The sequence below is a fragment of the Saccharothrix sp. ALI-22-I genome (genome assembly GCF_001984175.1).
In the GTDB taxonomy this organism is placed as follows: Bacteria; Actinomycetota; Actinomycetes; order Mycobacteriales; family Pseudonocardiaceae; genus Actinosynnema.
This window is the reverse complement of record NZ_MTQP01000060.1, coordinates 57,672-115,342: the sequence shown is the minus strand read 5'-3', so window position 1 is coordinate 115,342 and position 57,671 is coordinate 57,672. Positions and strand designations below refer to the sequence as shown.

General features: G+C 67.4%; 48 protein-coding genes (2 of these 48 cut by a window edge). 13 read left to right on the top strand and 35 right to left on the bottom strand.

Going from position 1 to position 57,671, the window contains the following annotated elements; all coding sequences use genetic code 11:
• The 3 genes from ALI22I_RS20080 to ALI22I_RS20070 form a co-directional block, all read right to left on the bottom strand.
• Window positions 1–54 carry the 5' end (the start) of a S53 family peptidase gene (locus ALI22I_RS20080; protein WP_083751871.1) on the bottom strand. The gene continues 1,932 nt to the left of window position 1, outside the view, so only the first 54 of its 1,986 coding nucleotides appear in the window; it begins with the start codon at window positions 52–54; the stop codon falls past the left edge of the window.
• A 691-nt stretch (window positions 55–745) separates the two neighbouring features.
• Window positions 746–1,426, bottom strand: coding sequence for a hypothetical protein (locus ALI22I_RS20075; protein WP_143532320.1), 681 nt, complete (start codon window positions 1,424–1,426; stop codon window positions 746–748).
• Between the two features lie 650 nt (window positions 1,427–2,076).
• Window positions 2,077–3,168 (bottom strand): DNA cytosine methyltransferase, encoded by a 1,092-nt coding sequence (locus tag ALI22I_RS20070; RefSeq protein WP_238598474.1) that lies wholly within the window; start codon window positions 3,166–3,168, stop codon window positions 2,077–2,079.
• A gap of 626 nt (window positions 3,169–3,794) precedes the next feature.
• On the opposite strand from ALI22I_RS20070, the gene ALI22I_RS20065 reads away from it, so the two are divergent.
• The 3 genes from ALI22I_RS20065 to ALI22I_RS49390 all read left to right on the top strand — a co-directional run bounded on the left by ALI22I_RS20065 (window position 3,795) and on the right by ALI22I_RS49390 (window position 6,613).
• Complete coding sequence (locus tag ALI22I_RS20065; protein ID WP_077007064.1) at window positions 3,795–4,619, top strand: hypothetical protein; 825 nt, start codon at window positions 3,795–3,797, stop codon at window positions 4,617–4,619.
• A gap of 146 nt (window positions 4,620–4,765) precedes the next feature.
• Complete coding sequence (locus ALI22I_RS20060) at window positions 4,766–5,047, top strand: hypothetical protein (protein WP_077007063.1); 282 nt, start codon at window positions 4,766–4,768, stop codon at window positions 5,045–5,047.
• Window positions 5,048–5,938: 891 nt separating this feature from the next.
• Window positions 5,939–6,613 carry a hypothetical protein gene (locus ALI22I_RS49390; protein ID WP_077007062.1) on the top strand — a complete coding sequence of 225 codons (675 nt, stop codon included), beginning with the start codon at window positions 5,939–5,941 and terminating at the stop codon, window positions 6,611–6,613.
• 343 nt (window positions 6,614–6,956) lie between these two features.
• Here the strand turns inward: ALI22I_RS49390 and ALI22I_RS20050 are convergent, their stop codons facing one another.
• From ALI22I_RS20050 to ALI22I_RS49385, 8 genes are all read right to left on the bottom strand, one after another.
• Window positions 6,957–8,303, bottom strand: coding sequence for a DUF2399 domain-containing protein (locus tag ALI22I_RS20050; protein WP_083751868.1), 1,347 nt, complete (start codon window positions 8,301–8,303; stop codon window positions 6,957–6,959).
• The gene (locus ALI22I_RS20045) at window positions 8,293–9,420 is read right to left on the bottom strand and encodes an ATP-binding cassette domain-containing protein (protein ID WP_143532319.1); all 1,128 of its coding nucleotides are present in this window, start codon (window positions 9,418–9,420) and stop codon (window positions 8,293–8,295) included. Before ALI22I_RS20045 ends, ALI22I_RS20050 begins: the two co-directional genes overlap by 11 nt.
• Before the next feature lie 138 nt (window positions 9,421–9,558).
• The gene (locus ALI22I_RS20040) at window positions 9,559–10,416 is read right to left on the bottom strand and encodes an IS5 family transposase (protein WP_077007059.1); all 858 of its coding nucleotides are present in this window, start codon (window positions 10,414–10,416) and stop codon (window positions 9,559–9,561) included.
• Window positions 10,388–12,532 (bottom strand): hypothetical protein, encoded by a 2,145-nt coding sequence (locus ALI22I_RS20035; RefSeq protein WP_077007058.1) that lies wholly within the window; start codon window positions 12,530–12,532, stop codon window positions 10,388–10,390. Before ALI22I_RS20035 ends, ALI22I_RS20040 begins: the two co-directional genes overlap by 29 nt.
• Window positions 12,529–13,161, bottom strand: coding sequence for a hypothetical protein (locus tag ALI22I_RS20030; RefSeq protein WP_143532318.1), 633 nt, complete (start codon window positions 13,159–13,161; stop codon window positions 12,529–12,531). The genes ALI22I_RS20035 and ALI22I_RS20030 overlap by 4 nt, the downstream gene beginning before the upstream one ends.
• Complete coding sequence (locus ALI22I_RS20025; protein ID WP_077007056.1) at window positions 13,158–13,709, bottom strand: hypothetical protein; 552 nt, start codon at window positions 13,707–13,709, stop codon at window positions 13,158–13,160. Before ALI22I_RS20025 ends, ALI22I_RS20030 begins: the two co-directional genes overlap by 4 nt.
• Complete coding sequence (locus ALI22I_RS20020; protein ID WP_143532317.1) at window positions 13,706–14,974, bottom strand: hypothetical protein; 1,269 nt, start codon at window positions 14,972–14,974, stop codon at window positions 13,706–13,708. Before ALI22I_RS20020 ends, ALI22I_RS20025 begins: the two co-directional genes overlap by 4 nt.
• Before the next feature lie 500 nt (window positions 14,975–15,474).
• A complete protein-coding gene (locus ALI22I_RS49385) occupies window positions 15,475–15,819 on the bottom strand; it encodes a hypothetical protein (protein WP_143532316.1) in 345 nt (114 codons plus the stop codon).
• Window positions 15,820–16,519: 700 nt separating this feature from the next.
• On the opposite strand from ALI22I_RS49385, the gene ALI22I_RS54720 reads away from it, so the two are divergent.
• Window positions 16,520–16,651, top strand: a complete 132-nt coding sequence (locus tag ALI22I_RS54720) for a hypothetical protein (protein WP_274522985.1) — start codon at window positions 16,520–16,522, stop codon at window positions 16,649–16,651.
• Window positions 16,652–16,743: 92 nt separating this feature from the next.
• Here ALI22I_RS54720 and ALI22I_RS20015 read toward each other — a convergent pair whose 3' ends face one another.
• Window positions 16,744–17,247, bottom strand: a complete 504-nt coding sequence (locus ALI22I_RS20015) for a hypothetical protein (protein ID WP_077007054.1) — start codon at window positions 17,245–17,247, stop codon at window positions 16,744–16,746.
• 112 nt (window positions 17,248–17,359) lie between these two features.
• Here ALI22I_RS20015 and ALI22I_RS54715 point away from each other — a divergent pair, with 112 nt between their 5' ends.
• Window positions 17,360–17,488, top strand: a complete 129-nt coding sequence (locus tag ALI22I_RS54715; protein ID WP_274522984.1) for a hypothetical protein — start codon at window positions 17,360–17,362, stop codon at window positions 17,486–17,488.
• Window positions 17,489–17,509: 21 nt separating this feature from the next.
• A complete protein-coding gene (locus ALI22I_RS20010; protein WP_077007053.1) occupies window positions 17,510–19,867 on the top strand; it encodes a hypothetical protein in 2,358 nt (785 codons plus the stop codon).
• Window positions 19,868–20,236: 369 nt separating this feature from the next.
• On the opposite strand, the gene ALI22I_RS20005 is transcribed toward ALI22I_RS20010, so the two are convergent.
• From ALI22I_RS20005 to ALI22I_RS19995, 3 genes are read right to left on the bottom strand one after another with little or no spacing between them, the layout of a single operon-like run.
• The gene (locus ALI22I_RS20005) at window positions 20,237–20,920 is read right to left on the bottom strand and encodes a vWA domain-containing protein (protein ID WP_077007052.1); all 684 of its coding nucleotides are present in this window, start codon (window positions 20,918–20,920) and stop codon (window positions 20,237–20,239) included.
• 1 nt (window position 20,921) lies between these two features.
• On the bottom strand, window positions 20,922–21,506 hold the full coding sequence (locus tag ALI22I_RS49380; protein WP_143532315.1) for a hypothetical protein: 585 nt from the start codon (window positions 21,504–21,506) through the stop codon (window positions 20,922–20,924).
• Window positions 21,503–22,333 carry an abortive infection family protein gene (locus ALI22I_RS19995; RefSeq protein ID WP_077007050.1) on the bottom strand — a complete coding sequence of 277 codons (831 nt, stop codon included), beginning with the start codon at window positions 22,331–22,333 and terminating at the stop codon, window positions 21,503–21,505. Before ALI22I_RS19995 ends, ALI22I_RS49380 begins: the two co-directional genes overlap by 4 nt.
• A 695-nt stretch (window positions 22,334–23,028) precedes the next feature.
• Between ALI22I_RS19995 and ALI22I_RS19990 the strand changes: the two genes are divergently transcribed.
• Window positions 23,029–24,465, top strand: a complete 1,437-nt coding sequence (locus tag ALI22I_RS19990) for an integrase core domain-containing protein (protein WP_238598473.1) — start codon at window positions 23,029–23,031, stop codon at window positions 24,463–24,465.
• On the opposite strand, the gene ALI22I_RS19985 is transcribed toward ALI22I_RS19990, so the two are convergent.
• Entirely contained in the window at window positions 24,440–24,826 is a 387-nt protein-coding gene (locus tag ALI22I_RS19985; RefSeq protein WP_077007049.1) for a hypothetical protein, read from the bottom strand. The two genes, ALI22I_RS19990 and ALI22I_RS19985, sit on opposite strands and share 26 nt — an antisense overlap.
• A gap of 455 nt (window positions 24,827–25,281) precedes the next feature.
• On the opposite strand from ALI22I_RS19985, the gene ALI22I_RS19980 reads away from it, so the two are divergent.
• Entirely contained in the window at window positions 25,282–25,611 is a 330-nt protein-coding gene (locus ALI22I_RS19980; RefSeq protein ID WP_143532314.1) for a hypothetical protein, read from the top strand.
• A 208-nt stretch (window positions 25,612–25,819) separates the two neighbouring features.
• Here ALI22I_RS19980 and ALI22I_RS19975 read toward each other — a convergent pair whose 3' ends face one another.
• The 8 genes from ALI22I_RS19975 to ALI22I_RS19940 form a co-directional block, all read right to left on the bottom strand.
• Window positions 25,820–26,866 carry an endonuclease/exonuclease/phosphatase family protein gene (locus ALI22I_RS19975; protein WP_143532313.1) on the bottom strand — a complete coding sequence of 349 codons (1,047 nt, stop codon included), beginning with the start codon at window positions 26,864–26,866 and terminating at the stop codon, window positions 25,820–25,822.
• A 619-nt stretch (window positions 26,867–27,485) separates the two neighbouring features.
• Window positions 27,486–28,817 (bottom strand): WD40 repeat domain-containing protein, encoded by a 1,332-nt coding sequence (locus ALI22I_RS19970; RefSeq protein ID WP_077007046.1) that lies wholly within the window; start codon window positions 28,815–28,817, stop codon window positions 27,486–27,488.
• Window positions 28,810–30,051, bottom strand: coding sequence for a CHAT domain-containing protein (locus ALI22I_RS19965; protein WP_077007045.1), 1,242 nt, complete (start codon window positions 30,049–30,051; stop codon window positions 28,810–28,812). The genes ALI22I_RS19970 and ALI22I_RS19965 overlap by 8 nt, the downstream gene beginning before the upstream one ends.
• Window positions 30,039–31,865: a hypothetical protein gene (locus ALI22I_RS50990; RefSeq protein ID WP_077007044.1), complete on the bottom strand. Its 1,827-nt coding sequence runs from the start codon at window positions 31,863–31,865 to the stop codon at window positions 30,039–30,041. The genes ALI22I_RS19965 and ALI22I_RS50990 overlap by 13 nt, the downstream gene beginning before the upstream one ends.
• A complete protein-coding gene (locus tag ALI22I_RS19955) occupies window positions 31,862–32,818 on the bottom strand; it encodes an AAA family ATPase (protein ID WP_077007043.1) in 957 nt (318 codons plus the stop codon). The genes ALI22I_RS50990 and ALI22I_RS19955 overlap by 4 nt, the downstream gene beginning before the upstream one ends.
• Window positions 32,815–33,168, bottom strand: a complete 354-nt coding sequence (locus ALI22I_RS19950) for a CU044_2847 family protein (protein ID WP_077007184.1) — start codon at window positions 33,166–33,168, stop codon at window positions 32,815–32,817. The genes ALI22I_RS19955 and ALI22I_RS19950 overlap by 4 nt, the downstream gene beginning before the upstream one ends.
• 702 nt (window positions 33,169–33,870) lie before the next feature.
• Entirely contained in the window at window positions 33,871–34,290 is a 420-nt protein-coding gene (locus tag ALI22I_RS19945) for a recombinase family protein (RefSeq protein ID WP_143532312.1), read from the bottom strand.
• 934 nt (window positions 34,291–35,224) lie between these two features.
• Entirely contained in the window at window positions 35,225–35,470 is a 246-nt protein-coding gene (locus tag ALI22I_RS19940) for a helix-turn-helix domain-containing protein (protein ID WP_077007041.1), read from the bottom strand.
• Window positions 35,471–35,606: 136 nt separating this feature from the next.
• Here ALI22I_RS19940 and ALI22I_RS19935 point away from each other — a divergent pair, with 136 nt between their 5' ends.
• The 3 genes from ALI22I_RS19935 to ALI22I_RS19925 all read left to right on the top strand — a co-directional run bounded on the left by ALI22I_RS19935 (window position 35,607) and on the right by ALI22I_RS19925 (window position 38,747).
• Window positions 35,607–36,668, top strand: a complete 1,062-nt coding sequence (locus tag ALI22I_RS19935; protein WP_077007040.1) for a tyrosine-type recombinase/integrase — start codon at window positions 35,607–35,609, stop codon at window positions 36,666–36,668.
• Window positions 36,665–37,108, top strand: a complete 444-nt coding sequence (locus tag ALI22I_RS19930; protein ID WP_077007039.1) for a hypothetical protein — start codon at window positions 36,665–36,667, stop codon at window positions 37,106–37,108. Before ALI22I_RS19935 ends, ALI22I_RS19930 begins: the two co-directional genes overlap by 4 nt.
• Window positions 37,109–37,448: 340 nt before the next feature.
• On the top strand, window positions 37,449–38,747 hold the full coding sequence (locus ALI22I_RS19925; protein ID WP_143532311.1) for a hypothetical protein: 1,299 nt from the start codon (window positions 37,449–37,451) through the stop codon (window positions 38,745–38,747).
• 203 nt (window positions 38,748–38,950) lie between these two features.
• Here the strand turns inward: ALI22I_RS19925 and ALI22I_RS19920 are convergent, their stop codons facing one another.
• The 8 genes from ALI22I_RS19920 to ALI22I_RS19885 all read right to left on the bottom strand — a co-directional run bounded on the left by ALI22I_RS19920 (window position 38,951) and on the right by ALI22I_RS19885 (window position 51,385).
• Window positions 38,951–40,108: a hypothetical protein gene (locus ALI22I_RS19920; RefSeq protein ID WP_077007037.1), complete on the bottom strand. Its 1,158-nt coding sequence runs from the start codon at window positions 40,106–40,108 to the stop codon at window positions 38,951–38,953.
• A 340-nt stretch (window positions 40,109–40,448) separates the two neighbouring features.
• Window positions 40,449–40,745, bottom strand: a complete 297-nt coding sequence (locus ALI22I_RS19915) for a 3'-5' exonuclease (RefSeq protein ID WP_077007036.1) — start codon at window positions 40,743–40,745, stop codon at window positions 40,449–40,451.
• Entirely contained in the window at window positions 40,742–42,250 is a 1,509-nt protein-coding gene (locus ALI22I_RS19910; RefSeq protein WP_083751865.1) for a UvrD-helicase domain-containing protein, read from the bottom strand. The genes ALI22I_RS19915 and ALI22I_RS19910 overlap by 4 nt, the downstream gene beginning before the upstream one ends.
• Window positions 42,247–44,175 (bottom strand): ATP-dependent nuclease, encoded by a 1,929-nt coding sequence (locus ALI22I_RS19905; protein ID WP_077007034.1) that lies wholly within the window; start codon window positions 44,173–44,175, stop codon window positions 42,247–42,249. The genes ALI22I_RS19910 and ALI22I_RS19905 overlap by 4 nt, the downstream gene beginning before the upstream one ends.
• A 348-nt stretch (window positions 44,176–44,523) precedes the next feature.
• Window positions 44,524–45,741 (bottom strand): Wadjet anti-phage system protein JetD domain-containing protein, encoded by a 1,218-nt coding sequence (locus tag ALI22I_RS19900; protein WP_077007033.1) that lies wholly within the window; start codon window positions 45,739–45,741, stop codon window positions 44,524–44,526.
• A complete protein-coding gene (locus ALI22I_RS19895) occupies window positions 45,728–49,099 on the bottom strand; it encodes an ATP-binding protein (protein WP_077007032.1) in 3,372 nt (1,123 codons plus the stop codon). Before ALI22I_RS19895 ends, ALI22I_RS19900 begins: the two co-directional genes overlap by 14 nt.
• Window positions 49,096–49,857 carry a DUF4194 domain-containing protein gene (locus ALI22I_RS19890; protein WP_077007031.1) on the bottom strand — a complete coding sequence of 254 codons (762 nt, stop codon included), beginning with the start codon at window positions 49,855–49,857 and terminating at the stop codon, window positions 49,096–49,098. The genes ALI22I_RS19895 and ALI22I_RS19890 overlap by 4 nt, the downstream gene beginning before the upstream one ends.
• A complete protein-coding gene (locus ALI22I_RS19885) occupies window positions 49,850–51,385 on the bottom strand; it encodes a DUF3375 family protein (protein ID WP_077007030.1) in 1,536 nt (511 codons plus the stop codon). The genes ALI22I_RS19890 and ALI22I_RS19885 overlap by 8 nt, the downstream gene beginning before the upstream one ends.
• A gap of 627 nt (window positions 51,386–52,012) precedes the next feature.
• On the opposite strand from ALI22I_RS19885, the gene ALI22I_RS19880 reads away from it, so the two are divergent.
• Window positions 52,013–52,471 (top strand): NUDIX domain-containing protein, encoded by a 459-nt coding sequence (locus ALI22I_RS19880; RefSeq protein WP_238598472.1) that lies wholly within the window; start codon window positions 52,013–52,015, stop codon window positions 52,469–52,471.
• Window positions 52,472–52,509: 38 nt separating this feature from the next.
• On the opposite strand, the gene ALI22I_RS19875 is transcribed toward ALI22I_RS19880, so the two are convergent.
• On the bottom strand, window positions 52,510–53,721 hold the full coding sequence (locus ALI22I_RS19875) for an acyl-CoA dehydrogenase family protein (RefSeq protein ID WP_143532309.1): 1,212 nt from the start codon (window positions 53,719–53,721) through the stop codon (window positions 52,510–52,512).
• 5 nt (window positions 53,722–53,726) lie between these two features.
• Window positions 53,727–54,581 (bottom strand): hypothetical protein, encoded by an 855-nt coding sequence (locus ALI22I_RS54710; protein ID WP_083751863.1) that lies wholly within the window; start codon window positions 54,579–54,581, stop codon window positions 53,727–53,729.
• A 191-nt stretch (window positions 54,582–54,772) separates the two neighbouring features.
• On the opposite strand from ALI22I_RS54710, the gene ALI22I_RS19865 reads away from it, so the two are divergent.
• Complete coding sequence (locus ALI22I_RS19865; RefSeq protein ID WP_077007026.1) at window positions 54,773–56,152, top strand: helix-turn-helix domain-containing protein; 1,380 nt, start codon at window positions 54,773–54,775, stop codon at window positions 56,150–56,152.
• 370 nt (window positions 56,153–56,522) lie between these two features.
• On the opposite strand, the gene ALI22I_RS19860 is transcribed toward ALI22I_RS19865, so the two are convergent.
• Window positions 56,523–57,671, bottom strand: the 3' portion of a protein-coding gene (locus tag ALI22I_RS19860) for an IS256 family transposase (protein ID WP_238598482.1). 63 nt of this gene lie beyond the right edge of the window; 1,149 of the gene's 1,212 nt are visible here — the last part of the coding sequence; its start codon lies beyond the right edge, outside the window; the stop codon is at window positions 56,523–56,525.

Below are 57,671 nucleotides of genomic sequence, written 5' to 3'. Positions count from 1 at the left end.
GAGCACCGCACATCCGGCCACGACTCCCGCGGCACGGGATTGTCGACGTGCCATGAAATAGCCCCCCGAATCTGTTATCACGAAACACCACGAGAAGGCGTCCGACGTCACCCGCGAATCGCCGTTCAATACCCGACGGGCGGGTGTCGAACATCCAGCGAATCGGGCGGCACCCCTGTGCGAGACTCCCCCTCGATGATGCGACCGACGTCCCCTTGTCAGCCTGAGCAGGCCCTCTTCCCTGCCCGCTGGACACACTGCCTCATCAACCATGTCCTGGTCAATCATTTCCCGACGTGTCCGTCATTTGATTTCCAGAACATTCCACAGGTCATTTTCAGGGAATTGCCGACTAGCCCGGACGATTTCTCGACCAGGCTGGACGGACACCTTCGTGAATTGTCGTGGTGATGGGTGCCGGTCCCGCCGCGCCCTGTATCGGCCCACCCGATTGGCAGTGCGCGGCGAGACCGACGTCGGTCGTCGCGTCGCGGTTCGGCGCTGGGGTGCCACCTCGTGCGACGTGGCGACCGCTTCCCTCTCTCCCCTTCCTTCGGGGTGCCGTCGGCGCGTGGCATCGCCGAGCCACTCGTCCCGCCGCGGACATCGGGGTGGTTCGGCGGGACCGCCTCAGGGGCGTGGTCTCACCGGCCAGGCAACCGGTGCGCCACGCGCCGACGGACGTCGGAGCCGTCGGGATCGACGGCAGGATGGAGGTTTCCGGTCGACGCGGTCAGGCGACGACTCAGAAACGGTCCGAAGTGGACTGTTGCGGCGTGTGCGCGGGGCAGGTGCAGCCCGCGCGCAACGTGCCGTGGAAGGGGTAGCGCCACCAGGTGTGCGCGGTGTCGCCACGCTCCCAGCGCTCCGGTCGTACCCCACCGGGCGGCATCCCGGGCGGCCACCAGGCCGGGCGCGCCGGACGGATCACCCCGCGTGCCAGGTCGACGTCCTCGCCGGGCTCGCTCAGCTCGGACACACAGGTGGTCAGCCGTGGCGCGACCTCCCGCCAGGCCTCGCGGGTCAACCGTCCGACCACCCCCGCGCCGTACACGGCGATCGCCAACTCGTCCTCGACCAGCTCCAAGTGCAACTCGAAGGCGAGGTCGAAGCCGCGCTCGGCCAGGATCCTGCGGGCGGCCCACAGGTCCTGCGATGGCGGTGCGCCGACTTGGGCGCGACGGGCGAACAGCTCGGGCTCGGTGGCCCAGATCAGTTCGGCGTCGACGTGCGTGCACCGCGTCCGCGCCAACGCAGATACCACACCGGGTGACGACGACGGCCAGACGTGCCAGTCCAACATGGACGCCAACCAGTCCGGGACGAGGCGCTGCGCGGGGTGCAGCCGCCCGCCACACGCGCCCGGCTCGGGAAGGAACACCACCGCCCCGGGCGGTCCGAGATCGTCCAAGCCATCAGTGATCACGTGACATCCCCCAATGTCAACATCGGCCGCACGCGGCCTTCCCCCGTAACACCCGTCCCGCCCCCTTGTCCGGGCGTCGAGTCGGGCATCGTTGTACCGCCCCCGCGGCACAACGGTTACTACGTCGATGGCCGATAGCCGACCAGTCGGCGAGACGTGCCCGGTCCACTTTCAAGGTCCCGGCTCACCTGCACACTAGGCACCAACTTGACGCTGAGTCACCATCGACCTGTTGGTAACACTGTACTTCACTCGAATGGAGTACAGAACCGTAACTTTATGTAGCTGACTGGTGGCCTGGGACGGCTCGCGATACATGCGGTGTGATCACAACCGACCGCGCCGGCGTAGTGTGCGTGGACCACGGTCGAGGGGTTCGTTCGTCTAGTTCGTACGGAGCAGCGCCGCGCTCACGGCATGCTCGAGCATTTGCCCATAGTGGACGTCGCCCTGGTTGCCCTGCGATGGCCGGGAACATGAGGGACACCGGTCGCACACCCGACGTGGCCGTCGGGACGTCTGCCCGTCTCCGGATGGCTCCGGTTCGTCGGACGAGTACGAGTTCCGTGGGGTTCTTCGACTATCCCGGTGTCCCGCCAACTGCCCGACCACGCCGGCGGTGGGCATCGCCAGTTCGCCGCTTACCAGGATCAGCGGCTGTGTGGGTCGTGTGCCGCCGCCACGTCGACCAGGTACGGCTTGAGGTGTTCGGCGATGGCCCTGGCCAGCGACGGCGGCACGGCGTTGCCGATCTGCCTGGCCACCTCGATCTTCGAGCCGCACCACTCGAACGAGTCCGGGAACGACTGCAGCCGCGCCGCCTCCAGGTGCGTGATCGGGCGGTCCACGCGGTGCCCGTCCACGCCCGGCTCCCACTGCGGGTGCAGGTAACGCCCCTTCTCCGGCTTGTAGAACTCCGTCCGGATGGTCACCGACGGCTCGTCCCACCGCATCCGGCCCATCACGTCCGTCGTCCCGGTCTTCTTCTCCCGCCAACACCGCGGCAGCAGCTCCGTCGGCAGGTCGAACCGGCCACCACCCGGCGGGATGTGCCGGTACCGCTCCAACGACAACGGCGTCGGATTGCGGCCAACGTGCAGGTCCAGACCTTTGAACGGCCCCGGCACCGTCGTGCCGAAGAATTCCGCCTGTGAGTCCGGCAGGAAGGTCGTCGCCGGCCGTTCCGGCAGGCCGCGCAGCACATCGCCCACGGTGTGCCAGCGGTCGCGCGAATGGGTCGGCGCGGGCAACGGGATGCGCCCGATCCGCGACCCGATCACGATCGCGCGCCGACGCCGTTGCGGCACACCGAAATCCGCCGCCGACAGCACACCTGCGGTCAGCTCGTAGCCCTCGGTCTCGGCCTCGAGCAGGGCGAACTCGGTCGACGCCAGGAACCGGTCCACGTTCTCGATCACGAACACCGCTGGCCGCGCCCTGCGCACGAACCGCAGGTACTCCCGCCACAACGAGTTGCGCGGGTCGTTGACGTCCTTCGAGCCCAGGTTCGAGAACCCCTGGCACGGCGGACCGCCCACGATCACGTCAACCTCGGGGATCGCGGCGTCCGGCACGGCCGCGATGTCCGACCAGCGGATGTGGTCCTCACCGAAGTTCGCCGCGTACGTCGCCGCCGCGTGCAGGTCCCACTCGACCGCCATGACCGGCCGGTAGCCGCCCGCCGCGGCGAACCCCGAGGTCATGCCACCACAGCCAGCGAACAGGTCGATCAGTGACAACACCCCCGCCAGCGTAAACCGACAAGCGCTCGACGATGCCTCCATCTCCCTGGCAGGACCTCAGCCAGCAGACCGCCGACGATTCCTGCGGTCACGAAGCGCCTGCCTCAAGCGGCGCCCAGGAGGCAAACCGATCACGATCATGGCGAGCCCTACCAACAACATCGCCCCGGCGATCCACCACCCAAGCCACATGGCTTCCATCTTGCCATCCAGATATCAAACTAACGCTCGTGTCTGAGCGCCCGTTCTACTCTGACCGCACCGCGCCTCCGGTCCCGCGTGTCAGTCAAGAGATCTCCACGAACGCATGGAAAGGGCTGGTAGCACTCCTACGCCGCCGGATCACTCGCACGCGACTTCCCACTGCGAGAGTGCCCTGATGGCCAGGCCATTACAGGCACGGACGTGCAACTGTTCCTGGACTCGATCGGCACCCACGTGCCTACGCTCACCGGGTCTCCGCTCGACACGAGCCAGCCCCAGAACACCGTCAACACTCGGTCGTCGGGTCGACGGCGGCGAGGAGATCGCCCAATTGCGGCAGCGTTCACTCCAACCGGTATTAGTGGCGACACGTATGGATGACTGCGGCCGTGTTCGGCCTGGTGCGGTGTTGTCCTCAAGCTGTGGGCGAAGACGAGGACCCGTTCCCGATCCCGCCTCCCGAGGAAGACGGCTTCGGGGGTGGGAAGGACTGGGACGCGCTTCTGGATCAGGTGCGGCCGGAGGAGTCCGACATCCCAGGCGCCGCGCACACGGCGGCCGTGCTCGGCGCGGTAGTGCGGCATCCACGAGCGGTGGAATCGCCCGAGTTCATTGAAGTGAACCTCGCCGTGCTGCAAGTTCTGGCGGACCGTAGTGGCGCCACAGGCGTGACGGTCGCCGAGATCTACCAACGGTTGAGTGACAGATGGCCTGCTGCTGCGGTGCGGGACGCCGTGCTGTGGTTAGCACTGGCCCGCACGATCACCCGCACCAAAGTGGACAGACCGCAACTGCTGCCCAGGCAATCCATGGCGGTGGCGCTGGAGTTGTCGCCGACGCTCAACGATATCCGTGGGAATCATCGGCTGCTGGAGATGTTTGACCAGTTGCGCACGGAGGCTGACTCCGGTGCCGCCGACAAGTACCTGTTGGCGATGTTGGTGCGTCTGCGTCGGCAGATGTCGATCTACACGTTCCACGCCCGTTCCGCGTTCCGTGACGGCGACATCCAGTCGATTCCGGCGCACATCGACGTGGACGAGACCGAGTTCAAGCGGCGATTCAAGCAGGCCAGCGAGGCCGTTGTCGACCACCTTGCGCTCGTCAACGGCCTCGCCGCGCTCAACACAGCGGTGTACGACTACGTCGACGCACAGGGCTATTGGGTGACGCGACTGCTGGCCGGACAGCCCATGGCGGATCCGCTCGACGAGCTGATGAGGCAGCCGTGGCCGGGCACGCGGTGACTACCCGGCGACACCGATCCGATCCGAAACCCTCCGGCCTCAACGACCGCCGGGCGCAAGTCCAAACAGCGTCAGTCCAACGAAGTTGCCCCACCTGCGGACACAGACCCGCTCACTGGCGGACGGCAGCGCAACATCGAGCGGATTTGGCCGAAACCTGGCTGGAGTTCGACCAGCACGGCGACCTCGTCGAGAGCCACTACTGCGCCAACTGCCAACCATGCGGCCACGTCGAAATTGTCGAATGCTTGGTCTGCGGAGCCGGCCCGATCATCGCCTACAGACCGATGGCGAACAGCGCCACCGACGAGGACAAGCCCACGTCGGTCCACCGCTGGCTGATCGCACACGGCTGGAACCACGACAAGTCAGGCGGATGGACATGCAATAAGCACCAACGCCGCCTGGAACTCGACCCGGCAAGTTGAGAGCCCACGGGCCAGAGCCTCGAACGTCCCATCTCCTACCCCGACGTGACGACGGCACCGCCGTGAACGATTCGGACGAGGTGGAAGGCGCCGAGATCGTAAGTGAGAACGGCCGCGTGACCGTGCGGAGGCTGGTGAGGTGGCTGCGGAAGAAGCGGATGGAGTGATCGTCTGAGGTGCCCCAGTTCACGCACGTCGGCGACGACCAACGGGCGAACGCCACGGGCACATCCTGTCACCACAACCACCCCTGCCGAAACACAGGGGCCGACGCCGGGTGCCGTCGCGACCCCGAGCGGGCAGACACCCGGTCGTCGGCGACGAGCGGGTTCGGTTGAGTTGGTTGGTGAACTCCTCGCCACGCTTGGAGCGCTGTTCCACAGCGCCCCGAGCCGACGCAGGGCGATGGTACGGCGGCCGCGTGGTAACGGTCTCGCGGTTGTCGTGGTCAATGAATGAGCAGCAACGCTCGACCGGCAGCCGCGGACACCGGCCGGTCTGCCACGTACGCGATCGACCCGTTGATGCCCTGCCCGACCGGGACGGTGGTGTTCGCCGCGTCCGGCGGCGGATAGCAAACCGGGCGACACCGCCGAGGAACACCAGGACGTCGCGATGGTCGAGGAGCAGGCAGTCTCCGAACAGTCCCGACCGCCGATCCCCGCTATTCACTCCCTCTGATCAGCAACAGTCACGCCCACCTACCCGAAACCGGCCAAGCCAACCGGACGCCGAGGACAACAGGGGCGGGGCTCCATGTGAGAGGAAGCGCAGCTGCTGCCAGAGCCGCTGGGAGTGTGCCGGCCGCGATGCGGCACCGGACGCCGGGCCGGAGGCGGGTGGGGTGCAGACTGTGCGGTATGAGCACGTGGAACCGGCCAGGAGGCCGTCGTGGCTGATCCGTGGGCGGTCGTGGGCGCGATCACCGGTGGAGTGGGCGCGGTGACCGGCATGGCCGCGCTCGGAGTCGCTGTCTGGGCCGCGCGCAGCGGCAGCAGATCCGCCGATGCCGCCGCCGACTCGGCGGGGGCCGCCCGGGCGTCGGCCGACAGCGCGGCCACCACGGCTCGAATCGAGGGCGACCGCCACCACCTCGAGCTGATCCCCGCGCTGCGTTTCAGACTGACAGTGGACACCACCGAGGCCGGGTCGACGGCCGCACGGCTGGGAGCCACGGCCAGGCTGACCATCACCCTCGACGGACCCCAGGACCTCGACGGGGTCGCCGTCGCCATCCGCGACGACCGGCCCGACCGGGCCCCGCACACCGCAGGCAGGCCCACCGCCGAGGACATCGCCGCCACGCTGTGGGGACCGTGGCGGTTCCGGCCCGGCGTCGACCACGCCACCCGCGACGGGCGCGCCGTCCCCGCCCGACCACTGGCCCGCCGCGACACGCTCGTGTTCGCCCTGGATCCCGCGCCCGTGCCTGACTGGACCACAGCCGATCTGTGGACCAGGACCCATGCCGACGCGCCTCTGCGCCTGACGATCACGTGCACCCGCGCCGGACACCAGCCGTGGGAACTCCGCGAGGACGTCTACCCCGAGCCGGCGGACCCGTAGCGGCGCGACCGCCGAACCCGCGTTCCACGCGGCCATGTCCACAGCCTCACGAACCGCTCCACGGCACCATTTCGACCGGCAACAAATCACGTCCTGATGCGGCGTACTCACCGAATGCCTCGGAACTCGCCATCGCCAACGTCCAACGTCTCACCGTGGACAACCACCGGCTCACCCAAAGCACTCGAAGCCGCCACCGCGGTCACCCGCTCTGGGAGTCGGGGCGCGGAATGATGGCCGGTTGGCAACGACGCTACGTGCCGCCGGATCTGAGGCTCTGTGGCTTTCTCGTCGAGGTCCGGCGAACGCGACCTGAACCAGCTTCGGCAGTATGACGGGGGCGTCAGCCGTGTTGGGCGTGGAGGTCGGTCAGGAGTACGTCCAAGCGGTTTTCCTCGCTGACGCGCTCTCGACGGTGGCGCATGGCGGTGGCGAGGTCCGGGTCCCAGGGTGTTGCGGGTACGTCGTCGCTGGGGAAGCGTTCGCCCTCGGCCGGCGCCGTCAGGTAGTCGGTGGCGGTGAGGCGCCAGGGGAATCCGGCTGTGCCTGCGTGTCGAAGCGCGGTGATGGCGCCACGGAGCCCGCCGGGTTCGAAGTCGGAGGACACCGCAACTCGCCATCCGGATGCCGCGGCCGCAGAGATGACCTTGGTGGCGGCGACGCTTGGCGTGCCTCCTCGGCAGAGAACGGCTGCGTGGGCGTCGCATGCGACGATGGCGGTGAGCGCGCTGATGCCTTCCACCACCCACAGCGTGGTGGATTCGGGTTGTGGCGGTGCGATAAGCGAGCGGTCTCCTCCACTGGTGATGACACCGAGCGTCAGGACGGCGGGTTCCTTCGCAGCCTGGTACGCGGCTGACACCGCTGCGGCGGGATGGTCGGGGTCTATCGGAAGTCGCCACCCGGAAACCTGGCTCGATACCGGATCGACCAGCACACCGACGGCGGCCCATGCCTCTCGAACGGCAGCGCTGTCCGTGGGTGGTGGGTGTCCTGCGATGGCGGCGGCGAGTCGTGCACCGAGACGGCCCAGCGTCGTGTTGGCGTCAAGCCCGTGTGTTCGCCGTACGGTGTGCGAAGCAAGAACGGACAGGGGGATGCCGTTGGCGGGCAGGGCGCCTGCCAACGCACAGAGCTGGTCGACGAGTCCTGCCCGTGCGTCGCCGGAGGGTTCGATACCGGCGATGAGCCGGGATGCGTCGTTGCCGGCCCAGGCCTTCGCCGCCGGCGGGACGGCGTCGATGAGCTTGCCGGTCAAGAGCGCGTTGAGGCCGTCACGGTGATCAAGCCATGCGCACAGTGCGGGTCGGGTTCCGGGTCGCGGTTCGATCCGGACGAGACGGTCGAGCTTCGTCGTGGCGTCTGACAGGTCGAGGTCGTAGAGCAGGCGGAACCAGCCGGACATGGCCGCGGCTTCGGCGATCGCCTGCCCGCGCCGCCCACCGCGGCGTGGGGTGCCGGCAGTGATAAGCCACCGCAGGTCCGGCTCGGACAACGCGAGCGTGCTATCGATGGTGATCGGCGGTTGTCCGGGTCTGCGCACCCAGACTCGGTCGTAACGCAACCGGCCGCGTTGGTCGACCCGGTCCCGGGTTCCCCGGTCGGCATCAGGTACCTGTTCTACGGCCGCGTATGCCTTCAGCGCGGGATTCAAGCCGTCAACGGCGACGGGATGGCCTTCAGTCAGCATGGCCCTGGGCCCGTCGATGGGCGGCTTGAGCGGCGACGACGTGGTCGTAAGCGATCAGCAGCGCCGACCATCCCGGCCCCCTGCTGCTGGTCAGGGCGTCGCGCAACGGCACGAGTTCGCTGTGGTTGCCGTGCGTGCCGCCAGCGAACATGTAGGTCGGTTCGTTGAGCAGGTCGGCGTCGGACGGGTAGCGCAGGAGGAGGACTTCGGAGCAGCGTGCGAAGGCTTCGTGCTGGATGTCGTCCTGAACGGTCGCCATGACGGTCATGCCGGTTTCCTCCGCTGCCCGGCGTAGAGCGTCGAGCACGCGTTCGCGGTGGGCTTCGCCCAGTCCGTCTCCGAGTTCGTCCAGGATCAGCAGCCGGCCGATCGGATCATCGTTGGCCAGGAGTGCGGCGAGAACGAGTTGGATGGTGGCGAGCTTGTACTGGGCGGTGTTGGCGTCTTCGTGATAGGGCACGTGTTCGAGATGGCCGTTGTCCGGTGGGCGGCGTGCCCAGCGGGGTGTCGCCAGCAGTGTCCAACCACGGCTCGTCGGCTGGTTGTCCTCGGGTAGGTCCAGGCTGGGCGGGTTGATCTCGAAGTGGAGGTCGCCTCCGTGCCCGCCGTGGCGGAAGCGGATCTCGTTGAAGCGATGGGAGACCGCTGTGAACAGTCCTCGGATCTGGTGTTCGAGACCTCGTTGCAGGTTGCGCAGGTGTGCGTCGGTGGCCTGGATCTCGTCGTAGGCGTTGTCGTATTCGCGTTGCAGCCGTGCGTGTTCGGTTCGGGCGCGTTCCAAGGCGGACTTCATTCCCTGCGCCTGGCGTCCGATGGTGGTTCGCAGGGCCGCTATCACCGAGTCGAGAGCGGCGACCTCTCGCGCTTCGCTGTCCCGCGCCCGGCGGCGATCGACGCTGGCGACCTGTTCGTGGTAGCGGATCAGTGCCGTTCGGGTGACGGCGTCGAGGTTGGTGTCCTCTGTGATCGTTGCGCGGGTCTGCTCGTTTCGAGCACCGGTCACGGCGACGGAGATCCGAAGGTCTGCTTCCAGCCGCGTCAGGTACTCACGGTGGCTGACGGCGCCCGACAGCGCCGCAAGCACCTCGTCGACGCGGGCTTCGAGGGCGGTAGTCACGTCGCCCGGCAGTTCAAGCGGATGGTGTCCGGTGAGCACGTCGGCCAGCGAGCCGTCCGCGCGTGGTGCGCAAGCATCGAGGTACGCGGCCCACGTCGGCAGGAGGAGCTTGTCCGCCGAGCTCAGAGGGCATTTGATCTACTTTTGGTAGAGAATGTCCGTTTTGCGTAGGTCGTTTCGCCAGGTTTGGGTGGATTCACCGGTCAGTGCGCGGCTCATTATGTTAGCCATCGCCCAGTGGGCCATCGTGCGCGAGCGTTGCGGCAGCGCCTCGTAGTCACGCACGAGGCGACGGTGCTGCATCAGCCACCCCAGTGTCCGCTCGACCACCCAACGCCTGGGCAACACGTGAAACCCTGTGGCGGCAATACGTTTAACGACCTCGACGCGGACGCCGACCTTGGCGCCGTGGCGGACGACCGCGTCGTTGTAGCCGCCGTCCACCCAGGCTATCGAGACGTCGGGATGGGTAAGGGCCAAGTGGTCCAGGATGTCCTTGCCGGCGGCCGAATCCTGGACCGAGGCCGCGGTCACGACCACGGCGAGCAGTAGGCCGAGCACGTCGGTGGCGATGTGCCGCTTGCGTCCCTTGATCTTCTTGTTCGCGTCGATGCCCTGAGTGGATTCGCTGACGTTGCAGGAGGTTTTCACGCTCTGTGAGTCCAGGATCGCCGCCGTAGGAGTGACCGAACGTCCACTCGCGACACGAACCCGGCCCCGCAGCAGGTTGTGCAACGACTCGGTCGTGCCGTCGGCCTCCCACTTGGCGTAGTAGTCGTAGACCGTCTGGTACGGCGGGAGATCGTGCGGCAAGTACGCCCATGCGATCCCCGTCCGGCACACGTACAGGATCGCGTTCACGATCTCCCGTAAGTCGTGCACCCGCGCCGCCGTACCCGGCCCGCGCCGGGCGGCACGCCACGCCGTCAACGTCGGCTCGATCAACGCCCACCGGGCATCGGACAGGTCACTGGGGTACGCACGCCGAGAGCTCATAGTTGATCAACTCTATGGCGGTCACCAAACCGGACAAACCACCACAAACCAAGATCAGATGCCCTCTCAGGACGTCCGCGTAGTGGGCATTCATCCGGTCGAGCTCGGTTCGGCAGGTCTTGAGGTGGTCCGCGACTTCTGTCCGGCGTTCTTCCAAGCCGCGCCGGGCGGCTTGGGCATCACGGTGGGCGCTGTCGGCGCGCTCGACCGCCTCGTTCAGGGGGGCCAGCTCGCGTGTGATTGAGGCGATGTGTCTGCGGGCGCTGTCACGCCGATCGTCAAGCTCGACACGCTGCTGTTCGGCTTCGGCGGCAGCGAGTTCGGCCGCGAAGGCGTTGGCCTGTTCGCGTGCTTCCGCGGCACGGTCGTCCGCCTCGCGGCGGGCGTCGATCGCAGTTTGCCACGCTGCGGATGCTGCGGTCACCCGCGCGTGGCGGCCGATGGTCGGCTGGGCGAATCCCCCGACGACCGTGACGAGGCCGCGCAGGCTGGCGGCGCCGTCGATGAGCTGACCGTCGGTCGCGATCCAGGAGAGCAGCCCTGCTGCTCCGGGTGGCGCTGCGAGCACTCCGGCGGGCATCGGCGCGGACCCGGATACCAGCTGCGCGCCGGGAAAGTCGGCGAGTGCTGTGACTGCGTCCGATTCGTCTTTCGGGGCGACGCAGATCGCGCCGAAGAACGGCTCCAGCAGCGGCTCGAACAATGCGCGAGCTTCTGTGGCGAGTTCGACACCGTCGGACAGAAGCTGCCACTCGATGCCCGCTGTGGTAAGCCTGTCGCCGGCCGGCCCGGCGGTTCCCCGCCGAACCGCATCGAGATGCTGTTCAGCAGCTCGTTGTCGTTCCGCGGCGAGGCGCTGCTCTGCCGTCGCATGGTCGGCTTCGTCTCGTGCACGTGCCAGATCGACGGCTACCGCGTCCGCGCGACGGCCGGACCAGGATGCAGCGAGTCCTTGTGCTTTCGCCAGGTCGCGCTCGATGAACTTCAGATCGATGGCGAGTTGTTCGTATCGGTGTGCCACGGGTTGCCGGGCAAGCCGCGCCGCGCTGACTTCGTCGGCCGTGCGGGCAAGCTCGCGGTCCACGATCGTGCGGTCCAGTCTGGCCAGACGATCGGTGATCTCGGCAACGCGCAGAGAGGCTCGTTCGACAGCGTCTGCGGCTTCGGCGCGGGACCGTCGGAGGTCTGCGAGGTCGCCGAGAGTCTGTCGGACGGTGGTGGCGACGTAACGGTCACGCGCGCGTTCGGCCTCGTCCAACAGTTGGAGCCGACCGTCGATCGATTCGACCTCTCTGGTGAAGTTGGCGACCGAGGTGGCGGCCGTACCGACCTCCTTCTCCTTGGCCTTCAGCTGGCGGGTGAGGCGGAAGAAGTCGATGCGTTGGGTTGCTTCGTTGTCGAGGAGTTGCCGCATGCCGGCCAAGTCGATCAGCTGGGCGGCGATCTGCTCCGGAGTGAGCTGGGAAACGTCCGAGCCGAGCAGCGTGGTTCGCTGCTCGTTGCGACCGCCGCGTTTGGAGACATACGACAGGCAGCTCACGCCCGGACCGTACAGTTCCCGTGCATAGCGTTGAGGCCCCCACTTCGGCCCCCGCAGCGTGGACCAAACCCTCTTGGCATCGGCAAGCCGTTCCGCTTGTGTGTCGCCGAAGGCCAATCGGAAGCCTGGGGCGGTGGCGACTTCGAAGGCCGGATCGTCATAGCGTCGTATGCGCACCCACACCGTCAATGGGCCATCGCCGTTCGTAGGTTCGCGGGAAGGCTCGGCCGGCAGGCCCATGAAGACGGCGACGATGAATCCCATCTCGGCGCGGACCCGTGCTCCGGTGGGCGCGTTCGGCGGGTTGAACAGCAACGAGGCGGCGTACCCGGAGAACTGCGGCGAGTCCTGTCGCCATCCGGGATCGCCGTGGATCAAGCTGAGCGCTGCCTCGAGGGTCGTTTTCGACGATTCATTGGAGTCGACGGGTCCTTCGCCGGTGACGGCGATGAAGCCGCCCGGCGTCAAGTACACGGGGTCGGAGGTCAGTCGACCGATGTCGACGGTTTGCAGGCAGACGATCCGACGGCGGCCGACGATGCCGCGGGACACAGTGCGTTGTCGGGTGGTCGTCACGACGTCTCCTGTTGATGCCGATGGTGATGCCTCCGACGCTGAAACGCGATCGCGACGGGGTCTTCGGGTGCGGCGAGTATGAACAGGTCCTCCTCGATGCACCGGCGTTGAGCGGGTGTGAGGCGATCGAACATCGGGCCCGGTCTGATGCCGGTGGCGCGGCCGTTGATCAGCACGTGTGCGTCGTGCAGCCGGTTGACAGTCTCGGTGACGAGCCCCTTGTTGAGGGGCCGGTTGTGGTGAAGCTGGTTCAGCTTCACCGGCTCTGCCGTCGACCATCGCAGCGGAGGGCGTCCCTGGGTCGTGGGCATCGCCACCGACCACAGCAGAACCAGCGCGACGACCGCACGATCAAGCGGGAGCAACACACCGAGGCCCTCGGCGGCGAGACGTTCGGAGATGTCGTCGGCGTACCCACTGCTGTAGCCGATGATCTCACCGTCGGGGCCGTGGTGCTCCACTACGACACGGCCGACGGCGTCGAGTTGCGCATCCACCACGAGCCGAAGATCTGGATGGAGCAACACGGGCACGGTATCCGCCGGGACAAGGCCGTGGCATTGATCGAGGAGGGTCACCGCACGGGTCACCGCGGCAAGCTCGGTTACGGAAAGGTAGTCCAGGCTCATCGCGACCGTCCGTGCCGGTCGACCAACCCGTCCACCAACGCAATGAGGTCCGCCACCCACGGTCCCGCCCACAAGGAGACCGCCGTCCCCAACCGGACCGCCACACCGGCCTCGGCGGAGACGGGATCCGCATCGTCCTCGCCGAGCCGGACCAGCTGCCAGCTGTGCAGCTTGTTCAGTGCGCCCTTGATGGGAGCCTCTGCGTGTCTGCCGAGATTGGATGCGCCAAGCACAGCAAAGACGTCGTCCACCGATGCGGTGACACCTGGGTACGGGTGCGCCGAGTTCGTCGCGGTCCGTCGGGTGACGACGAGCACGGCCAACAGGGTTCTCGCTTGCCCTTCCGAAAGTCGCGCCACCGCCAGCCTCGAGAGGTCGGCATCGTGCAGTTGCAGATCTTCCGCGATGGTGAGGCGCAAGGATCCGTCGGTGCCGGCGAGGCGCCACAGGCTGGGCTCCAGCGCTGCCAGAGGCGCCCGTTCGTGAGCGAGCACCGACTGTCGCGCACGAGCGCGAGCGGCGGTGAGGCGAGGCGTGTCGTCGTTCATCCCTCTGTCCACTCGACCGTGTGCTCGGGCATTGCCGTTCTGGTAGGCAACGCTGCTTCGAGGCGACGTAGCCGCAGGGGGTGACGGATCGTGACTTCCGAGGCCGGTTCGATGAGTGGAGGATCACCGATATCTCCTGCGGCCGGCACCGACGGATCCCTGGAGAGCGCCATCACGTCCGCCAGCAGTCTGGCCGCATGGGGCCACGTCGTGCCGTGCAGGGTGAGGTCGGCTTCGTCGGTGTCCGCCAGCGCTCGCTGGGCCCAGGCACGGCGGGCTTCCGACCGCTGCTCGGCGAGGCGTCGCCGTTCCACGAGAGCAGAAGACGGATCCCGTCCGGGGTCGGACGGCGGAGGCTCGGGCACAGTCCGTTCTCGGGGTACGTCGTCCAGGGTGGTAGCCGCGTGAGCGAGGTCGCTCAGGTGCACCAGGGGCGGCATGCACTCCATGGGCACGGTGGCAGCGACAGTCGCCAGCCGTTCAAGATCGGCGTGTATGGCGACGTCGCGATAATCGTCGTAGCCGGCCAGGCTCAACACACCCTCCCCCGACGTCGCCTCCTCAACGAGGCGACCGGCCACTTGCTCAGCTGCAGTGACGAAACGCTGGCCTGCCGCGAGCAGACGGTTGGCGCTGTGGAACAGGGGCCTGTACGGACTGCCGTCACGGTTGATCGCCCGACAGATCCGCTCGATCTGAATCATCTGGCGGCCGGTCGACGCACCGGTCCGTGCGCTCACCAACTCGTCGTACGTTCCCGCCGCGACAGCGGCTTCCATGCGCTGGGCGTAGGCGTGCAACAAGGCCGACAACTTGATCATCAGCAGGTCGACTTCGTCCACGCTCGGCCCGCTCTCAGGGGCGCCGTCGAAGGCTGCCTCGAGCTGGTCTGCGGCATCGACCAGGATGCTGTGCAACTCCTCCGCCCCATGGTCTCGACTCAGTCGGGCGAGGATCTCGGCGGCCAGCAAGGCCAGTGGATCAGGAAAATATCGGTCCTGATGCTTCTTCTCGCGGCGCAGGCCCTGCAATGCGCCCGTCGTGACCAGCATGGCGAATCGGGAAAGGAATCGGTCGTCATCAGGGTCGATCCCGGCTCTGGCGGCGATCTCGGAACGAGTCAGACCGACACCGTCGGCCGACTCCGCGGCCATCAAGATCGCCTCGGCGACGTCGAGGTCCACCGGATCACTGGTCACGCCGTCCTTGCGGTTCAACACCGGTGCAAGCAGAACCAGGTATGTCTTAAGCAGCCTCTCCCTCATCCCGGGCCTCCGCATCGGTCGTCTCGCGCCGTAGGCAGTCGTTGAGGTGTTCGGGAGTGCGCCTCGGCTGCTCAGCGACATCCGCCTGGACGAGGACCTCCAGCAGTGTCGAGTGTCAGGCAGCACCCGATGTTGCGCTGGGTGGAGGCGGGAACTCGGTGTCGGTCAGGTCCAAGGCGTCTGGCAAGCACCTTCCGCAAGGGCCGATCGTCACACGATCGAGCGGACCGGTCGCGAGAAGCTTTCACGATCGATCACACATGCAGTCCGAGACCACGAGCGAGGAGACGAACAAGCCGCTGTTCCACACCGATGTCTGGCGCGGCGGTGTTGCTGCCGGTCAACACGTCCGGGTCGCAGCCCGCCGTGTCCACAAACGGATCCACATCCATGGCTGCTATTCGAGAGATGATGTCGTGTTACACCCGGTCAGTTACCCCATGGGTAACACTCGTTGAATTTGCCGAAGCTCCCGTTGAACTGGGCACTGCCGCCAGGCGTCACCTACCTTGATTTTCCCCATCTTCCGCGTCGAGACTTGAAATATCGCCAGGAATATCAACGCCGGACTGGTGACGCAGAAGTTGGATTTCGTGTGCGATATCCTCTTCGGTGTAGCCAATTTCGGATGGACGAAACTCCACCAGGGGAACCCAGACCCCTCCCATTGGGACTTCGACCCGAATCGTCATACTGTCCGGATCACCGGAGGCATCAACGTTACCTATGACCCTTGATCCGCCCGGCTTATCTAGTTGCTGCTCCAGCTCACGTAGAGCAACTCGGGCCCTTTCGAGCATAGCCGTTCGATATCGGGCCCGTCTTTTCTCGTCGTCGCTTTCCACTGCCACCACACGCCCCGTTCAATTGTGCGCCGCTTGTCGACGCGACCACGAACACAACTACCGCACATTCCCGTCAGAGAATCCTAATTTAGTCCCACACAGGGAAAAGTCACACTTTCGTGCGGTTTCCCGCATGGCGACTTGCACGGCCCCCTGACGTGGTCGCGATCTAGTACTACAGCCGGAGACGGGGGCTGTGGTCTGCGGTTACGCGACTGCGGTAGTGGGCGGTGCGGGCTCGGTGCCGGTGGGACCAAACGAGGATCTGTTCGGTGGTCGTGGTGGTGCAGGCCAGGAGCGTGGTGAACAGGCGGCGCGCTTCGGCCGAGTAACCGTGATGAGCCCGGCCTCGTCTGTGGTGGGCCCGGCGACGTTCATCACGGCGGCTGGCACGGTGAGGAAGGTGTGGGCGAGCATGGCCATGGTTGTCCACCTGTGCCAGTAGTTCCAGCGACGGACCTGGTGCTCGTCCAGCCCGGCCTGACCCTTGGCGGCCTGGAAGTTCTCCTCGACGGTCCACCGGCGGCCGGCAACGTGCCCGAGGTTGCGCACGGGGACCGGGCGTGGGGTCCAGCACCGGTACCAGGCCGGCTCGCCGGGGGTGTCGTTGCCGCGAACGAGCAGGGTGTAATGGCTGGGACCCGAGGTCGGGACCGTCGGGCTCGGGCAGGATGTCGACGATCGCCCAGGAGTACCAGCGGTGCCCTTTGGACCCTTCCCGGCCGACAAGCGCACCCACGCGTCGGGCGGGATCAGCTCGGTGACCTCGTCGGCCCGCTTCGTCCCGGCGTGGGTAGTCATGGTGCAGTTCTTCCCGATCGCCAGGACGTAGAACAGGCCCAGCCCACGGCACGTGATCCGCAACCGGGGTCGGACTAGCTTGAAGCTAGAACTCGACCCCGGCCAGGACCGACTCGAAAGTGATCACGTCGCCGCGGTCAGGTGCCGGGCCAGGGCGGTGTGGATGGCAGTGGCGGTGACCCAACCGTCCGACTCGGCCGTGTCGTCAGGCAGATCGATGACCAGGAGCGGATCGGAGCCCGTGAGGTCGATGGCCTCGGTCTCGGGATAGGCGCGCAGTCGGGTGGCGCCGGGGCGAATCGGCACGACGGCGCGCGTCCCGTCGAGGTCGACCAGCAGCCCGAGTACCTGCTCGTCTCCCTCACCGGCCGGGTCGACCTGGACGTGCCCGACTTCGGCGGTGATGCCGTGTTGACTCAGCAGCGCCGCGACGGATCTTGCCAGGGTGTCGCTGACCGCGATCAACCTCGAGCGTCGGACGATCTCGATGAGGCGCTCGCTGGGGGTGATCGTGATGGTCCGCCCGTCCTTGTCCTGACCAACCGTCGGCGCGGGGGTGAGCTGCCCGAACAACTCCCGCGCCTCACGGTCCAGGCGATCGGTGTCAACCGCGACGGACTTCACCACTGGTCTCTCCACTCACGAACGAACTCGAGCGATGCTCGGGAATCTTACGGGTGGGCAGCGGCCCCCGGTGCGCCATGTCCTACACCGCCGTCAGGTGTGGTTGTGTATCGCGGTGAGTACGAGAAACACCCCGTACTCCACCGTCACCATGGCGTTGCGCGCGCCCCGGGTCGTGGTGGTGTTCGACGGCGGCGCGGGCTGGACCTACCGGGCACGGCGGGCGCTGCACCGCATGGGGTAACTCTGGGGTGGCGCCGGGTTCGTGCTCATCCCGCACCACGACGGCGAGGTCCATCCGGCCCTGCTGCACGCCTGCCGTACCTACGCCCCCGACCACGTCGTGCTGTACCCGATGACCATGGGCGAGCTGTATCGCGCCAACCCGGAGGCACCCGAGTTCAACGCACTGGGTGACGGATCCGCAGAACAACGCGAACAGTTGATCGACGCCATCGCCGACCATCCCGACGACCCCTCCCCGGCGGATCACGCCGCGCGGGAGCGCGTCGCTGCGGCGTGTTCGCCCTACCGGATGCGCCTTGACGACACCGGCCCGGTGGAACGCGTCACGAGGTTGGACGAGGGCCGCGCCTTCCATGCCGCGGTGCCGATGACCGGCAGGTTCCCCGTCGAGTTCCCCGTGGGAAGTCCCTACGGCAACTCCTCGACCCTGCCCGTACTGGCCTGTCCGCCCGGATGGGGCGGCCTGCTGGGCAGCATGGTCATGGCCGTCGCCGGTGGGGTCGAGGAACCGCAACCGCACGCCGGTGAACCGGACCTCACCGACGAGCAGCGGATGCAGCTGATGTCCTGGCTGCTCGACACTTTCAGCACCACGGCAGCTACACCACCGGACGCGCTGCGCCCTCCGTCGGTGCCCGAGAGCGTGACGCCCGTGGCCACCGCACACCACCGCTCCATGGCGGGACTGGTCCAGGTCGCCAATGCGATCAGGCCGCGCACCGGCCTGCTGGTGGTCGGCGACGACGCGGACGACTTCGCGCTGGCCCGGCTGTGGCAGGTCGCCTTCGGCCACGGCGTGTGGCTTCCCTCCGTCCTCGACCCCGGCACCGGACAGCCGCCCTGGCCGCTCACCCGCGCCCTCGACCGCATGACCACCCATCACGTCCGGGAAGGACAACAGCTGGTGATGTCCTCGCTGTCCCGGCCCACCGAGGACGTCACACGTCTGCGTGAACGGTGGTTCGGCACCCTCACCAAGTCGAAGGACAGGCCCGCGGTCGTGGCGTCGGAGTCGCTGCCGTTCCGAACCGCCGCGAAGACGCATCTGGCCGTGGCCGAGCAGTTCGCCACCGTCCTGCCGGTGCCCATCACCACCGACGACACCGGCACCCTCGCCATGGCCGCGCCACTACCGCCGCCGTTGATCAGCGATCGCCAACTGTCAGTGCCCGACAAGCTCACCTGGCATGTCGACATCGCCTGGCAACCCGGGCAACTGGTGCGCGGCCGCGGCTTGGACGGACACGAACTGCTGGCCTCCGACGCCGACCCCTGGACCCAGCTCCGCAGTGGCCGCGACGGCATCTGCTACCAGGCGCCGAGCCAAGGACTCCTATTCGGCGGCACCCAGCAGACCAACCGCCTGGCCCGACCGGCCTTGCGCGACCTCAGCCTCACGGCCTGGACCAGAGCCAAGGCCCGCACACACGGCCTGCACACCCGTATCAGCGACGCCGGACACCGCACGGCCGTGCTCAGTCGCATGCTCGGCGGCCGCACCGCATTCGTCGATCTGTTCAGCGGTCCCCTGCTGCCCGCCTTCCGCGCGATGCGGCCCTCCAGCCCGAACACCCGGGATACCTACCCGAAGAACGAGGGTGTGGTGCTATCGAAGGAAGAAGGGGTGCTGTCGTTCACCGGCATCCTCAAGCACGTCGCGACCGACGGCTACATCCCCGGGCAGACCACCGAACAAGTCCGGAAACTGCTCGATCCTGTCCTGCGCGCCGGAGTGCTGCGCCGCGGTCTCGTGTTGCGCTGCGCCACCTGCGAACAGGTCCAGTTCCAGACCCTGGACCGCCTCGCGCAGACCTGGACCTGCCGGCGCTGCGACGCGGCCAACAACCTCGACGCCACGGCCTGGCACCGCCCCGCCTCCGAGCCCACCTGGTTCTACGACCTGCACCCGGTCGCCCGTCACCTGCTGCGCGAGCACGGCGAGGTTCCCGCCCAGCTCGCCGCGTTCCTCGCCGCCGAGCCACCCCAGCAGCGACGCAACGCGCTGCACCACGTCGAAGAACTGGAACTCGTCCAGGACGGCACACGCCTGGTCGAAATCGATCTGGTGACCTACGGCGTCAACGAAGACCTTCTCACCATCGCGGAGTGCAAGAGCACCGACCGCCTGGCCAAAAGCCGCAACCAGGCCCTCGCCGAGGTCGAGAAGAAATGCGTAGCCGCGTACCGCCTCGACGCCGACCGCCTGATCTTCGCCACCACCGAGCCGAACTGGCACACCAGCACCTTCGGCCACATCACCGACGCCGTTCGCCGTACCGAGTGGGGACCTCTGGGGCCACCGGAAGTCCGCATGGTCACGGCACTGGGAACCGGGTCCGCCCACAGCGAAGTGCACAGCGGCAGTCCGCGTGGGTGACCGCCACACCACCCACAAAGGGCACAGCGGGCACCCGTAGGCGAGAGGCCGCGTCGCGCCCGGATGGAGTGGACTGCGCTACCCGTTCGGCCTCGGTGACGCAGCGTTCCGGGGTGGCGGGACCGAACTTTGCTCACGCTTCCCATGGGTAGCGCTCGTTGTGCGCTTCGAACTCCTCATTGAGTTCATCGTCGGTAGCGATGGCGTCGATGTGCACGATCAGCCGGGAGAATCCCGCCCGTGCCTAAGCTGGGCCCGCTCCCTGAGGTGCCCAGCCGCACGGGCGGGGAGTTGAGGTGGCGTTCGCGGACGACGACGGCGAGCAGCGTCTGGAGCTGACCGCCGCACGTGCCACATGGTGTGGCGGCTTTACGTCCCGATGATCGGCAGTTCCACCAGGTTCTCCGGCCACCGGAAGACGACCTCGCCGTCGTTCCGCGTCACCGATCGTGTGAGTGACCTGGTGTATTCGTCGACGAGCCGGAAGTAGTCGCCGATCGCCTCGGACGGCGAGGCACCGGTGCGCACCATCAGCGCGGCACCGGACACCGAAGCCACCTCCTGCACCACTCCGGGGTCGGCATCACCGATGCCCACCGAAAAGATCCGCGGCCCGCCGGCGACGCTGCGCGTCTTCAACTCCTCCAACGCGGCCGACCAGGCGTGCAGATCATCCAAAGGCCTACCGTCGGACAGGAAGAACACAGCGGGCCGGTAGACGCGGAGACCGTCGGCTTTCATCGCGGCCACGTCCTGGTGCAACAGGGCGACGAGACGCTGGAACACGGCTGTGTAGTGAGTGGCGCCGCCAGCCACCAGCCGAGGGAGGTTCACGATCCGATCGGCTGGCGTCAACGGCAGGTCGACCGAGGCCGCGGAGGAGAACGACACGACACCGAGGTGCACGAGATCGGCAAGCAGGGGGTCGGACAGGATGCCCTGCCAGGCGTCGATCAACAGGTCGTTCATGAGGTCCATGAGGGGGAGCATCGAAGCTGAGACGTCCACCGCGAGGTAGACCGGCACAGCTGCGGAACCGGGCGAGTCCGCCACCTCACACCTCCTCGACGGGGAACGTGGCGCTGCGCCCGTCGGTCGACCGCTCGTCGTGATGGTCGATCCGCGAAGCGCTCAACTGCCCCTGCTGCGACTCGTTCAGCCGGATCTGCTTGAGGACATTCCGACCACTACCGAGGCCGACCTGCACCGTGATGATGTTCCCGCCGTACTGGAGCGGTGGCAGCAGCCCCTTGAAGACCAGGTTCTTCGATGACCCGCCCTTCATGCGGTGAGGCAGGTCGCTCACGGTAGCCCCCAGCCAGTTGGTCCACGCGGCCTCGACGTCGACCTCGCTGCGGCCGGAGTTGACCACCCTGATCTGGAGCCACCACTCCCCGCCTCGGTTCGCAATGTCGTAGTCGCTGATAGCGACTCGCGGACCCGAAGCTCGGTACGTCAGCACGCTGACAACAAGAGAACCGAGACTGACCACGGCCGCTCCCGTCGAGATGACCAGAGTCAACCATGCTGAAGGCACTACGAGCCCTCCTGCCGCCTGATCGTCCAGCCGATCATCCGGCCAAGCATAAGGTCGGCGCGGCGAGTTCTCACAGCCTGGAGTCCCTTGGGTCATGGTCACCCTGCGACCGGTCCGGGTCCCTGGTCCCGCACCGTCTCCAGCATGTACGCGCACCACGCCAGCGCGGCACGGACGGCCAGCCGGCCGTGACGCAGCTCGACGCCGGTGACCGCGGTCTCGGGCGCGTGCCCGTCGCCGACCAGGTTCCGCAGCTCGGTAACGGAGCCGGCGAGCTGCTTGAGCAGCCTGGCGACCTCGGCCTCGGCCGACTTGCCGGTGGGCTGCGCCGGCAGGCCCAGCGCGCGCATGGCGTTGTTGACGAGCTTGTCCATGCTGTGCCCGATCACGGGCTGCCCGCACATCACCAGCACGGCCTTGGCCGTGGCCTCCACGAGGTTCTTCGCCTTGCCGATGGCCGCGCCCGGGTCGGTGCGCAGCAGACTCCGCACCCGGCGCAGCTCGACCAGGATCGCCGAGGGGTCCGCCAGGGTGTCCACCGCCAGCTCGTCCAGTTCGTCGATCTCGCCCGGCAGGTCCCCGGACCGCAACCCGTCGAGCACCTCGCGCAATTCGTTGCGGGCCTTGCCGGTGATCTCGTCGACGTACTGCCGCCGCCCTCGGTAGTCACGCGGGAACTTCGTCTTGGCGAACTCGGCCCACACCGTCAGCGAGTCCCAGCGGAACGGCGTCCTGAGACCGACCCGACCGAACAGGTCGCCGAACCGGTCCCGCAGCGCGAGGTAGGTCACCGGGTCGCCGCCGCGGTCCGTCGCGGCCGCCGACAACATCGCCGCCATGTCGTCCAGGTGTTCGATCGCCTCCTCCACCTCGGCCGGAGAGACGGGACTGCGGCCGGCGTCGGCGACGGCGTGAGGGCGTAGGTGCACCGGCTCATTGTCCGCGAAGCGTGTTGGCTGCCAATCGAGTTGATTCGCCGCCGGTTCGGGCGGCGGTCCGTCCACCCGGGTTCCCGGCACCGACCGGATCGGCACGATCCGGGCTCCGGAGAAGAGGCGGGCATGCCGGACGCGCCGGCACGGTCGACCAGGGAACCACGCGGTCACTCACAGCGACCAGAGCCGGCGGGGCGATGCAACCCCAGGCAGGCCGGAGCCCCGGCGCGCGATCGGCACGCCGGGGCTCCGGGGTTACCCTTGCTCTTACGGGCTGCATCCCGTGTCCGAGTGCCTAGGAGGGCTGGTCGGGCACGCATCTCCGGGATGGAATCCGCGTTCAATTGAACACGCTACGTCACAGGCGCACCTGGGGTGGTCCTTCCGGACCCTGGTCTCAGAACAGGTCGAGGATGTGCTCGACCAGGGCGCGCACCGCGCCGCCGACGGCCGCGGCGGCAAGGACAAGCCAGGTCCGTGGGCTGCGGCGCGGGCGGCGTTTCGTGGTGGTCATCGTGCTCTCCGGGTGGTGTGGCGGACGGATCGGTGAGCCGGCTCGCCAACAACCCTGCGGGACACGGGACAGCGGGAGAATCAGTTCGGATCAGTCGCATCCGGCGTCGGGCAAGGGGCGACGTCGGACCCGGCCGGTGGATGCGCCGAGGGCGCGGGGTCTGGGTGATCGTCGGATGAGTTCGGATGGCCGAGCGGGCAGCCAGCGGCGGGTGGACAAGCCGGTGGTGCCGCCGGGACCGCTGGCGGAGCTGAAGAACGCCCTGTACGACCTGTACCTGGCGGCGGGCACGCCGCCGATGCAGCGCATCCGCGAGCGCATCGGAGAGTTGGCCGAAGGCGCCGAGGTCAGCGACCCGACAGCGACACCGGCGGTCGACACCGTGCACAGGGTGCTGTCGTCGCCGACGTTCCCGCCCAAGGAGAACAACGTGATCGCGGTGGTCGCCGCACTGCTCCACCCTGTGCCGCTCGAAAAGTCGTCGTTGCTGGTAGAGCGAGGACACCACCGTCTTTGGGAGCATGGCCGGGTGATCGTGTCCCTGCTGTACAAGGTGACCCGGAAGCTGCTGTCCGTCCCGGCGGTGCTTCTCCGCAGCGAGGTGTCGAAGGACGCCGAACTGCTCGTGCTGCGGCACGAGAACGCCGTACTCCGCCGGCAACTTGCGGGTCCGGTCCGCTACGAGCCCGCGGATCGGCTCTGGTTCGCCGCCCTCGCCGGGCTGGTGGATCGTCGACACTGGCAGGCGGTCTTTCCGGTCACGCCGGGCACCCTGCTCGCCTGGCACCGCACACTCGTAGCCCGTAAGTGGGACCACTCCGCGCGTCGACGCACCGGACGCCCACCGACACGAGCCGCGATCAAGGCGCTCGTACTACGACTCGGCCGGGAGAACCCGCGGTGGGGTCATCGGCGCATCCAGGGCGAACTGACCCGGCTGGGCCACCACATCGCCGCCTCGACGGTCTGGCAGATCCTGCATGCCGCGGGCATCGACCCGGCGCCCCGCCGCGCCGGTCCGACCTGGCGGGAGTTCCTCACCGCCCAAGCCCAGGGCATCATCGCGGCGGACTTCCTCCACCTCGACACCGTGCTCGGCAAGCGGCTCTACGCACTGGTGTTCCTTGAACACGGCACCCGACGCCTGCACATCACCGGCGTCACCGCCCACCCCACCCAGGCATGGACCACTCAGCAGGCCAGGAACCTCACCGCCGACCTCGGACACCGGACGGAGTCCTTGCGCTTCCTGATCCGCGACCGCGACGGCAAATACAGCCAGACTTTCGACACCGTCTTCCAGAGCGACGACCTGCGCGTGATCAAGAGCGCGCCGCAGGCGCCCAGGATGAACGCCCACTGCGAACGAGTCATCGGCACCATCCGCCGCGAAGTCCTCGACCACATCCTGATCACGGGCGAGAGCCACGCACATCAGGTCCTCAAGACCTACGAAGACCACTACAACCGCCACCGACCCCACCAGGCCCGCGACCAACTATCCCCCGAGGCCCGGCAACACCCTGCCGCGGTACACGACCTCGCCACCCACAGACCGCACCGCACCCGCATCCTCGGCGGCCTCATCAACGAGTACAGACACGCCGCTTGACCAGCAGCGATGACTTTTCGAGCGGCACACGGTCGACCAACCTCTGGTCGTACTTGTCCCGGTACCACCCGAATACCCGGCGAACGAGATCCAGCGACGCCTCGATCTGCCGGCAGCGGTCGTGGACAGCACCCGTCGGTGTATCGCCGCAGATCGCGTCGTGCTCGCCTGCGACGCGATCGTGCATGAGCGCCAGAACTGCTTCAAGCACGTCGAAGTGGCCCGCGAACCGGACAAAACGCGGGTTGGGTCGACGCAATGCGAACCAGGACCGAATCTCGGTCGCCGTCGCCGCCGCCCTCCGGCGGGAGAGCGCGAGACGGTCGGCCGGGCTCGACACCTGCCAGTAGTCCGCCTTCACACCGATCTAGTCGTCCCGTCACCGGTGAGAACTGCACCTGTCGAGTCAATGGTCACTCCGACGAGCGAATGAAGCCAATCGGGATCATCACCGTGCCTGATGGGGTTCCCCCTTGAGCCGGCGCAGGTGACCAGCCGACCTCTCGGACACCACTCCGGCTGGATTACAGCCGGAGAAGCCCCACAGAGAGTAACGACCGTTACTCTCTGTGGGGCTTCTGGCGTTCCGAGAGGGCGGATTTGTAACGAGGAGTAATCGATGTCCGCCTTACTGGTGTTAACGGTACAACAGTCTCCACCACAGCGGCTGGAATCCCAGCCGTCCGGATCGGTGGTGCTGTCGTGACAGAGCACCCCATTCCCTTGTTTGTTCCGCCGGCCGCCCGGCTCAGGTCGACGCTCACACCGCCGCTGGCGGCGTTGTTGCCGAGACATGAAGACGATCACGGTTTGCGCTTGGCGATCGCCCGCATCGACCACTCGGGCCGGGTCGGCGATCGTTGGCTGGCCGAGGTGCTCGGGTGGCGGCCGGGTGATCGGCACGACGTCAGGATGCTGTCGGACGGCGCGATCGTGTCGATCGACGCCGACGGCCGGTTCCGAGTCAACGCGCGCCATCACGTGTTCGTGCCCGCCGGTGTCCGCAGAATCCTGTCCGTGGAGAGCGGCGATCCGGTCGTCCTGGTCGCGCGCCCGAAGTCACGCACGTTGCTCGTCCACTCGACCTCGATGGTCGCTTCCCTGCTGTTCCGGCACTACACCACCCACGGAGTGTTCCATGGCTGACGAGGACAAGAGCGCGTCGGCCAAGACCAAGACGCGGTCGAGGCCGGAGAAGTCGTGCCCTTGACCTCAAGGATCTCGTCGGCGGTCTGGAGCAGACCCAGCCCCGCCCGCCGCCGAGCTGGATCTTCTCGGACAGCTCGAAGTCGCGGGAGTAGTGGTCGGCGTCCTCGCGCGCAGCGCCGCGTCCCCCTTCTCGGGTTGTGTGGACTCAGTAATCGATGCGCGCGGTGAGCGGCAGGTGGTCCGACGTGCCCTTCAGCGTGGTGCGGTTGAACTTGCGGGGGCGGCGCAGCGGCTGGGTGGCGAAGGTGTCGGACTGGTGCAGCGTGACACCGGCGGGGTCCAAGCGGAGCGGGCCGGACAGCAGGCCGCGGGACACGACGATCTGGTCCAGCACCTGGTAGCGGTTGGCGAAGCGCTCGTCGCGAGTGGCGTCGAGGAAGAACGTGCCGCTGTTCTCCGGCGCGAGGAACTTCCAGCAGGCGTTGAACAGCCACGTGTCATCACCGCGGTAGGCGGCGCCGTCGGCCGCGAAAGCCGTGATCGCGTTGGTCGGGCCGACGACCCGGTCCAGTTCACTCGACGCCTGGAGATGCTCCACGACGCTGCGGTCGGACGGTTCGTCGTTGAAGTCGCCCATGATCAACACCGGGGTCTCCCAGCGGGCCTGGACCGCGGCCAGATCGTCGGCGGCGCGCAACTCCTCGTAGGTCAGCGAGTCGAAGCGCACGTGGTCGCGCACGAGGTAGGAGATGTTCTCCGCGACCGCGATCCGCAACGGCTCCGACCGCAGCCGCCCCTGACGGCGCGACGGCCAGTGACTCGCGATGGCCACCAGCCGCGCGCCGGTCTCCACGACCTCGAACACCACCTCGAAGATGTCCCGGGTCGCATACCGCAGGTGCACCACGTGCGAACGCGTCTCCAGCACGCGCAGCTTGCGGTCGTCGTAGGCGACCGACACGTCGATGCCACGCAGATCGCTGGTGCCCTCCGGGTCCACGGCGACCTTCAGGTGCGTGTTGCCGGTGTCGGCCAACAGCGCGGCGAACACATCGTCACCTTCGACCTCGCACACACCCAACAGCTCCGGACCCAACTCGTTGAGCGCCGCGGCCAGATTGGCCCGCTTCGCCGCGTACACCTGATCAGTCCACCCCTCCGCCGGGGTGAAATCGAAATCGTTGGAGATCGGGTCGTCCTTGGTGTCGAACAGGTTCTCCAGGTTCCACCACGCCACACGAATCGATCCCATGGCGAGCACCTCCACAGACAATGCCGACGCCCGTTCGCACCCCGGCACGCTCTACAGCCCCGCTACACGGCTTCACAAGGCGGAGCCATAACGCCACCCGACGGCCGAACACGCTCAATCCCACGCCATGCTCGCCACACTCCACCGTCGAGCAACCTCGTGCCATCGCTGGACCGGGTGAACCTCCGCAGGCGCCGACCACGACGGTCGCACGTGAGCACAAGGAAACGCTCTCAACGCACGCTCGTCGGCTATTTGTCGACTCGCGGCACGGTCAATGCCCGGCAGGACGCACGCCATGAGTGAGCCACACCCTTGACCGCAGGTGGGCAGCCGATGAGAGAGCGTCCCGCCGAACCTCGCTCAGTGGGTGCGTCGTCGACCACGGTCACCTCGCCCCCGACGCCTGCACCCGCCAGCACGGCGGCGACGTCGATCATGGCCCGTCCCCGTACGCGGGCACTGCGCCTGCCGACAACCTCATCCGCGCAGGTGACGGAGGACTGCAGAGACGGTGCATGGAAGCCGTCGCGATCTCGCGCTGTTGTTGATCAGCACGGCATGATGGTCGGTCGTACTGCTTCGGCTGGCCTACCTGAGCGTGACGAACGCGTTCGCGCTACTGCGCCTGCTCCCTATGACCGGAATGGAAATCAAAGAGGTAAAGCCCTCGGAAGCCGCCCACCGCGATTGAGTCGCCGCCAGGGCTCCACGCGCATGCGGTCGCAGCTTGCTCCAGTCGCATGATGGCCGACACGTGGCCGACCGCAACATCCCAAATCCGCACCGTCCCGTCGTCACCGGCGCTGGCGAGCCAGGTGCCGTCCGGCGCCACCGCCACCGCATTCACCCAGCCGGTGTGGCCGCGCAGCACGGCGCGTTCCTTGCCGGTCGCGACGTCCCAGATCCGCACCGTCCCGTCGTCGCCGCCAGCGCTGGCGAGCCAGGTGCCGTCCGGCGCCACCGCCACCGAGCGGACCCAGCCGGTGCGGCCACGCAGCACCGCGCGTTCCTTGCCGGTCGCGACGTCCCAGATCCGCACCGTCCCGTCGTCGCCGCTTGCGCTGGCGAGCCAGGTGCCGTCGGGTGCCACTGCCACTGCGCGGACCCAGCCGGTGCCGCCGTGCAGCACCGCGCGTAGCGTGCCGGTCGCGACGTCCCAGATCCGCACCAACCCCCTGGCGTCGCCGCTGGCGAGCCAGGTGCCGTCCGGCGCCACCGCCACCGAGCGGACCCAGTCGGTGTGGCCGCGCAGCACGGCGCGTTCCTTGCCGGTCGCGAGGTCCCAGATCCGCACCGTCCCGTCGTCGCCGCCAGCGCTGGCGAGCCAGGTGCCGTCCGGCGCCACCGCCACCGAGCGGACCCAGTCGGTGTGGCCGCGCAGCACGGCGCGTTCCTTGCCGGTCGCGACGTCCCAGATCCGCACCGTCCCGTCGTCGCCGCCAGCGCTGGCGAGCCAGGTGCCATCCGGCGCCACCGCCACCGCATTCACTCGGAGGGTGTGGTGCAGCTCGGGCTCTGGTCCAGTCGGGAAGTTCCAGATCCGCACCGTGAGGCCGGATGATTCTGCCGCCGCGGCATCGGAGAACTGCAGCGGCAGCCGCACGGTGTGGACGGGCACGCCCCAGCGGTTCACATAGGTCAACCAGATGGCGTGTTCGCCAGCGGCTGTGTCGTCGACGGCTTCGATCCGGGGCGAGATCGCGAAGCGCACGGGGCGGTATGTACCGCCGAAGCGGTGCAGCAGCAGGATCGGGTCCCCGATCGCCCGGCTTTCGAAGAGCGGATAGGCGTCGAGCACGCACGTGAACTCGAACTCCTCCTCGTCGTACGGCCAGTCCGAGGAGTCGGTCACCGTACGCAGATCCGCGGTGACGAGGTAGTCGTGCCCGGTCGCGACTTCTCTCGGCCAGCTCACCAACGGCTCGAGTACCAGTTCGTGTTCAGGCATCGTCCGCCCCGTTCCCCGGCACGCCGATCTTGGTGTACGGGTTGCCGTAGCAGACGTACATGAAGGTGTAGAAGAACTCCTTCAACTCCTCCTGATGAGGTCGACGGGTCTGCACCTTCGCCGCAGCACGCGCACGGACGCGCCGGACAGCCTCGGCGACCGACACCTGCGGATCGTCGACGATCTCGCTCAGCACTTCGTGCGCCACATGGTGCGCACGGTCGGTCTCGACCTTGCCAACCGTGCCGACGACAGTGGCCGCGCCCTTGCGCAGGAACATCTCGGCGAAACCGAACAGCACGTGATTGCGCCGCTCGTCTTTGATCAGCCGCTCCTCGTTGATCAGGCGGGCGGAGTGGCAGGCGTTCATGAACACCACGCCGTGCGAACCCAGCAACGCCGGCAACGAACCGTAGTCGAATTCGGCGAGCCCGAGCCCGCCCAGCGTCAGCTCCGTCATGCTGGCGGAGAACTCGCCGTGGGCAGCTACGTACACCAATGCCACGGGTGCTTCGTCCTCGAGGCGTGTCAAGAGTCCGGCCTCGGTCATCACCGACGGACTGAACCCCGTCAGCGAAGCCAGATCGTTTTCCATACCCTCGCCAAGGTGCGCGATCGTGTCGCCGGAGGACACGTGGTCGCCCAGTGCGATCGGGTCCCACTGCTCGGTGGGGTCACCGGCGTGGATCGTGACCATCCGGGTCATGGCGAGCAGTTCGCCGAGCCACCCGCGGGTCCGGCCGGCGCGCTCGTCGCCCCACAGGTACAGAAGCTCCCATGGGATCTCGTAGCCGGTGTCGTCCCACACCACGATGTGCAGGTCCTGATCGCCGACGGCAGCCCTGAGTCCTTCGATCCAGTCCCGGATCGACTCGGCGTGCCGGGACCACTCCCGCATCAGCAGCCGGATGTTGCGCGCCTGCTGCCGCTCCTCGCTGTCCCTGTCCGCCAGGTCGCCGAGGGCGAGCTTCGGCTTCGACATGGTGCGCGTCCGCAATTGCAACTGGTTGTCGTGATGACTTCCTGTGACGGCAAAGTAGTCCTCGCCGGCGCGATTGATCTGCATCAGCGCGTACGTCGGCTTCATGCGCGCGGACACGTCGGCGGAGAACGCGCCGAGTGGTTCCAGGTCAGCGGATTCGGCCTCGGGTTCCTGCACGCCCGCGACCACCGGAGCCGGTTGTGCCGGTAGGGTGCGTGTGTCGCCCTGGAGGATCCGGTTCAGTTCGACCATGGCCCGTCTCCCGTCGCGGCGACGACGAGACAGCGCGGCCCGAAGGCGCGCGCGAGGTCCAGCGGTACGTCCGGATATGGAACGCGGGGCGGCAGCACGACGACCGGCAACACCCGGTCCAGCTCCGCGATGGCCTTCCCTCCGGCGATCGCGTCGTCGATTCCCTCGGCGCGGACCGGCTCTTCGACGGTGCCACGCAGGCTCGCTTCCAGCGGCACGTTGCCCAGCCCGTCGGTCACCACGACGAGCGTGGCATCGCTGACCGGGGTGCGCCCGTGCTGCAGCGCGTGGCGCAACGCAGCGCGGGCGAGTTCGAGGCCGTGGGCGAGCGGGGTGGCGGTGCCCTGCGGCCGTTCGAGGGCCGCGGCTACCCTCGGGTCCAGCAGGCTCCGGGCCATCACCCGTTCGGCCCTCAGCTCGAGTTCGGCGGATGCGGCCCCCACCTCGACCAGGCATACCGTGGCCCGGCGGGTGTAGGCCAGCCGCAGGTGTTCCGCGAGCGCCGGGCTCCAGTCCCAGTCCTGGTGACAGGTGTGGTCGAGCACCAGTACGAGCAGGTGCTCGGTCTTGGGGGAACGACGGTAGCGGCGCAGATCCCCCGCGCAGACCCGCAAGCCCTCGCTGCCCTGGCCGCGCACGGCCTGGTACTTCGCCGCCTCCCGCAGCGACGCGACCCACGCGATGTCGGCCAGTCGGTTCGTCGGCTCCGTACCGATGACCTCGCCCCGGTCGGAGGTTGTGCCGCGACGCCGCTGCCACGGCAGGACTAACGGGGTCGCCTCCCGCTCGGGTTCGACGGCGTCCTCGGGGAACGGATCATGCGCCACGGGCACGTGCACGACGTCCATCGATTCGGGCGGCGGGCCCGCGAGGATCGGTGTGGGCACGACGGCGGGCCCCTGCGTCTCCTCGACCGCCGTGTCGGCCGGTGTCACCGGTGCCACCGCCCCGCCGCGGTCCTCGGGTTCCGCGGCGGGCGCCTCGGGCGGGTTGCTGGGAGCGACGGTGGGTTTCGCGGACGATGTCAGCCGCGTCAGGGCCGCGGCGGCGTCGACGTGCCCCACTGTGACCTCGGCGGCACCGTCCAGGCGGGCGAACGCGCGGGCGAGCCGCAGCAGCGCGAGCGGACGACGAACGCCGAACCGGGCGTCGTGCAACGCGATCGCCCGGACGGCCGCCGCGTCCGAGACCTCGGGAACCACGGCGCCGGGCTCCAACGCCCGCAGCCACGACTCGGGTGGCCGGGGAACGCGGAAGACGGGTTCGGGATCGCCGTTGGCGAAAGCCCACACACGATCCACGGGCTCGACCGTCGTGACCGCGCGGCCCGCCGGGAAACGCGCCGTGAAGCGGTCGAGCAGGTGCGGGCTGACCTGGCCGATGTCGCCTGCGGCGCAGGACGCCAGCCAGTACGCGTAGTTGGCCGTCCGAACCGAGATTCCATGTCGCTCCAGCAGCGCGACCGGCGAGCCGAGTGTCACCACGGCGGCGCGTGTCGCGGCCAGGCTCAACCGGGCGAGATCGGGCACGACGACCACGAGACGACCGTCGTGCAGCAACGGTCCTCGCACAGGGGTGAACGTTAGCGTGCCCTGCTCGGTCCACGTCCGGAACGAGAACCACAGGTCGTCTTCCTGTTCGTGCGTACCGAGGACGGCGATCCGCGTGTCCTCCCCCAGGATGTCCGCGAGCATCTCGGCCGCGGCCAACAACGGCCGGGCCGGCAGGTCCAGCAGGAGCACGCCGTCCAGTCCCGGTTCGAGCGCGGCACAGGTGAGGAGCCGGGTGAGCTCGAGCTCCGGTATGCCGGTCACGGCTCGCTCGCCTCGGCGACGAGGTTCTCCAGGCGCTGCTGGTCGTCGTCCGTCCAGGACACGGGGCCTCGCTGACCGCCGCTCGGGTGCCGCCGATGCTGCAGCGCGAGTGGCGCCACCCGCAGCAGGTGTCGCGCCGACACCTTGTCTTCACCCTCCAACGCCGCGAGGGCCCGGGCAGCCAACGCGGCAACCAGGTCACCCCGGTGACCGCTGACCTGGAAGGCCGCGGCGATCTCCGCGCACAGGCCAGCCATGTCGTAATCCAACGCGACGTCGTAGAGGCGGTCACGCGCCATGCCCAGCCTGAGCCTCAGTTTGCTGTCGTTCGCGCGACCGCGCTCGATGAAGCCCGCCACCGCGTGGGATCGCGCCTCGTCGAACCGCAGCACGGTCTGCAGGATCTCCCTGCGTCGCTCCGGGTCGGTCTCCGCCCGGATGTCCACCGAGAGACCGAAGCGGTCGAGCAGCTGCGGACGCAGGCCGCCTTCCTCCGGGTTCATCGTGCCGACGAGGTTGAACTCCAGCTCAAGCTGGCGGTCGACGCCCTCGCGCTGGATCGTGAGGATGCCGGTCGAGGACACGTCGAGGATGATGTTGACCAGGTGATCGTCGAGGAGGTTGATCTCGTCGACGTAGAGCACTCCGTTCTCGCCCGCCTCCTCGATCAGGCCGTGCTGTTCTACGGCCCGGCCGCGCACGAGTTCGTCGAGCCGCCACCCTCCAAGCACGCGGTCGTCAGTGGCGTTGATCGGGAGGGTCACCGGCAGGTGTCCGGTCATCATCACCGCGAACGCCCGCACGGTCATCGACTTGGCGGTGCCGCGGTCACCCGTCGCGAGCACACCGCCGACACGCGGGGCGATGTAGCTCAGTTCCAACGCGGCCTTGAGTTGTTCCTGCCCGACTATGTAGGTGTACGGGAGCACCGCACGGTCGGGCCGATCGGTCACCTCTCCTCCACAAGTTGCCAGCGCAGCGTGATCTGGAGCTGGGCGCTCGTCTTCGTCTTCGCCAGCACCGCACCGAGTTCAGCGTCCAACGTAATGCCCAGTTGGAGCTCCACCTCATGGGGCGCGACACCTCGACCGAGATCCTTGAGCCCCTCGGTGAACCGCTGCGCGCACGAACGTGCCAGCTCGACACCGTCGCCGAGAAGATCACGAGCGACGGCCACCGCCTTCTCCGCAGCAGGTCCTCGGACCTTGTCGTCCTCCCAATCGGACTTCGATGTCGGAACCGTGGCGACCTCGACGAAGATCGTCGGCTGCTCTCCCTCGGTGGGCACTGCCACGACAGGCATGGGGACCTCCCCCCATCGCGGCCGCAGGCCGATCCCGCGACTGAGCATTGGGTGAAGTCACAATACGCGGTGACGTTGTTACACCGCATGACGATCAGCGCGTGACACGGACTGTGCGTGCTACGAGCAGTGACCCCTCCACGTCGAGTTGCCCCATGGCACCATGCAACTGCCGACAGCGTTCGGTCGGCGGGTGAGTGGAGAATCGCACGCGCATGTCAGCCTCGCTCAGCGGGAACGACCAGCCGGACGGCCCGCACAGCGACCGGCTACTCACCGAAGGCACGCCATGTAGCCGCTAACGACCGGACCGGCACTCGATGTCGACACCGGATCCCGCGACGCGGCGGAGCCACACACCGCATCAGGTAGGTACTCCGGCAGTCACCTGACCGGGGATCGACGCATCGACTCGGCCGGACCAGCACAGCCGCCGACCCGAACCGGCCGACTCTCCCTGTGGCCACTCCGCAGCGTTCACCGATCACGCTGGCACGGTACCCATCGAGGTCACCCTCCCGAGCAGCTCCGTTCAAACGCTCTCTCCGCCCGAGAGCACCGCACCGGTCGACCGTCAGACCCTGACGGACCGGCGGTCGAATCTCAGCGTGCCCGCTTCCGGCCGCGCCCCGCACGAACACCTATGCCCCGGGCACTCGACACGGGCACAGAGAGACCCGAGCAACAGTCACGGCACCTCCGTCAAGGTCGAACCCGACCGCCGCCCTGCCTGCCCAGTCGACGCCTCCCCGCCCCGACTCCCCGCACGGCGGGCGAGTGGACAACCGACTGCAACACCGTCAACAACGCTGCAAAATCCGGGCCGTTCACCGAGACGAGACCACCCGCCTCGGGCATCCACACCGGGACTCCGCGGTCCTCGAACAACAGGACCAGTTCCTTGAACTCGGCGACGCTGCCGAACGCTCGCTCGTAGTCACCGACCACGACAGCGTCGAAACCCCGGCCCGGAACACCGGACGCCGCAAGCAACACCGACGCCCGCGGACGATCCGACCACGAGACACGCGCCGTCACCCCGACGTCGAAGAAGCCCGCCACGATCACACCCCGACCGGCGATCGTGTGCTCGGCCATCTCACGCTGCCACGCCTCCGACACCCCGGGACCCTCCGGATCGGACCCACCGACACACCCGTAGAACGCAAACCGCACCCCGCCGGCACCCCCACCCGACCCGGCCCGTCTCCCGTCGCCAGACGCACCGGCCATCCACGAACCCAACGCGCCCCGACCGTCGCCGTCCGACGTCGCCACCACAATCGCCTCCAAACTCGCCGCACTTCCCGATGTGATCACCGGAGACGACCTCCGGCCCAGGCTCACTTCAACGTGGACAGATCGACGGAATTACAACGACACAAATCGAATCCACGACAGCTTTCACGAATCCTGAAAATACTCCACTGACACGGGCCGCTGTCCATTTTCGCGACAGACGGTAACCAATCGCCATCACCTACTGGTCACGTTACGTAATCACACGGCAGTGTGACGACATCTTGCGATCCAGGACGTCTGATCAAGCCGATAAGCTGCATGTATGACTCTCCGTGTTCTATTGAACACGGGAGATTTCCCGCGTTTGGGGGTCCAAGACGACCTCTCGGACACCAGTTAGGCTGGAATTCCAGTGAAAAAGTAGCGCCAGGTACTCATGTGAGTACCTGGCGCTACTTTTGTTATCTGGGCCACACACCTCCTTAGCCCGAACAGCCCATCGGCGCGGGGAAATCTCCCGCTCCTGCGTGTTCGAAAGAGCTGAACGACCACTCAGACACGAACACTTCTCACATTCTCCGGCCAGTGCCAGCGCAACCGCCGGCCGGATGCGCTCCCGCATGTCCGCATGACCTGGCATCTCCGAACGCCGTACCCAGGCCTACAGAGCGTATGGTCGCCAACTTCCGCAGCCCGCCGCCGGGCGCGTACCGGCTCCCCCCTGCCGACTTCCGGCAGCAGCCCAACATCAGGCCGAAGTGGACACATTGTCCGTACACTGTGGACAAGGAACGCGGTCACACGATCGGATGATTCAGGACTCCGGCCAGCGGAACAGTTCGAGCGGCTGGACGCCGAGCGCGTCGGCGAGAACGAAGACGCGGTCGAGGCTCGGTGAGTGCCGGCCGTTCTCGATGCGGTTGATGGTCTTGCGGTCGAATCCGCTGGCCTCTGCCAGTTGTTCCTGTGTCCACTCGCGACCCTGTCGCAGGGCGGCGAGGCGGTGACCGAATCGCGCGCGGTTCTCCGTGAGAAGCGGGTGGACCGGCGACGCAGGCACGGGGGCAACGTTGGTACGCGTCGCCGTGCGAGTCCGTACCAACGATGGTACAACTTGCCGCCCCGGCGCCGAGCAAGATCGAAACCGCTGTTCAGCGCCCCGGACTCCAGCCAAGTACCACCGACGTGAGGACCTCTTGAGCACTGACCCCAAGACCGTGCAAGCCGCCCGCCTGCTGCTGACCCAGCTCGGTCTCAGCCCCGAGGACCTGATGTGGGTCCCCACAAGCCTGCCCACCTTCCGCGACTACGTCCCCCATGTCATCGCGGCGTCGGGGGCCGGTGCCAAACGCACCTACGGCACCTACTGGACCCGCATCACCGAGACCTTCGGCGACAAGCGCCTCGACGAGGTCACCGTCTCGGAGATCGAGGCCCTCATGCGACTGCTGGTCGCCAACCGCCGTGTCCGGCGCAACGACCGCGGCGGCCACTCCGTCGCCGAACACTTCCTGTCCGCCATGCGCGCCATCTACGCCCGCGCCATCAACGACAACCTCCTGCCACCCCACCACAACCCCGCCGCGAAGCTCGCCAAACCCCGACGCCGCCCCACCACCCGCCAATCCCTCAGCGCCGCCGAAGTCACCGGGCTGGCCGACGCGGTCACCATCAGTGGACGCGACACCGTGCTCGACACCCTGCTGTTCCGACTCCACCTCGAAACCGCCTGCCGACGCGGCGGCGCACTCGCCCTCCGCGAGGACGACATCGAACCCACCACCTGCCTGATCCAGCTCCGCGAGAAGAACGACACCGTCCGCTGGCAACCCGCCAGCCCGACCCTGATCGCATCCCTGCTGGCCCACCGCCACCACCGCGGCAACGGCAAACCCACCCCCGAACCCCTGCTGCGCTACAACAACGGCGACCCGATCAACCACCGCCGCTACGACCGCCTCTGGCAACGCCTCGGCGACCGACTCCCCTGGGTCACCGCACGCAACATCTCCACCCACTGGCTCCGCCACACCACACTCACCTGGGTCGAACGCCACTACGGCCCCGCCATCGCCCGCGGCTACGCAGGCCACACCCACCCCCGCAGCGACGACACCACCGCCGTCTACACCAAACCCACCCTCGCCGACCTCGCCACCGCACTCGCCGCCTACACCGGCGAACCCCACCCCCTCGCCACCACACCACCACCCGCAGGCGGCCTCCCCGCCTTCCCCATCCTCACCCCACAACCATGACCGAACGCCCCACACCACTGTTCAGCCCACCCACACCCCAACCGCCACCACCACTGACCACAATCGACGCCACACCGAAACTCGACGACACCGAACTGCTGCTGAGCACCGGAATCGTCGACCACTCCGGCAGGGCCCCGGCACGCAAACTGCTCCACGCCCTGGACTGGCGCCCAGGACAGGCCACCACGGCACGACTACGCGGCCACGCGATCACCATCGGACTCGACCCCGACAGCCCACACCGGATCGACACCCGCCACCAAGTGCTCATCCCCGCAGGCCTCCGCGACCTGACCGGCATCCGCATCGGTGACACCGTCGTGCTCCTCGGCGCACCGCAACGACAACTATTGATCGTCTACCCGATCAGAGCACTCACCGCGCTACTCGCGGAACCGACCGATCGAATTACCGGCCTTTCCGGTTCAGGCCCGTAGAAGGAAGCCTTGCGAGGCCTTCCGCAGACTGACCGGCAGTCACCGGACCGTCGATCCGCCACGTGCCCGGATCGACGGTCCGTCCACCTCGACGGAGGAAGAGCCGAAGTTGGTCGGCCCCCCGCAGCGCCAGGGCAACTACCTGCCGCAGGATCCGATCGTCACACGATCGAGTGAAGCCGATCGCGAGGAGCACCGCGCGTGCAACCCCAAGGCCACGAGGAACGCCACGAACAAGCCACTGTCGGTTCGACCGGCGACCTTCACGGTGGTTTGCCGCCGCCCGGGCCGCCGATACGCTGCGTCCGCTGACCGTGATCGGGTACGCGGAGGGTGTGCGATGGTTTCCTCGACTACGCCGGATGTGCCCCTCCTGTCCGGGGAGGCGGAGGGGCGGCAGTTACTGCGCCGCCTGGTCGCCCCATTGACGCGGGCCGGTTGGTCGGAGGTCAACAGCGACGAGTGGTACGACGACGAGGCCCTGGGTGAGGAATCGCCCCGGGTCGCGGAAGTCACCGCGGAACTGGAGCGGTCCGGCTTCCACGTGCTCGTGTCATGGACCCCCGCGCAGCAGGAACTGGTCGTGCTGGATCCGACCGACGGCCGCGACTGGACCACCGGGAGCCTGCCTCCCCTGTTCCCGCTCGACACCGAACTGGCCCTCGATCTGTCGGGCGAGTCCTCGCAGGCCGCCCGCGCCGAGACCGTACGGCGCGCCTTCGCCGCCGCGGGGCTACTGGACACGACCAGGATCCGCGTACCCGACCCCTCCAGCTCCCTCCGCGCCGACCTCGTCCTGCTGCTCATGGCCGACCACCTGTACGACGTGGCCGAACGGCATCGCGGCCGCGACGACGCGGGCGAGGTGCTCGCCTTGCTCGGCGAGGACGCCTCTTGGCGGCTCGCCTCCGGGATGCGGGCATACCCTCTGATCGTCCCCGCACCCGTCCCGTCCGCGGCCGCACGCGGCATCGCCGAGTGGTGCTGGCGCAGGGAAACCGAGGTCGAGGACTGGCATCACAAGGTCGACGACCTCACCATGGCACGCGCCAACATCGCCGCCACCCGAGCAGTCCTGCCCCACGTACACCTCGAAGGTGTCGACTGGCCCGCCGTACGCCTCGCCCTGACGCTTCCCCGCCGACGCCTGGCCGACGGCCGTGCCCTCACCGACCTGTTCGAAGAGGGGTGGCCTCCCATCCTCGCCTCGATCCGCACCCAGATCGACCTGTGGCAACGCCTGGACGACGAACTCGGACCACAAGCCGCACTGATCCTGCTCAGCCTCCACGGCTCCCGCACCGAATCCGTCGGCGACTGGTGGGGCTCGGGACACTACGAAACTCTCACTCGACGAGCGATCCACAACGCCGCACGACAAGGCACTCTTCCCGAGGCCGTGGCGGAGACATTCGCCGACGCGACCCACTTTGCCGACGTCACCGTCCACAGCCCCGACACGCTGGACGACGACACCCTGCGCTGGCTCACCCACGCCATCCTCACCGAACGCTCCACGCTGCGCGCCCGCGGCGAACCCGACACCACCGCCGTCACCCTCTCCGACTGGGCCGTCGAACAACTCACCGACCTACTCAGCACCGACCATGACACCGCAGCCAATGACACATCCGCCTGACCAGGGCAAGGACACCATCGACAACTCCGGCAATCCGCGACTCGGAACCCGCTGTGTCCTGTGCAGACGCTGCACGCCGCCTGGCTGCTGATGACCAGCCGGCATCATCAAACTCCGAGGCCCAGGCTTCTTGCTGCCCAAATTCCATGATGGGACACCCTTCCGGAGGCTCGTGCCCCTTGATCTCAGATGTCCGCCAAACGTCAAGCTCGCTCAGACGGTTGCGTGGCAGGCTGGCCACGGGGAGCGAGGCGGTCCGTCAGTTCGATCGTCGCCAAGTACCACCAGAACATCCAGTCAAGGAAGGCCTCGTCGTAGTCGGACTTCTGGGACTCGTTCTGATGTCGGATGTCGAACTTGTTCGCGATCATGAACAAGGCGTCCTCGTCCTTGCTCAGCAGCTCGGCCCGGAGGAGGTTTCGTCGGCTCTCCAGGACCCGAGCGAGAACGACCACAGCTGACCGCTTCTGGTGCCTGTCGGCACCGCGCGCCCGGAACAGGGCGACCGCATGACGAATCTGGTCGCCGGTGTCACTGGCATCGGCGACCACAAGCGCGTCGACGAGTTCGCTTCGCGTGTCCCCAGTCGTCGTCACCATGCGGCCGGTGTCGTCGCCCTGGCCGGCCAGACGGAGACCGAGGTCGCTCCTCTCCAGGAGTTTGTTGACGCACCACCGGTAGACGATCCGACCGGACTCGATGGAGAAGTCGCTGTGGTGCCACCCACATCCGTTGTAAGAGTGGTGCGACCGATCGGTCGGCCGCGCCACCAGGTCGTGCAGGACCTCGATCACGTCGCAGAACAGGTCCAGGTCGTCGACCAACCGGTCAGCCCTGAGAGGCCAGAGATCGCCTGCCCCGATCGCACGCTCGATGACCCTGGACGGGTCGATGCCGCTGGGCGAGTCGACACAGTCCTTCTCGAACCGCTTCTCGAAGTACCCCTTGACGTCCAGCTCTCCGATCAGTTCGGCGAAGTCACGTGCGGTTGCAGCTTGACGTGCGAGCTCGGCCCTCGTTCCGTTCTTGCGCTGTGACCAGTACGGCTTGCGATGCGAGGCATCCTCCCTCAAATGGTCTGCGCTGCGCATCAGGTCGCGTAGGAAGTTCTGCCGCGGGCTCAGCTTCGCCAGCGCCCCGTCCGACTGCTTGCCCCAAGGGTCGTGGATACCTGAAACCTCGCGGAACTCGCTCAGCGGTCCGCCGCTCACGCCACCGACGAACGCGTCCTCCAGGAGCAGCTCGCAGCGATCGTCCCAGTCGTTGAGGTCACGCTTGTTGAGCAGCTTGGACGCTTCCTGCACGAACAGTGAGCGCGGCCAGAGCAATTGGTAGTCGGCCTCGGCGAAGCGGGAGTCCACGGTTGATTGTCTCCTATCGGCAGCGCAGCCCCTTCATCTGCGACGTCGCGCGGCGTCGGCCACGACGCACCTCGTGTCGCACCACGGTTGAGCAGCAACATGACCAAAGCAGGCCATCTTGTCAACGCGCCGAACACAGCCGGTCGAGCGCGGCACTGACGAGTCTGTGGCCAGCGACGGTGGGCGGGATCTCCGAGGACTTGCACATCCGCACGAACAAGTGTTCGATTCTCTTGGCCTGGTACACCCGCCGCCTACACTCCCGCCTCGCTCTCTCGGCGCCGCTTCGGCCCAGGCGCCTTGACTCCCCGTCATCGCCGCTCCCTGCACGTCGCTCGTGTCACCTCCCAGAGTGCTCGAAGTCGACAGGGATTCCTTTGTTCTTCAGCAGATCTGCGATCCTGTCGTACGCCTCGTCCGGTAGCGCGAACGCAAGGAGACGGCGAGCGCGAGTAGCGGCAACGTAGAGCACTCGAAGGCTCTCCGCGATGTGTGGGTGATGCTCACCAGAGACCCACGCGTCGACCAACGCATCGGTGCGCGCATCTGACGGAACGATGACAAGGACCGCATCGGTCTCCTCGCCCTTGACCTGATGAATCACCGAAGCCCGAAGGCCGCCCTCCGCGTCGGTCAAGACTCCCCCGGCCTGCCGAGCAGTGCCTTCCCTCGCTTTGCCAGTGGCGCGGAGGATGCCCTCTTGGCCCTCTCGCGCGATCCCCGGTTGCGGCGGGTGGCGCTTGAGTGCCTTGTTGGCCTCAGCACACCAGTGCCCGAATGTCCCTTCGTCCACGTCGGGTAGTGCAGACGCAAGCCGTGCGGCGGCGGCGCGCAGTGCCGTCTTCTCGATCCCCAGTTCGTCGCAGATGGCCGCAACGCTGCGCCCGTCGGTACCGGCGTACCAGTAACGCAGGAGGGCTCGTTCCAACATCTCGTAGGCCCGTTCACGCTGGCGGCGCGTGTGATGCGGGACTGCGAGGATGCATGCTGCCCAAGCGATCCGCACAGGGTCGGCGGCACTGGGAGGACCACTTGCGGATGCGGCCTTTTCGGCAGTTTCCCGCCCGCGTGCGCGAGGACAAGTCGGCTCTCGATGGGTATCCCCATGCGGTCTGCATATGTCGTGAAGATCGCGAGAGCCCGTTCGACATCGGTTTTTTTGGTGCGCAGCAACAGGATGCCTGCCGGTTCGTCGTGGTGAGTTCCGATCGGATCATCGACTTCCCGGTCGGAGTCGGCTGGTCGGAGGCTCGCCGCGAGTCCACAGACAGCGCTGCTGCTGCGCCAGTTCCCCGTCAGATCGATCCGTGTTCCCAGCGTAGCTCCGAAGGCGCGGACTTCCCCTGGACGGGCACCTCGGAATTCGTAGATCGCCTGGTCCGGGTCGCAGACGAAGACCAGCGGCAGACCCGCATCCCGGAGTTGCCCGAGGATCGCCAGATCCAAGTTGGAGCAGTCCTGCGCCTCGTCGACGATCAGCTCGTCGAACCGCCCGCGCAGCATCGTGGCCATCGTGGGGCCATGGCTCCTCAAGGCGTGGAGGGCCAGGATTCGGATCTCGTGGCCGGTGACATATCCCTGTTTGCCGAAGTTGTCGCGGGCCTCGACCGCAGCCTCTTCCGCGTGGCGGATGAGACTCTCGAGTTCGAGGGCCTTGAACATCGCATAGTTGCGGGTAGTCCGTTGCAGTCGCGCCTCGCAGTCTCCACCGGGCGAGTTTCGGTGGAACTGGAAGTCGCTCAGCCGTATCCGATACTCGCGGCTGCCCTGGACCGTGATCGTGGCGTTGATGCGATCCCACGAGTCAATGCGGTGCCGGTGCCGGTCTTGCGGGATGAACGGTCGGACGAGGTAGCGCCAGATGAACGTGTCGATCGTGCCGACAAAGTTCGGAAACGCCAACAGATCCGGGTATCCGGCTGCGCGGCACCGCTGATGGATCTCGTCGCACGCGACGTTGGTGAACGATACGAGCGCCCGGCCTGAGCGTCCTGAGGGACGCCCACCGACAATGTGCCGTTCCACGATCACCCTGGTCTTGCCGGCGCCGGGACATGCCTGGAGGTAGAGCGGCGCCGGCTGATCGACAGCACGTCGTTGCAGCGCCACAGCTGTCGATCGTCTACGGTCGATGTCGGTCATGCGTCGGCCTCGGCGATCCACGTAATCGCCGATTCGAGGTACAAGGGAACCACGAAGTCCGGCCTTGTAGTGCTCAGCTCAGCCACATCTTGGGCGAAGTCGCCTTTGCGAAGCCTGTGCTCGGCGAACTCCTGTTGGAACGCGGCGATCCTCGCGGGACTGTCCTGGGCGTCGTCGATCCGGGTCCAGTCCTTTTCGCCTGCCCGCGGTCGTTGCCGCAGATACGCTCCCTTGAGCACGGCATCGTTGTCGGCTCCCGCTCGAAGCAGCTCGGGTTCCAGTGTCGGACGGCCCACGAAGACCTCAAGCCGGTCCGACGCACCAAGTTCTGCGGCCAATGCCCTCAGTGACTCTGCGCGATCGCCCGGGGCGTTCGGGTCTTCGTCCGTGACGATCGCGACCCGTTCGGCGACCCGTCCGCCGTCGTGCGGAGACAGCAGAACGCGGATGTACGGCTCGAAGTCCACACCGTCGATCGCCACGAGCGTCGTGCCGACGAAACGCGCCCACGCGGCCCGCTGCCTCCGTTCCGCGCGCTGCTCCGGTGATTCGCTGGCCTGCTCGTTCTGGCTGTGGAACAACGGAGTCGTCGGAGGACGGTGAAGCACACGGCGTGCGAAGGCGGGGAGCAGGACCGCCTCGGCGACCCCTTCCACCAAGATGATCCGAGGCCCGAACAACATCGCGCTGCGCGTGGCGTCCAGGTAACGCTTGATCTTCCCCTCGCCGCCTCGCAGATCCAACGCCGCCAGCGGGATCGCCTTCGTCTCGTAAAGACTGAAGCGATCGGCCGCAGCGGCCACGCCCGACGCCGGTACAGTCGTCATCGCATCACTTCTCTCGACGACGGTCTCATGCTGGTCCTCGCGCAACAGCATGTGACGCTTGAGTACCACGAGGTCGGCGACATCGGTCGAGGCCGCCACGAGTGGCGAATGCGTCGTCACGATGACCTGGATCCGTCCGGCGTACCCGTGGGTGTCGGTTCGCGTGTTGGACGCTTCGGCCGCATCACGCAGGTACTCAAGCAGCAGTGTCTGCAACTGGGGGTGCAGGTGCGCCTCGGGCTCCTCAACGAGGAATACCGTGAGGTCCTGATCGCGCGACGCGCGCAGTTCCGCCACGACCGTCGCGATGAACAGCAGGTTGGCGTAACCCAATCCGGAGCCGGCGATGTCCCGAGGATCCAGCCCGCGGTCATTCATCCGGATGCGCAGTGACCGCGCGATCGACAGCAGGTCCGGGTCGGCGAACGCGACGTCGGCGTCCTGTGGACTCGCCCCGGCCGAGACATCGGCGAGTGGCGCCCGCACGGCGCGTTGAAGATCGTTCAGTACGTCGTCCTCCCGGATCGCCTTCATCTTGTCCTTGACGGTCGCGACGAACTCGTCCTCGCTGACGTTCTTCTCCGCGAGGAGGTAGCGGAGGATGATGCGCAGCCTGTTGCCCGACCCCGAGTTCAACTCGCGCTGAGCATCGCGCAACGGCGGCAGGTAGACGTGCCGAAGCCGTTCACGCGCCTCCGGCTCGGGGTCGCGGTCGCTCGACGTGCCCTGCCCGGCGATCCACGTGACCTTGCCTCGTGTCTCAGTACCAACCGGTGGCGAGTACGTCACCTGGTACCTGACCGACGACATATCGGCGAGGACACCCTGGCTGTACGTGCCCAACTGCTCCCGATCGGTCGACCTATAAGTCGCCACCAACTCCGCGGTTGCGGCATCAGGCATGCGGGAGACGTCATCGACATCCCAGAACCGGTCACGACGACCGTCGAGTGGGTCCGTGACCAGCCGGATCACATCCAGCAGGTTTGACTTGCCCCCGTTGTTCTCACCGATAACGACCGTCAAGTGCTCACGCAACGGCACGCACACCGCGCGGAGCGAGCGGAAATTACGAGCGCCGACAGACGCCAGCCGCACGTCGACCTCCTTCAGACTGCATACAGGGCCAGACCCGTATCGGACACGTACTCCGAACGCATCAGCTGAACACGATCAGATGCAACGATCTTCGGGAGCTTCTCACAATGCGTTACATCACAGCCGCATGATTCACCCATTCGAGTGATCGCGCACGCGCAGACACCAATCACCGACGACCTAAGCAGAAACAAGCTTCAATCCGCATTAATGCGGACACGGGTGCTTCGTGGCGAGCAACTAAACGGTGCCGTCCGCCCGCGTGGCGGTCGGTGGTGCGCCAGGCATACCCTCAAGCGCGGGCCGTCGCTGCGGCTGGCTGGCCACCCCTGGGCTTCCCCAAGGTCGTCAGTCTGTGACTTCTGTTGCGGGAGCGCCGACCACATCGTCGAGCGCGCGCTTCAGCACCGGGTACGCCTCCTGCCAGGGAATACGTTCCTGTTCCAGCAGTAGACCTATGCCGTTGGCGGACGCATGGGCAGCCAAATGCTCGTACAGCTCGGTCTCGAGAGGCGCCAGGTTCGGTGGTGTTCCGGTGCGCTGCGGCATGGCCCCGTCCACGGCCAGATGCCGGTAGCGTTCGAGGGTTTCGATGCTGGTCAGGATGGTGCGCACACCAATGCCCAGGCTCCGCAGGTCACTGACGAATTGGAGCCCAGGGGCGTCGATGTCGCCCCAGTAGACGATTCGCTCGGCGCTTCTCACCCACGATATGCGGGCGTATTGGTCGACGTGGAACCCGTGGCCGTGCAGCACGACCGTCCGGTGGTGGTCCTGGGTGAGAGCGAAAGCCGTCTCCTTGTTCTCCAGGATCAGCACGGTGTCGGGTGTGCGCGGCCACCGGTTGAGGTCTTCGACGGTTGCCGCGAAGTGCTTCATCCCGGCGAACTGGACACGCAGGTCCGGGTCGAGGACGCTGACCTGCACCAGTTCGGGCACCACTCGTAGGCCCAGCCGCTGGTGCAGAGCCCGTTTCCGAGAGAGCGGCAGCTCTCCTGGGTACTGCTCGGTGTCCTGGTCGCCGAGCAGAGCCAGCACGAGAGCGGTGTGCTTGACGAGCCACTTCGTGTCGACGCCTTCGATGGGAAGCTGACGCAGGAGCATCCCGGACGTCGGATTCCCACGGAGCCATGTCACCGCACGAACCAGTCGGTCGTAGTCGGCTTCGGCGAGTTGCGTGACACGGCGGACGTGGGTCTTCAGCCGTGCCTCGGGGAAGACGCGTTCGAGGTGTGTCAACCTCTGCCCGCAACGCATCCAGACGTCCAGGTCGCGCGGGTGCACCCGCGCGACGTCGCGGGGTCGTTCCAATACGAGGGCCCTGGGCATCGGGTGCGTTCCGGTGGGAAACCGGAGGTTGGCGTACTCGACGTGACCGGGACCGTCGTACGTGGCCCAGGAAGCCGCCCACTCGTGACAGGTCGTCGGCGACGAGGACCTGGTAGCGGTGTCGGGAGGCCGCAAGCCGATCCTCATCGGCCACGCTCCTCCACCCTGGGCCCACTCGCTGTACAACTTGTCGAACCTCTGACGCAGGAGGTCTCGGACGTTATCAGGCCGTAGCACGGATCTCGCCGTCCCCGTCGGCGAAACGGCGGTCGGCCAGCTCGCCGAACGTGGCCGACTTGCCCGTGGACCTCGCGCCGTCCGGATAGTCGCGCTTCTCGACGAGGATGGCCTGCCCGATGTACGGCTCCACGATGCCGGACATCCGGATCGGCGCGGCGATCACCAACTGGAAGCCGAACTCGTCGAACGCTGACAGCGCCTGGGCGGAGAAGTTCTCGTCCGACTTGCTGAACGCCTCGTCCAGCATCAACGTCCCGAAGCGCGGCCTGCCGTCGGTCTCCGGGTCGGCGAGGTTGTAGCTCAACGCCGCAGCGAGACAGAACGCCACCAACTTCTCCTGCTCACCGCCGGAGTTGGTCGCGGTGTTGCGGTAGGTGTGGACGGTGACCTCGTCCGCGTCGATCTCCCGGCCGTAGAAGGTGTACCTGTTGCGGACGTCCAGCACGTTGCGTCGCCACCGGTCCGCGGCCGTGTCGTCCTTGGTGAACCGGCTCATCAGCGCCTTGACGCGCTTGAACTGGGCTACTTGCTTCTCGGGGTCGTTCCTGGAGTTGGCCGAGTTGCGGAGGATCTCGTCGACCGCCGACTGGAACTCCTTGACGTCAGTGGACGGGTTGGCCGCGTAGGCGATCTGCAGCCGGGTGCCGTCGTTGAACTCGACGCGACGCAGCCCCGCGTTGACCCAGCCGACACGTTTCTCGATCTCCTGGGCGGCGACGTCGATGGCGCGCTGCACCTGTGCGATCGAGGGCACCATGTCCTCGCTGATCATGTGTTGCAGCCGGTGCATCGCCTCCGGCAGGCGCCGCGTGACGATCTCGGTGTGCAACTGGGCGAAGTCCGCGCCGGCCTGGTCGACGTCGCCGCTGTCGTCAGGTGCACTGTCCCGCCACTCCTCGATGAACTTGGCGATCGCGTTGCGTGTCTTCTCGTACGCGACTTCCTGTTCGGACTTGGCTTTGGAACCGCGTGTTGAAAGCTCCCGTTCGAGCAGTTTGCGCACGGTGGCGATGTTCTCGTGCGTCGCCAGCGTCTCGATGCTCGCGTACACGTCGTCCAGGTATGTGCGTTCGTCGTCCTCCACGGCGTGTGTTAGATCGATCTCGGCGTGCCGCACGTCGGCCAGCTCCGTTTGGCGGATGGATTCGGACTCGATGCGGTCGGCAGTCGTCTTCCAGTTGGTGAACGCCGTCTCGAACTCCTCCTGCGCCCGGTCGCGCTGCTCTTCCAGGCGTCGCAGGTCCACGTCGTCCGCGCGGATGGCCGCGATACGTTCGCCGAGTTCGCGGGCGTCGTGGTTAGGCCTCCAGTGATCGAGCACCGACCAGGAGACGAATTCGGCCAACGCATCGGCCGCGGCGATCCGTCTCCTCTCGTGTTCGAGCCGGTCATTGAGCCGACCTGCCGCAGACGCGGTGGACTCCTTGTCCTGAGCCAGCTTGGTGACTTCCTCCTCCAGCGCCCGGCGCTTGGCGGCGGTGTTCGCGCCCAGGATGTAGGAACTGCGGCTGGTCAGCTCCGCTCGGTCGTCCTTGCGGTAGTGGTTGCCGGGCAGCTTGACAGTGCCGTTGAGGGTCACCGCGATCTTGTGGTCGTCGAGTTCCGCCGCAGACTCGACGCACACGTGGTCGAATTGCTTGACCAATTGCCCGGCGAGCCACCGACCGTACGGGTGGTTGTGGTCGACGGCCAGTTTCGCGGCGAGCGTGCCCCGCGCAGGCTGCGGGGTATGCGCCGAGACGGCCGTCACGACACTGTACTCAACCAGGCCGCGCATGTCGTTGGCGTCGATGAACCGCTGCACGACCAGCTTGCGCGATTCGGGAACGAGAAGCCGCATGCCGTAGTTGCGCAGGACCTTCTCCGCCGCCGGGCGCCAGCGTTCCTCCCCGTCGCGCAGGTCGATCAGTTCGGCGACGTACGGGAGGGCGCTGATCGACACTTTCGTCGCTTGGGAGATCGTCTCCCGCCGAGCGACGAGCTGTCCCGGTATCAGGGTCTTGGCGGCACGCAGACGAATCAGTTCAGCCTCGCGTTCGTCGTGCTTGTTCCTCGCCTCGACCTGCTTCGCCATCGCTTCGAGCACGTCGGGCTCCAACTCAGCCTTGTTCCGCCGAGCGCTCTCAAGCACATCGGGCAGGCGGGAGCGGAGGCCGGCGAACGCGGCCTCCTCCTGCGGAACGGGCAGGTCCAGTCGGGTGACGAGCCCTGCGTAACGGTCGAAGCGCTCCTTGGCGATCCCGGAGTCCTTCAACAGCTGTTTCTGGTCCTGCTCCATCTCCCTCAGGGTCTTGTTCTTGTTCTGCAACTCCCCTTCCAGGCCAATCAGCTTGGTCTGGGCCGCCGCGCGGCGGCTGTCCAACTCCTCGACCGTGCTCTCCAGCGCCTCGACGAACTGCCTGATCCTCTCCAGCTCAGCCGAGAGGGCGATCAGGTGGAGGTTGCGGACGTAACGTTGCAGAGGTCCGGAACGCAGGGTTTCCGCCAAGTTCCGGTCGAGTTTGGCGCGCTGGTAGGTGTTCCAGTTCGCCGGCACGTCATGGAGGACGCGCTCCTGCTCGGCGGCCCGTTTGGCGGTCACGTACGCCTCGTTGAGCGGAGTGAACGTGTTCACCATGCGCTGAGCCGCTTCGAACGACTCCGGCCGGTCGAGCATGTTATCGCGGATGAACAGGTTCAGGTCGCCGACGTTCTTCATCGCCTTGGCCTTGCCCAGCAACGTAAGAGCGGTGCCCGCGCGGTCGAGCCCGATGCGCTTGCCGAGTTCCTTGAGATAGGCGTCCTGGCTACCCGGGAACTGCACGTCGGTGAGGGTCTTCTTCAACCAGCGGGTGTCGAACTCGCGCTTGGCCCACGCGTTGAGCTCCGACAGCGTGAAGTGCCCGTCGTGCAACTGGTGCATCGAGTTCATCGACGCGCCGTCGTTCTCCACACCGGAGAACCACTTCACGACCACGGCCGTGGTCACCGCACCCAGGCCGTCCTCGTAGGTCGCGGCGACCGCGGACCACGTCGCCTTGCCACCGCGGAGGTAGCGCACCTTCGACTGCTCGTGCTCGTCATTGGTCTCCGACCAGGCACCCCGCACGTACGCGGCGACCGACCGGGTGTTCTGCTTGGAGCCGCGGGCGGTGAGGTCGGCGGAGGCGTTGAACCTCTGGTCGTGCGTCGGCAACAACGCCAACGAGTGGGCGTCCATCAGCGACGACTTGCCCGAACCCGACGGCCCGGTCAACAGGACACCGCGCTCGTCGATCGGGAAATCCTTGTAGCCGCTGAAAGTGCCCCAGTTCACGACCTGTAACCGGGTGAGGCGGAACTGGCCGACGTGAACGGTCCGGCCGGCGCCCGTCATCCGGTCTGCTCCTGCTCGTCGTGGTCGGCGGCCTCGCGATCGCCGCGGCCGATCGCCCGGTAGCGGGCGTCGAGTGCCGTGACCTGGTCCGCGGTGAGGATCGCGGTGATGACGCCGTACACGATGAACCGGTCGTCGTGGCCCCGGATCGGCTTGATGACCGACACGTCCTCCAGCGACTTGATCGCGGTGTCGACCTTCTTGCGGAACGCGACCTCGTCCGTGTCCTGCGCCGGCTTGTAGGCGAGCATGTGTTCGACCATGTCGGACCGCTCCACGATGCAGTCGTCCGGTGCGACGACGTACTGGTTGTACAGGTAAAGCAGCAGTGCGCTCGCCGCGAGGCTGAGCGTCTTGGCACGGAGGATGGTGCGGCTGTGCGGTGACGGGTCGACCGCTTGGCGCGTGAATGCGTAGCGGTACTCGCGGTTGATCTCCAGGACCAGTCCCAGCTCCGACAGGCGGGAGCGCAGGACGTCCTCATACTGCAGCACCACCGGCCAGTGGCGCTTGGACTTCTCGGTGACGTGGGGCGAGGCGACCAACTCCTGCAAGGTCCAGCACACATGAGGTGGCAAGGCACTGGTGTCTCCGTCGAACCGGGCGGCGTGGTCCCCGTGGTCGACGTGTCCGCCGACGGGCCCGTCCTCGTCGTCGGTGAAGACGGTGCTCGGGTCGAGTCGCGAAGAGGCGGGGTCGGCGGATTCGTCGGCCAGGTCCTCGGCGAAGACGTCGGCGAAGTTGCGGGTCTCAGCCATCGAGCAGGTCTCCTTGGACAGCGCGCGGGCGGTGCAGCGCGGTACGGCGCCGCGCGGGCGGCGGCGGGGCCGGTATCGGCTCGGCGAAGACGGCGTAGGGCAGCGTGATCTCGCGCGAACCGCGCTCTGTGCCCACCCACACGGTCGATGTCGTGCCTTCGTCGACGTCGCCGTACCGGGTGGCCAACGACCACAGGCCGATCACGTCGCCCGTGCGGGCCTCGGGCAGGCGTTCGAGCACTTCCGGCAAGGTCGCGTAGCCCGAGTGGGAGTCCATCGCGGCGTGGACCGCCTCACGCAGGGCCGCCCAGTCGATCGACTCACGGCCGGCGTGCGAGGCGGGGTCGATGTCGAACTCGTTCGTGGTGTCCACGACCTCGTCGGGCACGACATCCAGGCCTTGGTCCAGTCTCAGGCGCCCGACGGAACGGGCGTCGACGCCGCTCATCGGCACCACGAAACCGATGTCACGCCCGGCGTGCACGGCGTGGAAGGCGATCGCCGCCGACGCCTGAGCCTCGCTGATGCGGGTCCGCATCCCGCGGTAGTGGGTGAGGTCGCCGCCACGGACGAAGTTGCTGATCCGGCGGAACGCGGCACCGCGGACCTCTTCGACCTCCTGGACACGCCGCCAGACCGCCATGATGAACCCGTCGAGCGAGGCCTTGAGATGGTCGGGCAGCCCGTCGACCCGGCGTACGACCTCGGAGATGTCGGATTCCAGCTGGGCGCGTTGCGACGGTATGGCGATCGCGGTGGCGAACGCGCGGAACGCCTGTCCCTCCGGTGACTCGGCGATGATGTCGTGTCCGTCGAACATGCGCTGCAACGACTCGGCGAACTCGGTGTCGTCGGCCAGGCTCTGCCGCAGCAGCAATGCGGTGTTGGCGTGCATCTGCTCGCCGTAGGCCGCCACGTCGGCGGGAATGCGGTCGGTCAGCTGAATCAGCGTGGCCACCCGGTCGACCAACTCGCCGTGGTTCACCTCCAGCGCCTCGCCTTGGTCGATGGCGTCGCGCTGGGCACTCAGCTCGGCGATGCGTTCCTCTATCGCCCGTTTCCGCGCCATCGGGTCGGGGTTGGCGTCGGTGGCGATCTGCCGCAATTGCGCCATGACCATGGCCAACGCCGACTCGGTGGCGATCGAGGTCTGCCGTTTGAGATTCCGCAGTTGTCGTACTGCGGCACTCGCGCCGGAGGTCAGCTGATAGCGCTCGATCCGCGGGTCACGCGGATCGGCGGTCCGCTGCACCCACCCGCGCTTCCGCCACCGGGTGAGCAGGACGTCGGCGGTGGACGCGGCGTCGTCGTCTTCTTCCGGCCGGTAGCTGCGCAGCAGCGAGGGCAGGTCGGCGTCGATCACGGCAGCCAGGCTCTGCCCGTCCACAACCTGCCCGTCGCCCAGGTGTGCGGCCATCAGCGACAGGTGTAACAGCGCGTCACGGGATCGAAGCAACGACAGGGTGGTGTCGGCGGCGGCACTGCTGCGGAACTCGTGCAACAACTGCTCGGCAGTCAAATCGGTCAACGGTTCACCCCCTCGACAAAACTTGGACCGTCAACGCATTGCAGCACGCCGCACCGACGAAGCCGGGACCTTCGCGCCCGATCTCGGCGCTTTCATCGGATGGAACCAACACGCTGTTACACGCAGTGATCCACTGATCGATCTGCACACCTCGACGTCAACAAGACCGCCTCCTAATCACCCGATCGTGTTCAGCTCCGGCAGCGCCTATCTCGTCGGCGTGAGCCTCGACGGCGCGGTCCGACGGTGGGGCACCACGCCGTACCCCGATCCGGCGAAGATCATCTGCGACCGGGGTGGCCATCGTCCAAGCAGCAGCGGAGCGCTACAGCCCGAGCGAACGACGCCCACACCCGTACGGTTGGCACTCCAGTCGTAACTTCGCGAGTTGAAGACTGTTTTCGCTGGTAGTGGACTTGCCTGTCACGTACGGACAGGTAGGTGTCGTCGCGGACCGGATGCGCACACCAATATCCGTCGATGGCGACTCCCATCGACACGCTGTCGGCTTGCGCGCATCCACGCCCGGCGTGCGATCCCGCGCCGGGCGTGGCTATGGTGCCGTGGGTGACCGAGTCTGGATCTGCTGTGCCGTCCGCTACCGATGTGCTGCCTGTGGAGCAGTACGTGGCGGGATTAGCGCGTAAGCGCATGGCCGCCGGGGTGTTGTTCCGCGACAGCGCGGGCAGGGTGTTGCTGGTGGAGCCGTCCTACAAGGCGAACTGGGAGATCCCCGGTGGCGCGGTGGAGGCCGACGAGTCGCCGTGGGCGGCGGCGACCCGCGAGTTGGCCGAAGAGTTGGGTTGGGATCGCCCGTTGGGTCGACTGCTGGTGGTGGACTACGTGCGTCCGCAGGACTCCCGTCCCGAAGGTGTGGTGTTCGTCTTCGACGGGGGCATGTTGGACGAGACGGATCTGGTGGGGATGGTGTTTCCCGACGCCGAGATCCTGTCGGCCGGTTTCCACACCGTGCAGGAGGCCAGAGGCAGGGTGAAACCTCTCTTGGCGGACCGTCTGGCGGTGGCGCTGCGGGCCGTGGACCAGGGCGTGACCTTGTTGTGCGAGCAGGGGCGGTGTGTTGCCTGATCGGGCGACACACCGCCTCTGCCGCTCGTGTGGCTGGTCTACGCGGTGAGCGGTGTAGTCGTCAGCCGCTCCCGTGGTGCCGGAACCGCGGTGTGGTGGTCTTCGGTGTGGTGTTTGCCCGCCATCCGGTACAGGCTGTCGTGGATGCCGTCGGCGTAGAGCAGGCCGGCCAGGTCGCGGCGGGTCTTGGCGGTCTGGCAGTCGTGCCGGAAGCCGGCCGCTCCGAGCAGCAGCGCCAGTTCGGCGGTCGATGCGTTGGCGGTGTCGATTCCGTGTGCCTTCGTGGCCGCGCCCCAGAGTTCGGCGTCCTCGTGCCCCGCCTCGGCCAGGTGGGCTGCTGTGACGGCGCCGAGCAGTGCGGTGACGAGTTGGGCGTGTGCGCGGCCGAGGGTGACCAGCGCGGAGTCCCGCAGCCGCGACAGGTCGCCGGTGGCTTTCCGTACGGCCAGGACTTCGGTAACGGTGTCGAAGATCGCGGCGGCACCGCCCAACGCGGTGGCGGTGACCAGAGGCCGGTAGCCGGCGAAGTGTTCGCGCAACAGCCCCATCCCGTTCCCGCGCAGGAGGTCGTCCGGTCGCACCGGTACGGCGTCGAGGTCGAGGATGCCCCAACTCCAGCCCGCCAGTCCGGTCGGTGCGACGGGCGTACGGTGCAGCCCCTGTTCGGTGGCGTCGACGGCGGCGGCGGTCAGGTGGCCGTCGGGAGCGCGGAAGAACAGCACGAATACCGCGGCTTCGGTGAGGCGGCTGATCCAGGTTTTGCGTCCGGTAACCAGCCACGTACCGTCCGGCCCGGCGACGGCTCGGGTGCGGGTGGCGGCCGGGCGGGAGCCGCCGTGGGGTTCGGTGACGGCGATGCCGGCCAGGTCGCCCGCCAATAATCGCGGGATCCATTTCCGTCGAGCCTGCGGGGTGCCGTGACGGGCGATGAGTAGGCCGTGTCCCAGTCCGGTGGCGTCGCGCAGGTCGATGTCGCGGTAGCCGCACACGAACTGCGCCAACACCTGGAACAGGGCTGGTTGGTTCGCGGTGTCGAGGTGGCCGTGGTCGGCCAGCCGCTGCCGGATCGCCTTCAGCCGGCGGCTGCGCTCGGTCCCGGCGGGGAGCTCCGGGCCGACCGGGTAGGTGTCCAGGGCCTCGTCCACGGCCTGGGCCAGCGCCGCCAGCCGTGTCCAGTCGACGTAGGCGGCGGGGTCGAGCACGGGCCGCAACGGGTGCAGCCAGGTCGTGATCGCCTCACTGATCGCCATGGTGGTCACCGGGCCACTTCCCCTCGGACGCGGGCGGGGCTGCCGTAGGCGATGGTGCCCGGCGGAATGTCGTAGGTGATCAGGGAGCCTGCTCCGACCAGGGCGTGCTCGCCGACGGTCACTCCACCCAGTACTACGCAGCCGGTGCCGACCTTGGCGCCGGTGTCGAACCTCGGCGGAGCCAGTACCGGTCGGCGGTCTGGGTCGCGCCAGGTCAGAGTCTTGTCGTTGATAGTGCGTACTCCGGCGCCGAGGAACACCCGATCGGCCAGCACGGTGGAACTGGTGATGTGCGAGCCGGGTGAGCAGCGCACGTCGCGCCCGATGAGGGCGGTGCGCTCCACGGTCAGGTTGTGGCCGAGTTGGGTGTCCGCGCCGATCCGCACCCCGGTCCGCAGCAGCGTGTGGTGCCCGATCAACGCGTCAAGCCCGACCTGCACGTCGGCATACACGACTGCACCGGAGCGGATCACCACACCCGCGCCGACCACCGTACCGCCACCGGAACCGGCATGGGTCTGACCGATCGCATAGCCGAGTTCGGGCTTGCCGAGCACCGTGTGCTCCTCGACCCGGACCTGTTCGCCAACCGTGGTGCCACCGTGGACGACGGCGAACGGGCCGATCACCGCGCCGGACCGGATCACGACCGGCCGCGCTGTGCCCAGCTCGTCTACGGGCACGAACACCGCGAACCGGCTGATCACGACGTTCCGGTCGGTGTGCAGCAGCCCGGCCTGTTCCAGTTCGGCCGCGGTGAACTCCCTGTCCACCGGCGACGGGCTCGGTGTCGCCGGCGGGCCTTCGGGGAAGGTCGCATCGAGGGCGGCTTCAGGTGTGGTTGCTTCAGGGCTGGTCATCGTGTCCCTCCCGCCACGGCAGGGACGAGTGGGGCTGCCGTGGCGGATCCAGGAGACGACCCCGACAACCGAGGTGGACAGCCCTTTTGAACGGGACGGCAAGCGGTTTGCGTGGTCCGCAAATCTGCTGGGACCGGCGCCGACCACCTGGATACGCTGAGGGTTCCCAGCCTGAGCGAGGAGCGCGGGCGATGGAACCGACCCGCTCGATCTGGCACACCGACGAGGTCCGCGCGGCCATCGAATCCGGTGATCCCGGTGCGATCGTGCGCAGCGTCCGCCGCGCCAACCATCTCACCCTTGCCCAACTCGCCCTGCGGTGCGACTACTCGATCTCCACGTTGTCACGACTGGAGCGAGGCAAACAGCCGCTGCGGGACGTGCGAGTGTTACGCAGCCTGGTCAAGGCCCTACGGATACCCCCGGACCTACTCGGCCTGGCCGACACTCCCCAGCGGTCCGTGCAGCCAACTCCACGCCTCGCTAGGGTCGGCGTCAACCTGGCACCGGACGAGGAGACCGATCCCATGCGTCGTCGCACGCTGCTGGCCGGATTGACCGGCCTGGCCGGTACCGCCGCGCTCGGTGCCTCCCCGTCCCACGCTGTCGCCACCGACGGACCGGTCGGCGCCCTGGAGACCATGCTGCTCAACCCGGCCACAGGTGGCGGCACACCGGTCGAGCTGTCCCGGCTCCGCCGGGCGGTGGCCACCGCGAGGTCGGTGTTCCAGCACGGCCGCTACACCGACCTCGCCACCAGACTGCCCACCCTGCTGTCCACCGCGACGGCCACCCGCGCCGACCACGACACCGGCCCAGGACTCGCCGACACCAACGGGCTGCTCGCCGAGCTCTACACTCTGGCGTCCGAACTGATGGTCAAACTCGGAAACGACCAGCTCGCCTGGACCACCGCCGACCGGGCAGTGCAAACCTCCCACGGCACCGACGACGTCCTCACCCAAGCCGCCGCCCGCCGAGCCTGGGCCATCGCACTGCGCCGCGCCGGCCGTACCGAGATCGCGCAACGTACGGTCGTCGACACCGCCGCCGCCCTGCAACCCGCCCTGCGCCGCGGCCCGGAGTACCTCTCGGTGTACGGATCACTGCTGTCCACCGCCGCCTACACCGCCGCGGTGGACGGCGACCGGGACACCGCCCGCACCCTGATCGACGAAGCAGTCGACACCGCCACCCGCCTCGGCGTCGACGCCAACCATCGGTCCACCGCCTTCGGACCCACCGGCGTCGGGCTGTACCGGATCAGCATCGCCCGCGTCCTGGGCGACTACGGCACCGCCATCGAAGCCTCACAACGGATCAACCCCGCAGCCATCCCACTCGTGGAACGCCGCGCCCGCTACTGGACCGACACCGCGCTCTCCTTCCACGAATGGAACAAGCCCGAACAGTGCTACCGCGCACTACTGGCAGCCGAACACGCCTCCCCCGACGAAGTCCGCTACCGCAAACCCATCCAACAGATCACCACCAGCCTGCTGCGCCACCCCACCGCACACACCATGCCCGGACTACGCGCCTTCGCCACCCGCACCGGCGCCCTCACCTGACAGGCAACCGGCGACAGCGACACAGTGGTTGGCCGACAACCAGTTGACCGGATCCATCCCGGCTCCCCCGCCGTCTGCGTCTGCCCCTGTAAGCCCCCTCAACGACGGGAGCCTGCGGGAGACTGCGCGACAGCACGACTCCAAGCCGCCCATGGCCTCGCCCGCTCACACTGTGCCTGCCGATAACCTCATCCACGCAGGTAGACGGCGTACGAAGCGCAAGGCCTCGAAGCACTCACGGCACGGCTGCCATCCACGCTGATGTCGTCCAGCACGGCATGATGACCGGATGTGCTGCTCCGACTGTGTGCTTGCCGAAAATGCTGTCCGTGCGGGTCTATCTCGTGATCGGTGTGTCCGGCGTTGTTGATCAGTAGGTTTCGGCGTTCGGCCAGCGGTCACCGAACGTGATGGCGAAGGCGTTCAATACGGGCTTCCAGCGCATCGTCCACCTGGCGCGGCCCGTCCCGGTCGGGTCGAGGCTGCGGGTGACAAGGTACAGACACTTCATCGCGGACTGTTCGGTCGGGAAATGCCCACGGGCGCGGACCGCCCGGCGGTAGCGGGCGTTGAGCGACTCGATCGCGTTGGTGGAACAGATCATCCGCCGGATCTCCACGTCGTAGTCGAGGAAGGGCACGAACTCGTCCCAGGCGTTGCGCCACAACCGGATCATCGCCCCGTACTTCCGCCCCCACTTCTCCGCCAGGTCCTCCAGCGCGGCCGCCGCGGCGTCGGGGGTGGGCGCGGTGTAGATCGGGGTGATGCCCCGTTTCACCGCGTCCCAGTCCTGACGGGCCACCAGCCGGAAAGTGTTGCTGATCAGGTGCACGACGCAGGTCTGTACGACGGTGCGCGGCCACACGTTCGCCACCGCGTCGGGCAGGCCCTTGAGCCCGTCGCAGACCAGGAAGAACACATCGTGCACGCCGCGGTTCTTCAGGTCGACCAGCACGCTCATCCAGAACTTGGCGCCCTCGCCGCCGGTGCCCGTCCACAGCCCGAGCACGTCCTTGCGCCCGTCCACCGTGACGCCGATCGCGGCGTAGACCGGCCGGTTGGCGACCTGGCCGTCACGGACCTTGACCACGACGGCGTCGAGGAACACCGCCGCGTACACGGCGTCGAGCGGGCGGCCGGCCCAGTCGTTCATCTCCGCGACGACCTTGTCGGTGATGCGCGAGACCGTCTCCTTCGACACCGAGGCGCCGTAGATCTCGGCGAAGTGCGCCGAGATCTCCCCGGTGGTCAATCCCTTGGCGTACAACGACAACACGATCTCGTCGACGTCGGTGAGGCGACGTTGCCGCTTCTTGACGATCCGCGGTTCGAAGCTGCCCTCCCGGTCCCGAGGCACCTCGATCTCGACCTCGCCGGCCGCATCCGAGATCACGGTCTTGGTCCGGCTTCCGTTGCGCACGTTGGTCGACTCCCGCCCGGGCTCCGCGCGGTTCTTCTCGTGGCCGAGGTGCTCGGTCATCTCCTCGGCCAGGGCGGTCTCCAGCACGTTCTTGGTGAA

Excerpts from the sequence above, each read along its gene's own strand:
- ALI22I_RS20050 (WP_083751868.1), bottom strand. The coding sequence starts at position 8,303 with ATGCTGACTGAAGGCCATCCCGTCGCCGTTGACGGCTTGAATCCCGCG.
- ALI22I_RS20040 (WP_077007059.1), bottom strand. The coding sequence starts at position 10,416 with ATGAGCTCTCGGCGTGCGTACCCCAGTGACCTGTCCGATGCCCGGTGG.
- ALI22I_RS20030 (WP_143532318.1), bottom strand. The coding sequence starts at position 13,161 with ATGAGCCTGGACTACCTTTCCGTAACCGAGCTTGCCGCGGTGACCCGT.
- ALI22I_RS20025 (WP_077007056.1), bottom strand. The coding sequence starts at position 13,709 with ATGAACGACGACACGCCTCGCCTCACCGCCGCTCGCGCTCGTGCGCGA.
- ALI22I_RS20020 (WP_143532317.1), bottom strand. The coding sequence starts at position 14,974 with ATGAGGGAGAGGCTGCTTAAGACATACCTGGTTCTGCTTGCACCGGTG.
- ALI22I_RS19990 (WP_238598473.1), top strand. The coding sequence starts at position 23,029 with ATGAGTTCGGATGGCCGAGCGGGCAGCCAGCGGCGGGTGGACAAGCCG.
- ALI22I_RS19975 (WP_143532313.1), bottom strand. The coding sequence starts at position 26,866 with ATGGGATCGATTCGTGTGGCGTGGTGGAACCTGGAGAACCTGTTCGAC.
- ALI22I_RS19970 (WP_077007046.1), bottom strand. The coding sequence starts at position 28,817 with ATGCCTGAACACGAACTGGTACTCGAGCCGTTGGTGAGCTGGCCGAGA.
- ALI22I_RS19965 (WP_077007045.1), bottom strand. The coding sequence starts at position 30,051 with ATGGTCGAACTGAACCGGATCCTCCAGGGCGACACACGCACCCTACCG.
- ALI22I_RS19950 (WP_077007184.1), bottom strand. The coding sequence starts at position 33,168 with ATGCCTGTCGTGGCAGTGCCCACCGAGGGAGAGCAGCCGACGATCTTC.
- ALI22I_RS19930 (WP_077007039.1), top strand. The coding sequence starts at position 36,665 with ATGACCGAACGCCCCACACCACTGTTCAGCCCACCCACACCCCAACCG.
- ALI22I_RS19925 (WP_143532311.1), top strand. The coding sequence starts at position 37,449 with ATGGTTTCCTCGACTACGCCGGATGTGCCCCTCCTGTCCGGGGAGGCG.
- ALI22I_RS19910 (WP_083751865.1), bottom strand. The coding sequence starts at position 42,250 with ATGACCGACATCGACCGTAGACGATCGACAGCTGTGGCGCTGCAACGA.
- ALI22I_RS19895 (WP_077007032.1), bottom strand. The coding sequence starts at position 49,099 with ATGACGGGCGCCGGCCGGACCGTTCACGTCGGCCAGTTCCGCCTCACC.
- ALI22I_RS19890 (WP_077007031.1), bottom strand. The coding sequence starts at position 49,857 with ATGGCTGAGACCCGCAACTTCGCCGACGTCTTCGCCGAGGACCTGGCC.
- ALI22I_RS19875 (WP_143532309.1), bottom strand. The coding sequence starts at position 53,721 with ATGGCGATCAGTGAGGCGATCACGACCTGGCTGCACCCGTTGCGGCCC.
- ALI22I_RS54710 (WP_083751863.1), bottom strand. The coding sequence starts at position 54,581 with ATGACCAGCCCTGAAGCAACCACACCTGAAGCCGCCCTCGATGCGACC.
- ALI22I_RS19865 (WP_077007026.1), top strand. The coding sequence starts at position 54,773 with ATGGAACCGACCCGCTCGATCTGGCACACCGACGAGGTCCGCGCGGCC.